Genomic DNA, 57,671 nt, shown 5'->3' on the forward strand with positions numbered 1-57,671 from the left:
GTATATTAAAATATACAAAAAAAAGGTGTAGAAAAGTAATTTTCCTACACCTTTTTTACTAACATTTTATCAAAGGACTTTTTCAGTGGCCTCCTTAATCAGTGGTTATTTTTTTGTTCTAAAACGACCTTTTTATTTGGACATACCTGTTCTACTAGTTAATTATTTGCCACTTTCAATTATTTTTTGATTTTTTTTGGAAAGTTTTGTTCCCAAACTTGCATTTATAAAACTAAATGGTTAAGTTCATATCGAATTTAAAACTTAAACACAAATGAGAGAGCTAACCCGCGCAGAAGAGCAATTAATGCAGATCCTGTGGGATATCGAGAAAGGTTTTGTCAAAGATATCCTCGCCAAGTTGTCAGCCCCCAAGCCGGCTTACAACACCGTTTCCACTATTATCCGTATTCTGGAAAGAAAAGGTTTTGTTCAACACAAAGCTTACGGTAAGTCACATGAGTATTATCCTATCGTATCCAAGGATGAGTACAGGAGTTTCACAATCAAGAATCTACTTGCAGGATATTTTAGTGATAGTTTTTCTAATTTGGCTTCCTTTTTTGCCAGAGATAAAAATCTCGATGTAAAAGAAATCGAAAAGATCTTGGAGGAAGTGAAAGAAGAAGTAAGAAAGTAAACCAATTCAGTTCTACTTGATTATATCTGGAAAAGTGCTTTCTGACTGGTTTTTTCTATGAGATTTACCATACTTTATTTAGAAAGGGAAAAGTGCTTGCGTTAAGAAGAATTATTAATTAATTGACTCCCTTGACTGCATTGCTTTTTTCTATTTTAAAATTGCAGTAGGTTATAATAAACCCGATATAAGATGAGAACTATTCCGATTTTTTCGGGCGCTTACGATCACGCAAGCGCCCGAAATAATCTCCATTCCTACAGGGATTCCAGCCGCAAAAATCAATTCCCAATTCTTTTTAAATTTCAGTAAGATTCCATTTGGGAATGCTTAATTATTGTTTTCTGCTGGTTACTGGACCGATATGAAATATTTAACCCACACGATTATCCATTCAAAAAAGAAGATATAAAATCAATTAGACCTTTAAAAACATTTTACCGAAGTCCCAACAATGGGGATAACTCCTGTTTCTCCCGGTTTTTATAGATTTTTTGGGAGATAAACCAAGCTTCAGGTCTGAGTAGAAAAGATCAGATTTTTCTTCACTGAGTGCAAGGGGGCCTTGGGCAAGTTTCCGCTTCAATAAAACAGGATTGATTTTTAGTTATTGGTCAAACAGCAAATAAATCATTATCAAAAAAAAAGCCTGATTCTTTTAGTATCAGGCCTTAGATTTAGTGATTTGGGTAATTCCTACTTTAAATTCAGTTTCCCTTGGGATGCTCCATAAAGATTGGACATTCTATACAATAATCTGGCGCCAACATTACCATCCCATTCATCACCCGCACTTCCTGGTGCCACTTCAACCAAATCGAAGCCTATAATTTTTTTTCCTGATTTGACAACCTGCTTGATCAAAAATAAGATTTGCTCCAATTCGAATCCTCCAGAAACCGGAGTACCGGTATTGGGACATAATTTTGGGTCAAAGCCATCGATATCAATGGTTATATAAACTTCATTGGGGAGTTCCTCGACGATATCATCACAAATGATTTTCCAAGCTTTCCCCTCATACATGTCTTCCTTGATATCAGAATCGTAAAACGTAACGATCCTATTGTTTTCCTTTGCCATTATAGACTCCGATTCACAATAATCCCGAATACCTACCTGCACCAATTTGCTGATTTGGGGGATTTTCAAGGCATTAAATGCAATGGAAGCATGGGAATACTTAAAATTCTCAAAAGCAATCCGAAGGTCTGCATGCGCATCGATCTGAAGAATACCAAAACTATTGTGACCTTCCGAAATGGCTTTCATCAATCCCAAGGGAGTACTATGATCCCCTCCAACCAATGCTACCAATTTCCCTTTTTCCCTGTATTTTTTTGCCTGCTCATATACCCAATCATTCATCTCTGAACAGACTTTATTGATCAAATCCGGGACGGCTACAAATCTTTCCCGATCGATTTCTTGGGATCCATTCTCCAACCAATTGATGTAATTACTCGCCAAAACCCTATAATCAGAACTTTTTTCCGCAATATTTTCGGGTATGGGAAGCATATGTATACCCATTTTCCATGCATCCTTTATGTCACTTTGGAAAAGATCCACTTGTGGAGATGCTTCCAAAATAGCTTTCGGTCCTCCAGCCGTACCAGCAGTGTAGGATACGGTAACTTCCCAGGGGACTGGAATAATGATTAATTCTGCTGTTTCTTCGTCAAAAGGGAGACCAAAAATGCCTTGGTGTGCACTTACCCCATTTGGGTCAAAATTTTCTATAATTTGGTGTTTCAATGACATTTGAATTTTTTTTGATAACTATTGATTCAATTTATAAAGGCAAAAAAACGAAATTCGCGGTCCTTACAAAAATGTTTGAGGATTTATTAAAAATAAAATTGAAGCGGAATTAGTTCAAAACCATGTTGGAAAACCAGGATTTATTGGATTACTTCCTTCAAAATCCCTGTCTCCTCTCCCACCATTGACCATTCTTCTACTTGGATCTCCATAACTGCCATCATTCCGGGTTGAAGGTTTATGTAATTCCCGCCTGTAATGGAGGATAACAAATCACTCAACCCAGGATTATGTCCGATGAGCAAGACGCTGTCAAAATTCTCTTCCAAACCATTGATCATTTTCAAAAGTTCGTCTTGTTCCGCTTCATAAATGCCATCTTCAAACTTAATGGAACCAACATTGGTTTCTTGAGAGATCAATTCCGTAGTTTCTTTCGTTCTATTTGCGCTGCTGCTTAGAATAAGGTCGATTTCAAAATCGTTTTTTTTGAGCAATTTGGATAATCGCTTTACTTGGGACCGGCCTTCCTCACTTAGGTTTCGGTTAAAATCCCCATTTTTCAAACGACTAGATTCAGCCTCTCCGTGCCTTAATACCGCCAAACTTTTAAAATTATGCATGATTTTACCCAGAATGTTTCCTACAACCTATTTAGAAATAATCATGCCAATGCTATATCAAGTCGGTGATAATTTGGAATAGAATTTATTGCCATCTATTTTTAGGCTTTTATTTGGGTTGCGTATGCGACCGAATTTCCAAAGTAAAGAGACTATGTCAAAAAATTTAGTGATTGTGGAGTCCCCTGCCAAGGCGAAAACCATAGAAGGTTATTTAGGAAAAGATTTTAAGGTTGCCTCCAGTTATGGGCATGTGAGAGATTTGCCCAAAGGAGACAAAGCCATTGATATAAAAAACAAATTCAAGCCAACCTACGAAGTAACCCCTGACAAAAAAGAAGTTATCAAACAACTGAAAAAACTTGTACTTGAAGCAGAGACGGTCTATTTAGCAAGTGATGATGACCGCGAAGGAGAAGCCATTTCGTGGCATCTAAAAGAGGTATTGAAACTAAAGGATGAAAATACCAAGAGAATTGTTTTCCGGGAAATCACCAAAAATGCAATTACCAAAGCAATAGAAAATCCAAGGACTATTGATTATGATTTAGTCAATGCACAGCAGGCAAGAAGGATTTTGGACCGATTGGTGGGTTTTGAGCTTTCTCCGATTCTTTGGAAAAAAATCAAAGCTGGCCTTTCTGCAGGAAGAGTTCAGTCTGTCGCCGTGAGGTTGGTGGTGGAAAGGGAAAGGGAAGTGGACAAGTTCAATTCCAAATCCGCCTTCAGGATCACTGCACTTTTTGACGTGAAAGGGAAGACGCTTTCAGCTGAATTACCCAAAAAATTCGAAAAACAGGAAGATGCTGAGGCATTTTTGAAAAACTGTATAGGCGCGGATTTCAGCATTCAGAATCTCGAAAAGAAACCGACCAAAAAATCGCCTGCAGCTCCTTTTACCACTTCAACACTTCAGCAGGAAGCGAGTAGAAAATTGAGTTTTTCGGTGGCACAGACCATGTCTGTGGCCCAAAAGCTCTATGAAGCGGGAAGGATTTCCTATATGAGAACGGACAGTGTGAACCTTTCTGAGGATGCCATGAATGCGGCCAAAAATGAAATCCACGCAGCCTATGGTTCTGAATTTCACAAAGCCAGAAAATACACCACCAAATCGGAAGGTGCGCAAGAAGCGCATGAGGCCATCCGCCCCACTGATTTTTCCCTGCATGAGATCACTGGAGACCGGAATGAAATCCGTCTGTATGAACTCATCTGGAAAAGAGCCATTGCCTCACAGATGGCAGATGCGCAATTGGAGAAGACCAATGTAACCATTGGGATTTCAACCATTCCCCAAACCCTATCCGCAAGTGGGGAAGTCATCAAATTCGAGGGTTTTTTGAAGGTGTATATCGAAAGTACGGATGATGAACCAGAGGATGAGGAAAACGGAAACAAGGGATTGCTTCCTCCGTTGACTATAGGTCAAATGTTGGACTTGATCGAGATGAAGGCCAAGGAAACTTTCACCAGACCTGCCCCGAGATATACTGAGGCATCTTTGGTGAAAAAACTGGAAGAAATGGGCATAGGAAGACCTTCTACCTATGCACCAACCATTTCCACCATTCAAAAAAGAGATTACGTAGTCAAAGAGTCCAGGGACGGTAAAGACAGAAAATACGTGGAGATGAAAATTGTCGATGGACAATTCAACAAAGAATCCAAAACTGAAATTGCGGGAGCGGATAAGAACAAATTGTTTCCCACCAACGTGGCCATGGTGGTCAATGATTTCCTTGTGGAGCATTTCCCCAATGTGATTGACTTTACTTTCACTGCCCGGGTGGAGAAAGAATTTGATCAGATCGCACAGGGAACCCAAAATTGGGAAGATATGCTCGAAAATTTCTACGGAAAATTCCATGCAAGGGTAGAAGAAACAGCAAATGTCTCCCGCGCAGATGTGAACAGCTCCAGGGAATTGGGAATTGATCCCAAGACCAATAAACCCGTTATCGTCAGATTGGGAAAATTTGGTCCTTTGGTTCAGATCGGAGATCAGGAAGACGAGGAGAAGAAATTTGCAAGTCTTAAAAAAGGACAGTTTATAGAAAACATCACCATGGAGGATGCCATGGAGTTATTCAAACTGCCAAGGGAAGTCGGACTTTTTGAAGAAAAAAGTATAGTCGCAGCTCTTGGTCGATTTGGACCTTACATCAAACACGATGATAAATTTGTGTCATTGGGTAAGGAACAGGATCCCTTAAGTATCACAGAAGAAGAAGCCATTCAACTGATCAAGGACAAGAGAGAGGCGGATGAAAAGAAGTATATCAAAGCTTTTGATGAAAACCCAGAAATCCAACTTTTAAATGGACGTTGGGGGCCTTACATTAAATTCGGTAAAAACAATTTCAAGATTCCAAAAGACAAAATCGCAGAAGACTTAACGTATGCGGAGACGTTGGAAATCATTGAAAATCAACCCGAAAAGAAAAGAGGTAAATTCACTAAAAAGAAAGCCTAATCAGAAGCCAGAGATCAATTCTCTGGCTTTTTTTATGCTGTGAAACCAATATATTATACGCAAAACCAAAATTCGAAAAGATAAGCATACGTTTTCTTATCCAAAGACCTATCAATGCTTCCAATGTCCAATCATACAATATGATGTATTCAAATTTTTGGGTAATCAAGCGTTGGATTTGAAATAATGGGTGATTGCATTTAAATTACCTTCTTATTAGACTTGGATGAAAAAACTAGTTGTATTGACAGGGGCGGGAATTTCTGCAGAGAGTGGAATTCGTACTTTTAGAGACAGTGATGGACTTTGGGAAGGACATGATGTGATGGAAGTTGCATCACCTGAGGGTTGGAGGAAAAACAAAATCTTGGTTTTGGATTTTTATAACCAAAGAAGGAAGCAAGCATTGGCGGTAAAACCCAATGCCGGGCATTTGGAATTGGCTAGATTGGAAAAACACTTTGATGTCAGCATCGTGACCCAAAATGTAGACAACCTCCATGAGCGGGCAGGGTCAAGTAAGGTCATCCACCTTCACGGTGAATTGTTTAAATCACAAAGCACTTTAGACCCTTCCCTAGTTTATGAAATGACTTCATGGGAAATCAAATTAGGTGATACCTGTAAAAAAGGAAGTCAATTAAGACCATTTATTGTGTGGTTCGGAGAAATGGTCCCCATGATGGATAAAGCGATAGAAATTTGCAGCAATGCGGATATCTTTGCGGTCGTAGGGACTTCACTTATGGTCTATCCTGCTGCCGGATTATTGCAATACGCCCCAAAAGAAATCCCAAAATACATCGTGGATGTATCCATTCCAGCTACTGGAGGGATTGAAAACCTCCATGTGATCCAAGCTCCCGCTACTATTGGTGTTGCCCAAATGGCTAAAGAAATTCTTTCCCAATTCACCTAAAATATCTGATAGGAGTAAAATGGGCTTGATTCCCTTTCATGCCATTCTTTGACAAAAACCCTTCACCATTTTAAGCCAATCAACCCAAATCTAACCTCTTTTATGAAAATTGCTTTCCCCCATCCCATGATCATTATGCTGGCCTTTGTTGGCTTGGCCACTATTTTGACTTATTTGATTCCTGCCGGATTATTTGACAGGAAATTGGATGAAAGTACGGGAAGGGAGGTCGTGATTCAGGGCAGTTATAAAACGATTGAAAATCGGCCTGTCAGCATCGGCAATATGTTCCTGAGTGTTCCACAGGGAATCGTTGAAGGCGCTGAAGTGGTGGTTTTGATTTTGATCATTGGTGGTGCCTTCTATGTTGTGGACAAAACCGGGGCATTCCAATCTGGCCTGGAAAGCCTAATTCATAAATTCAAAAATGCCAAAGCCTTTTTGTTGGTCATTGTGGGGCTCCTATTTGCCACTGCAGGAGCATTGAATGGGTTACAGGAAGAGATAATTGCCATGGTCCCCTTGCTGATGTTGTTGAGCAATAAGATTGGTTATAAGAAAACCGCAGTTGTTGCCATTAGTTTGGGTTCTGCCTTGATAGGCGGTTCCTTTGGTCCGACAAATCCATTTTCAGTAATCATTGCCCAGAATATTGCGGAGGTGCCTATATTCTCGGGAGGTGTTTTTAGAATGGCATTTCTAGGAATTGCCTTGATTTTTTGGATTGTCTATGTGATCCGGACCGGAAAAGACCAAGAGAACCAAGAAGAAATCCATCTTGAAATTCCCAGTAAAATATCCGTTTCCCATACGTTTATTTTACTTTTGGTAGCCTTGACTTTTGTCATCATGATCTATGGACTCACCAATTGGTCTTGGGATTACAATGAGATGTCCGCAATCTTCTTTGCCATGGGTTTGTTAGCAGGAATTATTGGAAAGTTGGGAATAAATGGAACCGCTAAAGCCTATTCAGAAGGATTTTCCGAAATGGTTTTTGCAGGGATCATCGTTGGTTTGGCAAGGAGCATTTACCTCATCCTCCAAGAGGGACTGGTTATCGACACCATCATTTACGCTTTGTTTAATCCCTTGGAAAATCTCCCTCTGGGCTTATCGGCCGTTGGCATGATGCTCTCACAAGCCATATTGCATATACCTGTTCCCAGCACATCTGGCCAAGCTGTCTTGACTATGCCCCTACTGACGCCCATTGCTGACCTGATCGGGATGTCCCGGCAAGTGGTCGTGCTTGCGTATCAGTATGGGGCGGGCATTATGGATTTGGTCACACCGAGCAATGGTGGTTTGATGGCAATACTGGCAGCAGCACGGATTTCATACAAAGAATGGATCCAATATGCATGGAAACCCATATTGGTAGTTTTTATCATTGCAGCCGTTTCTGTTGTTTCAGGTATATTCTTTCTCTAAAAAGATGGAGCCTTGTGAATGAAATTATTATAAGACCAAAAAAATCCAGTTATTTGAATACAACAAACCTAAAAAACCATGCAAATCAACGATCACAATCCTTTACCTCCGTATTTACCCAATCCTTCTCGGTACAGTGAGATGCCTTTCCGAAGATGTGGAAACAGCGGAATATTATTGCCATTGATCTCTCTGGGATTATGGCATAATTTCGGACACAATGCCGACTTCAAAAATGCCAGAACCATCCTTCGAAAAGCCTTTGATTCTGGAATTACACATTTCGATCTTGCCAATAATTACGGACCACCATTTGGTTCTGCAGAAGAGACTTTTGGACGCATCATGGAGAAGGATTTTAAATCCTACAGAGACGAATTGATTATTTCCACAAAAGCCGGATGGGATATGTGGCCTGGTCCATACGGCAATCATGGATCAAAAAAATACCTGATTGCGTCTCTTGACCAGAGTTTAAAAAGAATGGGTTTGGAGTATGTGGATATATTTTATCACCACAGGCCTGATCCAGATACTCCGATGGAAGAAACCATGGGCGCTTTGGACCAAATCGTAAGACAGGGAAAAGCATTGTATGTGGGCATCTCGCAATACAGCGCTGAGGAAACTTTAAAAGCATCAAAAATCCTCAAGGAATTGGGTACTCCTTGCCTGATCCATCAACCTCGATACAGCATGTTTGACAGATGGGTGGAAAATGGATTGCTTGATGTGATTGAAAAAGAGGGAATCGGATCTATTGCTTTCTCTCCTTTGGAGCAAGGAATGCTCACGGATAAATACATAAAAGGGATACCGGAAGACAGCCGCATTGCCAAAGATGGAAGATACCTGAAAGAAGGAAACATCACCGAAGAGATACTCAAGAAAGTAAAAGCCTTGAATCTGATTGCTTTGGGCCGCGGTCAATCCTTAGCACAGATGGCCATCTCTTGGTTGTTGAAAGACCCGAGAATAACCACTGTTTTGGTTGGTGTAAGCAAACCAGAACAGTTGGAAGACAATATTAAAGCTGTTCAAAATTTTGTTTTTTCAAAGGACGAACTAAATGATATTGAAAAAATTCTTCAGGGTTAATCTGGAATTTATCTAAATCAGAAAAGCCACGGCATTATAAAACTGTGGCTTTTCTGATTCAAAATAAACATTTACAGTATTATCTAACCAAGTTCTCCAGCGTGGCGAGATATACCCATTTTTGATCTCTGGATTTCAATCCTTTTTCTTCCGCAGCCCTTTGTTCTGCGGTGGACTCTAAATCCTCAAATTCCTGTGCATTGAAAAACTGCAGATAATCCTTGTATAGATTTATTGTCAAATGTGTCGATTTGGCTTCACTGCCGAAAGGCAGTGCGGTTCGCAATAAGCTCCAGCTTCCCATCAATCCTCTATTGATACGCTTTTGATGAATTGGAAGAAAAACTTCCCTCTCGGCCTTTTCATATTCATCGAAGCGTCCTTCCACCGCCTTCATCAGGTCAAATGAAGCCAAGACCCCTTTGCTCATTTTAAAATTATCCTTGGTGGTCGCGATTTCTGCCATGTACGATCGCTGCGCAAGGTCCCTGCTGAGCAATGACCGGCCATACAAATCCCGGATTTGCTTGTCTCCAAGATGAGGATAGGCGATCATGGCATATTTTACCAGATCATCATCCGAAATCCCATTCATCATCGATACTGGATCTTTGTAATATGTGATGGTAATGTATTGAAACTCTCCACTGTCTGCCCCGGATTGCAAAGACCAAAAATCCCAACCGGTAATTTTTTTGTCGTTTACAGCAACTTGATAGACTTTTTGCATAAAGTCCTTGTGCTCAATAAAATCATACATTTGACCAGTCTCCACCTTGATGAATTCAATGACCAAATATCGTGGTTCTTGGGCCTGAGCCCAACTGAGTATGAACACCACAATAATCAAAGTAATCGATAACTTTTTCATGGCTTATTTTTTCTGGGTCTAAGATTAATAAATAAGTATATCATAAAATTTAAGAATTTAATTTTTAAATTGATAATTATACAGTATTTATTTTGCGATAATTTATTGATTTGACAAAATATGCCGTCAAACCTAGGTTTTTATGGGTTTAAATTCCAAACAGAATAAATTATTTGGATAGAATTGTTAAACTTATTACCTTTTCTAGGTCCAAAATAAACCACAACCTATGACGATTTCAAGAAGACAATGGCTCAAAAATGCCTCAATTACTAGTGGTTTTGCAATGCTTGCTGGAGTTGGAGGAATCTCTGGCCTTTCAGCAGCAGAAAAAAATAAATTTAATCCCAGACCTTTTGATGGACAGATCAGGTTGGGATCCAATGAAAACCCCTACGGGCCTTCACAAAAAGTTAGATTGGCCATGGAAGCTGCTTTCGATCTTGGCTGTCGCTACCCTTGGTCCTACAACGGGGAACTTCAGGAGATGATTGCCAAAAAAGAAGGAGTTCCAGCAGACCACATCGTTTTGGTTGCAGGATCCACTGAAGGATTGAAAATAGCGGGAATCACTTTCGCTGGACCCGGTGATGAGATACTCTCCGGTTTGCCGACATTTTTGTCCATGATGACCTACGCTGAAATTTGGGGTGCGGATATCAATTGGGTCCCTTTGGATAGGGAAATGAATTATGATCTGAATGAAATTGAAAAAAGAGTGAGCGCCAAAACCAAATTGGTCTTCCTATGCAATCCAAATAACCCAACCGGGAAATTGCTCCCTGCCAAGCAGGTGCTGGACTTTTGTGACTCGGTAAGCCAAAAAGCAATTGTATTCAGTGACGAAGCCTACTGTGATTATATTGAAGACCCCAATTATCCCTCAATGGTACAATTGGTGAAACAAGGCAAAAATGTGATTGTGTCCAAAACTTTGTCCAAGGTTTATGGTTTAGCAGGCATCAGGTTGGGATACTTGGTGGCAAAGCCTGAATTGGCAGCAAAATTATCGGAACGGGTAGTGGCCAATACCAATATCATGGCAATCGAGGCTGGAAAAGCAGCCTTAAAAGATGTGGAATTTTACAATTTTAGCCTTCAAAAAAACAAAGAAGCCAGAAATTTAATCACAAATACACTTGATCAATTGAAACTTGAGCATTTACCATCCCAAGCGAATTTTGTGTTTTTCCATGCAAATAGGGATGTGAAAATACTTGCCAATCAAATGCTTGCAAAAAACATCATTATCGGCAGACCCTTTCCGCCTTTTCAGGATTGGTGCAGGGTAAGCACTGGCACGATAGAAGAAGTACAATTTTTCAACAAAGCACTTTTAGAAATAATGGGCTAGTCCCCTACGACCTTGATAGATTTTAATTTAACTCTTGAAAATGATAATGTCCTCTTGCGCCCGCTGGTACAGGAAGATCTTGTTGAACTGCTACCTTTGACAGGCGCACCCAATATGTGGATGTTTTATACCCATGATCTTTCCACCATCACGGGGATAACCGAATGGGCCCAGCCGGCTTTTCGAAAGGAAAGACTACAATTTGTGATCATCGATAAGAACACGGATTTATTGATAGGATCTTCAGCCTTTGGCAATATTTCTTCGAGGGATTCAAGATTGGAAATCGGATGGACATGGCTGGGACAGCAGTTTCAGGGTATCGGAATCAATCACCAAATCAAGCAACTCATGTTGAGCCATTGTTTTGAAGTGTTGGACTTGGAAAGAGTGGAATTCAAAACCGATGTTTTGAATAGCCAAGCAAGAAAAGCCTTGCGGAATATCGGAGCCATTGAAGAAGGAGTGCTCAGAGGACATACGCTGATGACCAAAAACAGAAGAAGAGATACGCTTTATTTCAGTATTTTGAAAAATGAATGGCCACAATTGAAAAGAGAAAATGATTGGTAATAAGGAATATCCGATTTTACGGAAAGTGGATTAAAAAAGCCACCAAATCACGATGCACATACGCATGGGATTTGGTGGTTTTTAGTTAACTCAATCTCTATGAATCTTAAACAACGGGTAGCTTCCAGCCATTTTGGTAATTGGCTTTGACCAGTTCATTGGCTTGAGGATCTGTGAAAAGACCTTTATCGGCATCCCAATATATCTTTTTGCCCAATTTATAAGCAATATTTCCCATTTGCGCATTGATGGCAGCGATACTGCCGGTTTCAATACCACAGGTAAGCAATGAAGCATCATTCTGGGTGATTGCATTTACGAAACCAACGGTATGCAACTCTAGGGCATTCCCATTTGGTCCTCTGTGCGGTACCTCCTCAACTTTCGGTGATCTTTGGCCATCTTTTGTCTCGGTTTCAGGAATCACTTTCCATCCTCCCCTATTGACCACCAAAGTCCCATTGTTTCCAATGAATGCAATTCCTTCAGTCGTACCATAATTTCCTCCATCTATACCCGTAGCATGTTCCCAGAGCAAGTTGAATCCTTCAAATTCGTAGACTGTTTGGAGGGTATCTGGTGTTTCGGATGCATCATCTGGATATGCGAGTTTTCCTCCTGAGGCCATGACGGATTTTGGAGCGATCACTCCCATGGCATAAAGGGCGATATCAATTTCATGGACGCCCCAATCCGTCATCAGCCCACCAGCATAATCCCAAAACCACCTGAAGTTGAAATGAAAACGATTTGGATTGAAAGGTCTTTTTGGTGCAGGTCCCAGCCACATGTCATAATCCACACCTGCTGGTACAGGCCCATCTGGCAAGACAGGTACAGGTTTCATCCATCCTTGATAGGCCCAGCATTTGACCAGTCTGATTTGTCCCAGTTTTCCGGATTTAACATAATCAATGGCTTCGGCATATTGAGAACCACTTCGCTGCCACTGGCCCACTTGAACCATCTTTCCGTAGCGTTGTTGGGCCTTCACCATCAGATTGCATTCTTCAATGGTATTGGCAATCGGCTTTTCCACGTAAACGTGTTTACCAGCAGACAAACTATCGATCAAGTTTAGACAATGCCAATGGTCAGGTGTACCGATGATAATGACGTCTATATCTTTGTCTTCAAGCATTTTCCTGTAATCTGAATATAGTTTTGGCTTTTTGCCTCTCAGCTTGAAAACATCCTCTGCCCTTTGGTTCAAGACGCTCTGATCAATATCCGCAAGCGCCACACAATTTACCTGGGGTATTTTAAGATGGGCGCTCATATCAGACCAACCCATTCCTTTGCAGCCAATCAATCCAAAATTAAGTTGATCGGAAGGCGATATTTTCCTTGCCATTGTATGCAATTCTTCCGCCGAAACGAAGGTGGGAATACTTAGCCCAGCTGTCGCCAGCAGGCTATTTTGAATAAATCTTCTTCTTGAGTTCATGGTAAAATGATTTGGTTAATGGGTTTGGTTTTTTATTGATTCCACTGGAAATTCAAAATCCCAATATAACCCCTATTTCAGGCAAAATAAATAGAAAAGGAAAATATGAGGGGAATTGAATTCAAATCAAACAGCATGAGTCAATTTGACTCCTGTCCTTGATTTCGGATGGGAGGGATCAAAACTGTATCTTTTGTCTTTACTTAATTCAATTCTAAATTTCAGAAAAACAAAATTTTAATGAAGTGATCGATTTTAAATTTGGTTAAGTTTGTATATATGAAAAAGGATATGAAACCAAAAGAAATAGTAACGCTTAGACGTTCATTATTGCACGATACAGAAAAACTACTGAACCAGCAGATCGAAATGGAGGGACAGTCTTCAGCTTATTATCTTTCAATGGCATCTTGGTGCCACATGATGGGTTATGCAAATGCTGCACAATACCTCTACACCCATGCCGATGAAGAAAGGATGCATATGTTGAAAATCTTTCATTATATCAATGAGGCTGGAGGGCATTCCATTCAACCCGAAATCACAGGGATCCGACAACACTTCAATTCCCTAAGAGAGATTTTTGAGTTGATCTTAGAGCATGAAATCAAGGTGACTAAGTCCATCAACGCCATTGTGGACCATTCTTTTGGTGTGAAGGATTTTGCTACTTTTAGTTTCATGCAATGGTATGTGACCGAACAAAGAGAGGAAGAAACTTTGGCAAGAAGAGCGCTGGAGTTATTTGAAATCATTGGGGAAGAAGGTATTGGCCTTTGGACAATCGATATGGAATTGGGAAAACTTCATGATTCCACCAAGGCTTGATTTTTCAGAAATTTCTTTGAGAATTGAATCTTTTAAAACAGAAAACCGATGGTCCACCCATCGGTTTTCTGTTTTACATACCTCTTGGCAAACGTTCTCCGTTTTTGGGTGGGTATTCAAAAATCTATTTTCTTGATTTTTCAGAAACACCATTCCGAAATTCACGTAAAATCAGCATCTTTCGGGCTAAATCAAATCCATGAAATGAAGATCATTAAAAATATTCTATCGCTTGCCATTCTCTTGATTGTTTTGACATCCTGTAAAGACGATGATCCAAGACCTGATTATTATTACAGATTCAAGGTCAATGGTGTACAAAAAGAATTTAGGGCAAATAAGGATTCTGGTATTGTTTTCCTTGATGCACCCAATAGCATCAACAAAATCATATTTTTCACGATGGTGACCGGGGCTGATCCAGAAAAAAATGCGATCGTAATTTCTCTAAGAAGCACAGAGGAAGCGGAATCCGGTATTGAATACAAAATGCAGGAACCACTCACTGTAAACAATACAATAGTACCCAGAATCAGTATTGTTTATTTTGATGAAAATGGCAAGACCTTTGGGGCCACTTTACTCCAAAGTTTAAATCCCGGAGCACGTGATGACGCTAGTTTGAAATTTACTCAAATAACCACCGAAGGCAGCTATGGTGAATTTCAGGCCATTGCTTTCGATATGTCTGCAACGGGTGATTTGGGTTCTCGACAGGAGTTGTTGATTACCGATGGGGAATTTTTCATGCCCAATTTCGTGTCGCTGCTCTAAAAATTCAGCAACATTGAACCAAAATAAACGAGGCGGAATCTGATGGTTCCGCCTCGTTTATTTTACAATACGAATATCCATAATATTTACAGTAACTACCAAATTCCAGAACTTCCCTGCCAGAAATCCTAATGGAACCCGAAATATGCATTAGGCTTGCTAATGCCATTGCAACAAAAAAAAATCAGACTTTTTAGAGAACAATCTATATTCCAAAATGGTGGAGTCAAAAACAGTAAACAACCAACTGATCATTAGGTGATTTCAGAACGGAATAGAATTGGTAATGCATAAAACGGGCTGAAAACTTCTAACAGCATCTTCCCGAAAGCCATAATGTCTATCAGGGGTATCCCACTCTTTTCATTGAAATATATTTTCTTGGCGCAATATCGGATCACTATATTTAATTGAGATTAAGTCCTTCCTACATGGATCAAAGCGTCCCCTGCATTCACAACCGGATTGTTGTTTAGCCCAACCACAAACCCATTCGTGGTACTTTTGACCGGTACTTTAACTTGTCCGTATGGATCTGATATTTTTGCCAAAATCTGTCCTTTCCTAACGGCATCCCCCAATTGAATAGAGGAATTGAAAATACCTGATACTTTGGCCCTTATCCAAGAACTTTCCTTGATCACGGTACTTTCTTTTTGAGAGGATTCTCCTTCCATCATTCCAAGATGAACCAAAAGCCTTTTTGTACCCGCAACAGCTTCTTCTACCGCATAGTCATCGAGTCTCATGGATTCTCCACCCTCGTAAACCAAGATATGCTTTCTTCTTTTGTAAGCTTCCTTTCGGAAGGACCTATCGATATGGGGTGCATTCAAGATAAATTGAGATCCAAAAGCATGTGCGAGCTCCATTCCTTTTTTATCCTTGAAATCCACCCTGATTTGCGGGTAATTGGAAAGCATCCTTCCCCCTGTATGAATATCGACGCCATAGTCTATCAAGGGAATGATTTCATTGCTGAGAATAAATGCAATTTGGGATGCCAATGAACCTTTTCTGCTGCCCGGAAAACTTCTATTCAAATCCCTACCATCCGGAAAAGTCCTCGAACTGCTCAAAAATCCATATATATTGACCAACGGAATAAAAATGAGGGTTCCTTTCAGTGGTGTGAATTGATCTTCTTCCAACATTCGTCTCACTGCTACGATGCCATTGATCTCATCCCCGTGGACTCCGCCAGATAGAAGAACCACAGGCCCTTCTTCTTTTGCTCTTTTGATAAAAATAGGCAAATCGATCAACGTGTGGGAAGGAAGACGGGCAATCGCAATCGCTATATTCAAAGACTGCCCAGGCCTAATCCTGATGCCATTAATGACCATTTCTACCATAACTTTCCTTATCGCAATTTTATTCAATTGCTATCCTGTTTTCTTATTGTTTAAAATCTTGCTTACTTCGCATTCCATTTCTACGACATGAAGATACAAGAAAACATTTCTTTAAAAGCATTCAATACCTTTGGAATAGACAAAAAAGCCTATTTTTTCGGAATTGCAAAATCCATTGATGATTTGAAAGAAGGTATTCAAAAAGCCAAAGAAAAGGGAATTCCTTTGGTAATTTTGGGAGGGGGAAGCAATATTCTTCTGACAAAAGACCTCAATGCACTGGTTTTGAAAATTGAAATCAAAGGGATTAAATTAATTAAAGAAAGTGAAACTGAAGTCATCGTAGAAGTAGGAGCTGGAGAAGACTGGCATTCTTTGGTCCTTCATTGTATTGCAAAAGGCTGGGGTGGAGTAGAAAATCTATCCCTCATTCCAGGTACAGTGGGTGCCTCCCCTATGCAAAACATCGGCGCTTATGGGGTGGAAATAAAGGATGTTTTTCAGGAATTGAAAGCAATCCACCGAGAAAGTCTGGAAAAAAAAATCTTTCAATGGCAAGATTGTAAGTTTGGGTACAGAGAAAGTGTATTTAAAAACGACTTGAAAGGTCAATTTATCATCACACACGTTGTTTTTAAATTCCAAAAAAAACCAATCTTTCATGTCGAGTACGGCGCAATTGGTAAGACACTTTCAGAAATGGGCATAACGGATCTAAGCTTGGAAGCCATCAGCAATGCAGTGATGCATATCCGAAAAAGTAAACTCCCTGACCCTAAAATAATCGGGAATGCCGGTAGTTTTTTTAAAAATCCAACCATTTCCAAGATTCAGTTTGAAATAATAAAAAGTAAACACCCCGAAATCCCAGGTTTCCCAACGGAATCGGGTGTCAAAATCCCAGCAGCCTGGTTGATTGAACAAGCAGGTTGGAAAGGAAAAACTTTTGGAAACATTGGCGTCCACAAATTACAACCCTTGGTGTTGGTCAATTATGGTGATGGTGATGGCAAGCAGATAAAGGAATTAAGCCAAAAAATTCAGGATTCCATTCTGGAGAAATTCAACATACTGCTTCAGCCTGAAGTCAATTTTCTTTAAATCAAATTGTCCTCAAATTGGATTTTATTTCCGTATTTGGCCACTTCCACGCCGAATTTGGTCAGGAAATCCAAACCTTCATCCGAAGGCAAACCTTTATATTCTGCATAGGAATACATATAAATCACTTTTACGATCCCAAGGGAGAAAATAATCCGCGCACAAGCCAAACAAGGGGCCAAAGTGACATAAAGGGTAGATCCCTCTACCCCAGTGTTGTTTTTCACTGCGTATAGAATCGCATTTTGTTCTGCATGAAGTGCTAAACTACAACTCCCCTTGCTGTCTCTAGCACAGCCTTTTTCCGCAAATTCTTCATCACAGTTGTGCGTTCCGGAAGGCGGTCCGTTGTATCCAATGGAAATAATCCTGGTTTCTTTTGTCAACACGGCGCCGACATGTTTTTTGATGCAGTGGGATCGTTTGGCAAGGTTAACCGCCAACTCCATGAAAATATCGTCAAAATTAGGTTTGCTCATTGATGCTTATCTTCCTTAGGATTGAAATTTATGTCTAGCCTTTTAACTTTCCGAAAACTCCCTATTCGGAAATTCCATTATTGGAAAAGGAAGGCGGCCTCTTCAGGCCACAAAAGTAATGAAACTCGATATTTAAATGGGATAATTCTAAAAAATTGTATTGGCAGCAGCTTTTTATTCTCTTTTAATTTGTGAAATTTGATCTTTTATTAAATGAACTTTAATTTTGCCAACAATGAACAAAGAGAACTTTTCCGAAGATCAACTTATTGTCAGGGATTTTTTGGCCAGGCAAAGAACAACATTGGCCAATGAGCGAACTTTGCTTTCATATATCCGAACGGCCTTATACTTCCTGGTGAGTGGGACAGCATTGATGGAAGTCAACGTATTGAGTCATATCAGGGAATTGGGATACCTGGGATTTGGGCTAAGCATTTTACTGGTCGTCTTGGGATTTTTCAATTATTTCAAAATAAGAAGATTGCTCCGAAAAGGATTTTACCAAAACATGTAATCCGAAACAATCCTTCGCCCCAAACTTCACAAATTAGCATTGCTTCTCATTGCCATACTCGAAAAATGTTTCCTTTATGGGTTTTGAATAATCGTTTGGAAAGCATTGCAGAACTACAAATTTAAATATCCTATACACATTGAATTATTTACAAGAAGAGGGCTATATCCTTATTGGCTTTGCGATACTTATTTTTGGGCTTTTGGCCGTTGATTTATATGTTTTCAACAAAGAAGCCCACAAAGTTTCGACGAAAGAAGCCCTTATTTGGTCAGTGATTTGGATTGGTCTAGGCGTTCTTTTTGGGGTGTATATTTATATAGATTTTGGGGTTGAAAAGGCTTCTCAGTATTATTCCGCTTTTTTGATTGAAAAAGCCCTGAGCGTTGACAATCTATTTGTCTTCATCCTCGTTTTTAAATTCTTTAAAGTCCCCGACAAATTCCAACACAAGGTTCTTTTTTATGGGATTTTAGGCGCGATCATAATGCGCGCGATCTTTATCTTTTCCGGTGTCACCTTGATCGAAAAGACTTACCTGCCTGAATTTTTCTGGATGGGAAGGGCATTCAACGTCAATGTCGTCATGACGCTTTTTGGCTTGTTTCTACTGTATGCTGGAATCAAGGCTTGGTCAAGCCATGAATCGGATGGAGATGAAGGGAAAGATTTTTCCAAATCGCTTGGCACACGTTTGATTCATAAATTATTCAGGGTGGATGCCAACTACCACGGCGGGGATTTTTTCACGATAATCAATGGCAAGAAATATGCAACCCAGCTTTTGGTTGTGGTCGCGGTGATAGAGTTTACGGATTTATTGTTTGCTGTTGATTCCATTCCCGCTATTTTCGCCATCTCAAACGACCCAATTATTCTCTACACTTCCAATATATTTGCTATTTTGGGACTCAGGGCACTCTATTTTCTTCTGGCCAATAGTTTTGATATGTTTTATTATCTTCAGCATGGCCTGTCCTTTATCCTGGTTTTCATCGGGATAAAGATGATTGTTTCTTCGACATGGCATATTCCCTCAACCTTTTCACTTCTGATCGTCTTTGGCATTTTAGCGATAAGTATTTTAAGTTCTCTAAAAAGATTTAAGTCAATTGACTCCACAAAATGAAATTTGGCAAGTATCTTGTATCTTGATTTTTAAACCCCACACATATGAAAGCATTAGGAATTATATTGATAGTAGTAGGAATCGCCATGTTCTTCTTTTCCGGATTCAGTTTCAATACCCAAAAGAAAATAATAGATGCGGGTCCCATTCAAGTCAACAAGACTGAAAAAAATGTTGTCAATTGGCCAACCTATGCCGGAGGAATCAGCGTGGTTGCTGGTTTGATTATTTTGGTAATGGACAGGAAGAAGTAATTTCCGATGTAAAAGGTCAAACCAGTTTTGATTTTTTCGGAAGCATTTAAAATTCGTTCTTATTTAAAAGTAAAGCGTTGAAATTAGCTGCAGTTGACATTGGATCCAATGCGATAAGATTACAGATTACCAATGTGACCCATTACGAAGGAATGGTCAATTTCAAAAAATTGGAATATCTCCGTTTTCCGCTACGATTGGGAAAGGATGTTTTTCACGATCAGAAAATCAGTGAAAAAAACCGTCGAAAATTTTTAAAGCTGATGAAGGCTTTCAAACTTTTGATTGATCTCTATGAGGTAGATGATTTTATGGTTGTGGCAACTTCAGCCATGCGGGAATCCTTAAATGGAAAGGAAATCGTGGAAGAAGTCAGGCAGGATGTTGGATTGAAAATCCATGTGATCGATGGAAATCGGGAAGCGGAATTGATCAATTTGGCCCTGTGGAACTTCATCGATGACAAGTCCTATTTGCACATTGATGTAGGAGGCGGAAGCACCGAGTTGAATATCTACTTGAAAAAGGTGAAGGTGGCCTCCAGAAGCTTCAAAATAGGCTCTGTTAGATCCTTGGACGATGACAAAACTCCAGCGACGGTTTGGAAAAGTATGAACAAATTCATTACCGATCACATCTCGAAAAAAGACCTCATTACCTGTATCGGAACTGGTGGCAACATCAACAAAATCTTTGAAATGTCGAAGCCCAGCAAGACTAAGAGATACCTCGATATTGCCAAAATAAAGGAAATTCAACTGTATCTGGAATCTTTTTCCTATGAGGATCGGGTGAACAAATTGAATCTGAATCCTGACAGGGCCGATGTTATCATTCCCGCTTCAAGGATATACCTTGCAGCAATGATTGCGGCGGAATCCAAGAAAATGATCGTGCCGGACGTTGGTCTCAAAGATGGATTGATGAATGTATTGTACGAAAGGAATAAATCAAAAAAGCCCTGAATCCAGGGCTTTTTTGATTTTAAACGAGCTTTACTTTCATCACATCCTCAATATGAAGATTGAAAAATTCTTTGTGAATGTTGAATTCTTCTGCTCCTTCTTCTGGTATTTTCGGAACATAGGTACCATCCTCTTGCATCCTATAAGTGTTCACATTGTCTTTTAAGTTGAAAGCAAGGATATTCATCAGTTGCTTTTCCAAAAGTGGATCTTCTACTCTAAACAAAGATTCCAATCGCTTGTCAAAGCTCCTGACCATTAGATCCGCACTTCCAGCGTATGTCCTGGTCTGACCGTTATTGTGAAAATGATAAATTCTTGAATGTTCAAGAAAATCACCCACGATGGAAAGCACTTCAATGTTTTCACTCAAACCCGCACGACCCGGTCTCAAGCAGCAAATCCCTCTGATGATCAACTTGATGGTCACATTGGACTGTGATGCCCGGTACAATGCAAAAATCACCTCAGAATCTTCCAATGAATTCACCTTGATGAAAATACCGCTGGGTAAACCATTTCGTGCATTTTCGGCTTCCTGCTCGATGAATTCTATCAATTGGTTTCTCATGTCCCGGGGGGCAGTAAGTAGATTTTGATAGGTTGTCGGCATGCTGTGACCGGTGATGACATTGAAAAACTCCGAAACGTCGTTGGCCAAAACCTCGTTGGTGGTCAATAATCCGATATCTGTGTAAAGCCTTGCTGTGTCTTCATTGTAATTACCCGTTCCCAAATGAACATATCGCGTGACTTTGTTGTCATCTTTTTTGACGATCAACATCAATTTTGTATGGGTTTTCACATTACTGATGCCATAAATCACAAAACAACCTGCCTTTTGGAGTTTTTTGGCCTCCCTTATATTGTTCTCCTCATCAAACCTCGCCTTGACTTCAAACAAGACCGAAACGTGTTTTCCGTTTTCTGCGGCTCTCAACAAAGCTTTGGTAATCCTTGAATCCTTGGCCAACCTGTAAATGGTCATTTTAATCGCCATCACGTTGGGATCCTCAGATGCCTTTTCGATCAATTCCAAAATGGGATCGATATTGTTGTAGGGATGGTGCAGCAATATATCCCTGGTTTTCAAGACCTGGAAGATATCATCCGTTCCTTCGACAGGATAAGAAATCGGCAGGACCGGCGCCGGGATTTGAGGAATTTTATCCTTGAAACGTCTGTTGCCAATCACTTGCCATAAACCAGTGAAATCCAACATACTAGATCTCTCCACCTTGAAAATACTATCATCTTGGATGGTCCAACGCTCCTTGAGCAAATTGATCATCCATTTGCTGTAGCCTTCCTCTATTTCCAAACGAACTACCCGGCCTGTTTTCCTCTCATTCAATTTTCGTTTTACCTCTTCCAAAAAATTGGCATCCATGTCCTCACTTTCTTCCAAAGTAAAATCTCCGTTCCTGGTAATCCTAAAAAGGTTGATGGATTCAATGCCTACGTTCCTGAAAAGAGAAACGATGTTTTCACGAATGACCTCTTCTATAGGAATATAGATGACAACATCTTCCCGCTCAATCTCGAAAAAACGAGGGATATTAGAAGGTATCTGAACAAATGAAAGTTTTCTGTTTTCTTTTTTTTCACCATGTGCCAGTGTCACCACCCCGAACACCAACAATTTGTTCATTAGGATTGGAAAAGTGCGGTAGCCGTCATAGACCATCGGCGTCAACATTGGGTAGACTGCCTTGATGAAATATGATTTGATATATTCCTGCTCGTCTGGCTCCAAATTTTTAACATTGCTCAAAATAAATCCCGAGTCCGACATGTTGGGAAGCAGGTTTTTGAGGAAATGTTCTTGCTGGTCTTTGTGGAATTTCTGGCATTCGAGTAGTAACCTCAACTTGAAGGGGTCTTCTCTCAATCCAGAATAATCCACACGTTCCTTGTCATAATCGAGATAATTATAGAGCGATCCAACCCTGATCATAAAAAATTCATCCAAATTGGATGCAGTGATGGCTAGGAATTTCAGTTTTTCAAAAATCGTTCGTGTTTCTTTTTTGGATTGATCCAAAACCCTTTCATTGAATTTAAGCCAACTCAAATCCCTACTGATCAAATCGCTGCTGTAAATGATATTCTCGAACTTATCTTTTGTTGCTACTTTCATGAGATTCTAATAACTAACAAATCTAATAACTTGGGCAATAATATTATGCATTCCAAAATTAACAATTCATTAAATGAAAAAAAAAGGGGCGAAATGCCCCCTTTATAATAGTGGTTCAACTTGAAATTAGATGTCTATTTTCGCGTATTTGGCATTTTTTTCAATAAAATCCCTTCTCGGTGGAACTTCATCACCCATCAACATACTGAACAGGTGATCTGCTTCTGCTGCTGATTCTATCTGAACCAATTTAAGGGTTCTTGTATTTGGATCCATGGTAGTACTCCAAAGTTGCTCAGGATTCATTTCTCCAAGACCTTTATATCTTTGGATATTGATGCTGTCTTCTTTTCCTTCTCCAGCCATTTCCCGCATCAAAATCTTCCTTTCTGCCTCAGTCCAGCAGTATCTTTCGTCTTTCCCTTTCTTCAAAAGGTACAATGGTGGTTGAGCGATATATACATATCCTTTTTCAATCAGCGCTCTCATGTACCTGAAAAACAATGTCAAAATCAATGTCCTAATGTGGGATCCATCGATGTCAGCATCCGTCATGATGATGATTTTATGGTATCTCAAATGGGAAAGATCAAGTTCCTTGTCATCATGGGCAGTACCGAATTTCACACCGAGTGCCGTCAGGATATTCTTGATTTCTTCGTTGTCGTAGATTTTATGCTCATGGGCTTTTTCCACATTCAGGATTTTACCTTTCAAAGGCAAAATTGCCTGGAAATCCCTTTCTCTTCCCTGCTTGGCTGATCCACCAGCAGAATCCCCTTCGACAAGATACAATTCACAAACCGCAGGATCCGAATTGGCACAATCGGCCAGCTTTCCAGGAAGTCCTCCTCCTCCGAGTACGTTCTTCCTCTGAACCATCTCTCTCGCTTTCCTCGCCGCATGGCGCGCCTGGGCTGCAAGAATCACTTTTCCGACGATGATCTTCGCTTCTTTTGGATGTTCTTCCAACCAAACCTGAAGGGTTTCCGAAACAGAACTGTCAACTGCACCGACAACATCGGAGTTTCCCAGCTTTGTCTTGGTCTGCCCCTCAAATTGAGGTTCTTGTACTTTTACGGAAATTACCGCAGTTAATCCTTCCCTAAAGTCATCACCTGAAACCTCTAGTTTCAACTTATCAAGCATACCGGACTTGTCCGCATAACTTTTTAAAGTTCTCGTCAATGCCCTTCTGAAACCGGAAACGTGAGTACCCCCCTCATAGGTATTGATGGTATTCACATAAGAAACCACATTTTCAGAATAGGAAGAATTGTAGCTCATGGCCACCTGAACAGGCACGCCATTTTTTTCAGATTCTATATAAATTGGTTCAGAGATTATTTTTTCTTTGGTTTCATCCAAATATTGAACGAATTCTACCAATCCACCCTCAGAATAAAACTCATCTGATTTTGGTTTGCCATCATCCTCCAAATCCCTCATGTCAGAGAGATATATGCGAATGCCGGCATTAAGAAATGACATTTCTCTCATGCGGTTGGCAATCGTTTCGTATTTAAATTCTGTGTGAGTGAAAATACTGGCGTCAGGCCTGAAAAATATCGTTGTCCCTCTTTTGTCAGTGGTTCCGATTTCTCTCACATCATACTGCGGAATACCAATTGCATATTCCTGCTCATATACTTTTCCATCTCGATGAACTGTTGCTCTCAATGTGGTAGACAGGGCGTTCACACAAGAAACCCCTACCCCGTGAAGTCCACCGGAAACTTTATAGGTATCCTTATCAAATTTTCCTCCGGCATGCAGGACAGTCATTACAACCTCCAAAGCAGATTTCTGCTCTTTTTCGTGCATGTCAATCGGGATACCCCTACCGTTATCCGATACCGTTACAGAATTGTCTTCGTGGATGGTCACATAAATTGTATCACAATGACCCGCTAATGCTTCATCAATTGAGTTATCGACCACCTCCCATATCAGGTGATGCAATCCCCTTGTTCCAATATCCCCGATATACATCGCGGGTCTTTTTCTTACTGCTTCTAATCCTTCTAAAACCTGGATATTAACTGCTGAATAATTCTTCAGATCTACTTCTTTTTTTTCGCTCATAACTGGTTCAAAACGCCTTCTTTTTATCAAAAAAAGAGATTTTTTAATCTTTCAATCAAGCCGTAATAATACGAAAAAAAACTGACAGTACATATTCCAAAACTACCTTTAATTCAACTCTTCAAAGGCAAAAATGAAATGAACACATTCCTGAATACGAATACTGAAACTCCTTGAAATGTGTGTTTTATCTTGGCGATTGCAATTTCCAGAAGTACCAATTTAAAGTCAATTGACTTGTTTTTTAAGTAGTTTATGTACGTTTGTTTAATTTGTTTAATGATAGGTTAAACAAACTATAAGTTTTTCATCTTATTGAGGCATATCTTAAACAATATATTTTATTCCAAACCCTTACCAACTTAAATTAATATTTCATGAAAACCCTCCTAGCCGCAGATCTTATAGGTCTTGACAAAATTATCAACAGTGATCCTGTTGCCATCACCTTCTTTATTGGATATATGGCAATGTTTGCATCGGCTGTTTTCTTTTTCGCAGAAAGAAGCAGTGTAGATGGAAAATGGAAAACCTCGTTATTGGTTTCAGGTCTGATCACAGGTATTGCCGCAGTCCATTATTACTACATGAGGGATTTTTACCTCCAGACAGGTACCAGCCCAACAGCATTCAGGTATGTTGACTGGACTTTAACGGTTCCTTTGATGTGTGTGGAATTTTATTTGCTCACAAAACCATTTGGTGCGAAGGGTAGTACCTTAACCAAATTGATCATCGCTTCTTTGGTCATGTTGATTACAGGCTATATCGGTGAGACTTCTGGTATTGATAACAATGTGATGTGGGGAATATTTTCTACCCTAGGTTATCTGTACATCGTATATGAGGTATTTGCTGGTGATATTGCTAAACTTTCCAAGTCATCAAACAGCCCTGCTTTGGCAAGTGCAATGTTCTTGTTGAAAATCTTCATCACCTTGGGATGGTCCATCTATCCACTTGGTTACATGGTATTACCAGGAAACTTATTGTCTGGAATGTTTGAAGTAAGCAGTATTGATTTGTTCTACAACCTTGCTGATGCGATCAACAAAATAGGTTTTGGTTTGGTGATCTACTCTGTAGCAATTGCTGAAACTGCAAAAAGTAGAAAAGTAGCATAACCCCAATAAAAATACAAAGGCTATCTGCACATGCAGGTGGCCTTTTATTTTCTAATCCACCCAAGATGACTTACGATTTTATTGTTACTGGACTTGGCTGTGCTGGAATGAGTTTTATGTATTATTTGCTGGACAGTGAATTGAAACATAAAAAAGTACTCCTCATTGACAATTCCAAAAAAATTGAAAATGACAGAACATGGTGTTATTGGGCAGAAAATCCACTGGAAATTCACCCTAAAAATTCCCCTCTTATTTTTTGGGATCGCATCAACATCATCCATAAAAATGATGTCTGTCAAAAATCTCTTGGCCCCTTGAAATATTACCACATACAATCCTCTGACTTTTATTTTGAGGTTCTGGAAAAAATAAAGGGTTTCACCAATGTAACCATTGTGCAGGATAAAGTAGTGGAATTTGAGGAAAATGAGAAGGATCAGGTCACTGTCAAAACCTTAAATTCAGGTAATTTTATTGGCAAGAAAATTCTGAATTCAATTCTTCCTTTCTCCGAAAATAAGGGCGAGTTGATGCTAAAACAAGTCTTTTTGGGTTGGAAAATTAAAAGCCCAAAGAATGCTTTTGACCATCGGTCAGCTACCTTAATGGATTTTCCTGCCAGTGATTCCCGTCAAACAGAATTCTTCTATATTCTCCCATTCAGTGAAACCGAGGCGCTCGTAGAATACACAATTTATACACAAAATACCATTGAGACTTCTGTAATGGAAGCAAAACTTACCCAGTATATTCAGCAGCATTTGGGAATCGATCAATTTGAGACTGTTTTCAAGGAACAGGGAATAATCCCCATGACGACGAATAAACTTTCCAAAGCAAAATTCCAAAACATCATTCCCATTGGAACCCTCGCGGGATGTACAAAGCCTTCCACAGGATTTACTTTCTATGACATCCAAAAGCACTGTAAGGATATCGTACGGCAGTTGGTAAGAAATCAGTCGAATTTAAAGTTTGATTGGAAGAGAAAAAACCGATTTACATTTTACGACAATATTCTACTCAACATCGCTGTGAAATGGCCGAAAGAGTTGCCTTCTATTTTCAAGGAAATGTTCGAAAAGAACAATGGGGAATCAATCCTCTACTTTTTGAATGAGGAAAGTACTTTTTTGAATGAAGTTAAAATCTTGGGTAGCTTGAAATTCAAAATATTCATCAAATCAGTGTTGCAATATGAAAGACATTGAAAATCTTGGGAAAATATTGGGGTTATTGATTTCAATCCTCTATTTGGTGTTTTTCCAAGGCAACCTTACCTACCAGTGGGTTTGTTTTTTATTGATTTTGGTGACCATTGGAATTCCTCATGGCGCGATTGACCATCTTTTGGAAAGACCAAGATTAGATCCAAAATTCTTGACCTTTTTTATATTGAAATATTTATTGATCATAGGCTCCTATCTCATTCTTTGGGTTTTTGTCCCCCTGTTCTCCTTGATCGCTTTTATTTTGATGTCAGCGTACCATTTTGGTCAAAGCCATTTTATTCACTCTCCCATAGAAAAACACAAAACCTTCACCTATCTAGCCATAGGCGGATTTTACCTGAGCGTTATCCTTTGGGGTGATTTTGAGGCGACCTCCAGCATTGTGGGAAGTGTCATCTCCATAGAAAATTTTGAGATTTTTGGAAAGTACCTCATCGGTTCACTTTTTGTTTTGACCGGAATTTTGATTTGGATAAACAAAAAAAATACTTTTTGGATATGGGTCACCGAAATGTTGGTTATTGGTGGCGTCCTTTTTTCCCTTCCACTGTTGTTGGGATTTATCCTTTATTTTGGTTTTTGGCATGCCCTTCCAAGCATGGCTTTTGAATTCAAAACTTTAAAAATCCGCCTTGGAATCTCAGGATTCAAACCCTTCATTAAAATGCTCCTCCCCTTTAGTACCATCAGCATTTTGGGTATATTTTTGATACTTTGGTTTGTGCAAGGCAAAATGGGACAAGAGCAATTGATATTGTTGTTTTTTGTGTTGGTATCCTTGATTTCAGCTCCTCATATTTGGTTTATGAACCGTTTTATTGAACGGTCCCAAAACTAAAATTGACCCGTACTCAACATGACCAAGTTACATGCTTGCATGACGGCAATATTCTTTTTCCGAGCAAGGTCCATTAATTCCGGATTTTCAGTGCCTGGATTGAAAATGATTCGCTTTGGATTCAAGGATATAATATAATCCACCCACTCTTTTTGATTTTCGGGTCCAATGTACAGTGTGATCGTATCCACATCATCAATGACCGGCTTTTCTCTCAAATCCAGTATGGGTTGGCCAAACAGAACCCCTTTTTTGATCCCTACGGGCACGAAGGGAAAGCCTCTTTCATAAAACATTGATGCTGCCGAATAGGCATATCTGGATGGATTGGTGGATGCTCCTAAAATCACTGTCTTTTTCATGAAATTTTCTTATCTACTTCCAAAAACCCTGTCTCTTTCAAAGCTTTCCATATGCCTGTGTTTTTTACTTTCGTAAATATCCGCAATGGTAATCAGTATTCCAGTTTCCTCAACAGCCCCGAATTCATTGTTCAGCGCTGTACCGAAGTTTTTCATGGTCGGGGAAAGATTCATATAAGTATTGATCAATGGGGGAATGTTTTCACCATAAGCCCTAATCTTACTGTTCAGCACCTTATATCCCTCTTTGTAATCCAAGTCCTTAAAAAGCATTTTGTACTCGGAAATATCGGTCACATAATCCAAGGCCAATTTGTCCAAGGGCCTCACCAATTCCTCTGGATCCGGAAAATAATGATTCATGAAATACAGCAATAAGTCCCTTGCTTCACGGTTGTAATGGGGATACATCGTAACCTTACCAAAAAGATATTTGACATCAGGGTTCAGCATGACAATGGCTCCGAGACCGTCCCAGAGATTGTCCAAGGAAAACAGTCCCTTTCGATTATCAACATTCGGTTGATATTTTGGCTGAACGAAAGACCTGCCCAATTCAATGGTAAAAGGTATAAACTCTTTGATAAATTTATCTGAAAACCTGAATAAGTGCGCCGTAGAAAGGTTGATTTCCCCATCCACGCTAAATCCAGCGCTTTTGCAATGGATAAGTCTGTATCCGGCTACGATTTCCTCATCTTCTGGATTCCAAGTGATCAACTGCTGATAACAGTTTTCACTAGTATCATTATCATCGATATCAGTGGGGAGACCGGTTCCGCCGCCCGCACCTCTAAAAGTCAGTTCTCTCAACCTGCCGATTTCAGATACGACATTTGGGGCATTATGGTAATCAACCAAATAAATATGGTTGTTCCCATTATTGGTATATCTCAAGAAACGATCCTTTGTCAATTCACTTTTCAGGAGCCCTCTGTCTACTGCAGGTATTATTTCTTGCATAAATAACTTCTTTTAGACCAATTGGTAAACCATTTGTTTAACTTCCTCGGCCCACTGTTTTTCATTTTTTGTTCGGTCAAAATACTGGTAAGAAATTGGTTTTCCTATATGAACTGTGACTTTTTTGCCCTTTTGGGAAAACATTTCATCAGCGAGGTAAAACATCTCCAGATTTGCCTTGATGCCCAGTTTTTCACGGATTTGCGCAAAATTGTAAAAGAAGTTCGAGTTACGACCTTCTATATACACAGGGACAATATCTTTTTTATATTTTTTGGATTTTGAAATAAAACTCTTCTTCCATTCCAAATCCATAATGCCATGGGCTTGTTTGCGGGAAACCAATCCTGCCGGAAAAACCAAAACTGCGTGTTCTCCGGAATAGGTTTGTTCGATTAATTGGGTGACTTCCCTACTGTTTGCGCCGTGCTTGTTCACAGGAACGAACATGGGTTCAAAGTTTTTGATATTGGTCAGGATATCATTGACCAAAAACCTGATATCTGTCCGGTATTTTCCCAATGCATACATAAAGGCGATTCCGTCCAATCCTCCTAGGGGATGGTTGGATGCAAAAATCACCGGCCGATCCATGGGGATGTTCTCCGCACCTTTTAACTCCACCTCGACGCCAAATTCCTTAATCAAGGCATTCACAAAATCAATCCCTTGCAGGTGACCATTGTTTCGCATCACCTGGTTGATATCCTTTTCGTGCGCAATTCTTTTGATGTAGGCCAACACAAAACCAGGCAACCAGCGCTGCAACTTTGGATTTTTGTCTTTTATGACTTTTTCTATATCGATGAATGGCTCCTTGGCTTCCAATTTTAACTTTCGCGAAGAGCCTTCTTGCTTTGCCTTTGGTGATAATCCTCTGATTTACATAGTCATTGGATTCCCAAAAAGATGCAATAGTTCCTCTTTTATTAATATTTTAAAATTTTTGAAGCCTAAAAATACAAATTTTAAATTATATGTAAGCTATTTTTGCCTTAACAGAATATTATTTTTGGAGGATCCATAAATTGCTTTTAACAAAGCTGGGTTTTTCTGGGTTTATTTAAAAAAAAATGAAAATGAAGAGTATAGCGATCACGGGACCCACTTCTGGAATAGGTGCAGAGACAGTTAAAGGACTGGTTTTAAGCTTTGATAAAATCTACTTAATGGCGCGGAGCGAAGCAAAGGCAAAAGCAATGATCGATACTTTTCCTGAAAAGGACAGGTCAAAATTTTCCTTTATCCATTTAGACCTTGCAGATATGGACTCTGTGAAATTAGCCGCACAAACCTTGAGTGGAATGGAGACGGCTCTGGATGTTCTGATCAACAATGCCGGAGGCATTTTAATAATTGTTTAAATAGCTTTTAAACTACATCTAAACCAAGAAAAACAGACTTTTTATCCATATTTATTACACTTTTTACTATCTTTGTTACCTATCCAAACAAAGAAAAAGATGAAAACTATATTCTTCATTAAAAATGCCAGTGCAGGGTTAAATGATGTCAATTCACTTGTTTTGCGCTATCGCATCCACTCCACCAAAAAACAGAAGGTAAAAGGACTTTTAATCAAATTGACCAAGAGTCAATGGAACCAAGAAGAACAGAAGGTAAAACGTTCAAATTCATCATATATATTATACAACAAACGATTAAACTTCATTCAAGAAGAAATTTCAAAACTTGAAGAAAAAAATGGAATACCTAATGTAACACCTGAAAATATTGATATAATTGTTGAAGCTTCTTTGACTGGTGTTCAAGTAACAGAAGTAGTACAAAAGAAAGACCTTCTAATTTCTTTATTTGATCAAAAAATAGAAATAATGAAAGTAGATGAAGCAATTGGAGAAGGAAATATAATTAATTATAATTCAACAAAAAGTTCAATCAAAAAACTGGAAAAAGAATTAAATATACAATACACTATTGATTATTTAGAAAATTCTTTACAACAATTTATAAGGGATTATGTAAATTTTAGAAGAAAAACAATAGCAGAAAGTACAATATTAAGAGATATAAAAACAATTAATAGTATAATAAATTGGTATAATTCGGAAAATAATAAAAATATAAAAACAATAATTTTATCTAAAATCAATTTTTTAAAAGTTGAAAAAGAAGTAGTATTTTTAACATTACCAGAAATCAAGATTTTTTATCAATTTGTAAATGATCCATTGAGTTATGATGTAGAATTTTCCAATGAAGATATTATATATATCAAAAGATTTTTATTTAGGTGTTTTTGTGGTATGAGAATCCAAGATATGAATAAAAGAAATATAAATGAAAAATCAGTACTTCCAATAGATAATACAAAATTCACTTATTTTCAAGCCAAAGGTGATAAAGAATGTAGTGTACCTTTTGTTGGTGATCTGTATCTATATAACCTTGCCAATAGCATTAATTTTGATTTTCCAGAGTTTATTGAATCAAGAGAGGTTAGAAATTATGGAGTGAGAGAAACATCTCTAATACGTTCTTTTTATGGAAAATTAATAAAGAATAAAAGAAGTAGAAAAGTAATAACAAATAAAGGTGTTACATACCAATCATTGGAAAAATGTATTTCTTCACATACTGCAAGAAAAACATTTGCAAAAAGTATTATATATGATTCATTTCAAGATATTTATTTTACTTCAAAAATGCTTGGACATACTGATGTAAAGACAACACAAATATATTTGGGTATAAATGAAGAACAAGAATTTTTAAAATATCAAGATTTGAAATTGAATATCTAATTATAATTAATCAAAATGAAAACACTATATCAATATAAGATATAGTGTTTTTTTATGTCTAATTAATACCATTATAAAAATATATAAAATATTATAGTTAATTTTATAAATAAATTAGATTTTCGAATTTTTTAAACTATTTATAAGAAAAACAATATGACAAATGAATTATATAAGTATGTAATACAAATATCAAAGAAAATAAAAAATAAAGAAGATATAGAAGATGTACAACAAATAGTATTTCTACAATTATGTGAAAAAGATATAATTAATAATCAATTGGATGAAGAATTAAAAAAAATAATCTTGGGTATTGTCTGGAATTGTAGTACAAAATTTTATAATCAAAACAAATTAAAAAATGCTTCAAGTGTAGAATATATTCCAGATAATAATCAAATATATTTAAGTCCTGAAAATGAAGAAAAATTAATTAATGAAGGAAAAATAGAAAAAGAAATACTTGGAAAATTAAAGAAATTTATTTTTGAAAATTATTATAAAAAAAATAAAATACTACATTATAAAAAATTTCGAATATGGTATTTATCATATTTGGGATGGTCTTATAAACGAATAAATAAAAAGGTAGATATTAAATTGTCCATCAAAATAGTTGAAAATGTAAGTAGTATAATTGAGAACATTATTAAAGCAGATTTTGATTTTGATGAATTTAAAAACATAACAAAAATAAAAATAAAAGATATAGTCCAATTAGATCTTAATTATTCATTCATTAAAAAATATACAAATATTCTCACTGCATCCAAAGAATTAAATATTGAATATTCAACTATTTATAATTGTGTTAAAAAAAATACAGATAAAGTAGGTAAATATATTTTTATGGAAGAAAAAGAATTTATGCAAGGTAATTTCAAAAAGAAAATAAGAAAATTTGAAGTTTTTGATAAATCAGATAATTTTTTGGGTGAATACATTATGCTTAATGAAATATCTAAAAAATATAATATTAGAAAAGGTGAATTATCCAATATGATAAGAGGTAAAAAACATTATATCAAAAAAATTAAAATTGAAATTGTTTATTAATTTAAATAGATTAAAAAATAATGTAACTGATAATCAAGACCTTATATAAATCCAATAAAATTATATTAATTAAATAGAATATTATTTGATTTTCAGAAAAAAATTAGTATTTATATTTGAATGTGAAATTATAATAATCTATACTTGCATTCAACAACTAAACAAAAACAACAATGGAACAAGTAAAAGAAAAAGTAAATGAAACAATTAATGAAAAGCAAGGTGAATTAATGACTAAAAAATTAATCAGATCTACTGGGGCATTAAGAACTGATAATGGTAATTATATAATTAACAGTGAAGATCTTTTTGAATGGTTCAAAAGTGGTGCATACTTAAATGAAGCAACTGAATGGGATTCTATTTAATTACTGATAACAACTAAATAAAAAAAAAATGGAACAAGTAAAAGAAAAAATAACCGAAACAATTATTGAAAATATTTTAAAATTTGATAATATTATTTTCCAAAAGGAACTTATTTATAATAATTTATCGAATGAAGAAAAATTAGATAATAATAATTATTGTTTTATATTTTCAACAAGATCAAAAGAAGAAGTAAATTCTATTTATGAAAAAATACAAGAATTAGCATACAGCACTAATTTTGGTGGTAATCCATATGAAAATAATTCTTATATGAAATTTAAATATAATGGAATTAAATATCATATTAATTCACCGAAAAATAGTAATGGTGATAAAAATTGGAATTCTTATCATAAAGATTCAAAAACAATAATAACTATATATTATAACTAATATGAAAAAGATCTTAACAGTAATACTTTATTTATTTTCTATTACAATGTCAATAGGACAAGGAAAATTATTAATTGATGAAGAAAATCAAAATACTTTAACATTTCAAGGAATATATAATATAGATGATATTGAAGATATAAAAAAACATTCAATATTTGAAACAAATATAGTTAGTCCAAATAGAGTATCTGCATTGATGAGAAGAACCAAGATCAATAGTAAAGATTTTGGATATGAAACAAAAGCATTTATTTTTAATGGTAAATATTACTGGATAATATCAGATATATTATATGAATTTAAAGATGATAGAGTAAGAATAACAATGACTGGATTATCATATTATAATTCATTTCTTGGAGGAATTCCAACACTTTATTCAGCAAATGATTATTTCTTTAAACATAATATATTCACTAATATATATAAATTCAATGAACCACTTAGAGATGATTATATATCATTTGCTGGAATATTGGATAAAATGATTTTAAAAAAAGAAAATCTAATTATTGAATCAGAAGATTGGTAAAAAAATATTTGTTGTATTTTGATTGTTTAAACCTATGTCATAAGATGTAGGTTTTTTTTGTTTTGTGACAATTGATAAATCATTAATTAAATTAAACAATAATAATATGAAAAAGATATTAATGATAATACTTCTAATCACATCCTTCACAACCTTCACAGGTTGCAAGGTAGAACAGGAAATAGAAAAGGAATACAAATGTATTGATACAAATGATGGACATCTTGCAATGCTTAATAATGCTTATATCACATCATTCAAACAACCTGAAAGAACTATTGAAGGATATGAAATGTATTTCATTTCAAACTATTCACATTGTGTACCATTAGATTTGAATAGAGTTAGACAGATGTACAGAACTATTTATGAAAATGGAATAGAAGATAATTAATACAAATATTCAATAAAGAATAATTAACCTGTACTATTATAGTGCAGGTTTTTTTGTGTCTTATAAAATAATATATTATTACCTGCAATAATAATTAACCTGATTATCAAGTACATATATATTTTTTTAAAATTAATTGATAATAAATTAAAATAAACTAAAATGTATAGTATTTATATCAAAACAAAGATATGAATACAGAAATATATAACTACATCTTAACCACTTCAAAGAAGATTAAATGTAAACAAGACATAGAAGATGTTGCAAGCGAAGTAACATTAATACTATTGGAAAAGAAACTAATGGATAATGAATTAACAGAACCATTAAAGAATTATATCAAAGGAATCATTTGGAACTATTCAACCACATTATATAATCAATTCAGATTTGATACAGATTATATTGAAGATAATATTAATAGTCATTTTGAAATAGTATATGATGATTCAAATGATAGAATGAATGAAGATAACCACATAGAGTTATCACCTGTATATGTAAAGAGTATGAAGGTAATAAAGCAATATGTATTTGATAACTATTATATCAAAAGAAAAAGATTAACCAAATGGAGAGTATTTTATTTGAATCATCTTGGTTATGATTATAAATTTATAATGAAACGATTGAATATTAAGTATCAAACCTGTATTGAATACAAGTATCAAGCACAAAAAGAAATCAAAATTTTATTTGAAATATAAATTGATATCATATTAATTATGTTCAAGTGGTTATAGTATTTTTTTATTTTGTTAAATACCTGTTGGCCTTAAGAAAGTCAACAGGATTTTTTCAAAGTAAATTGATAAGTACATAATTACTTATATATAATGAAGACCATTTGAATTTATAATAGTTTTCTAAAATTTTAAGGGTAGGGGGTGTTCGATTTCGTAACACATTGTATATCAACCGCTTCTGGGAAGATGATCTTATACACACGCAAAATCCCTTAGTCCCTTTGTTATAACCACAATTATTATGGGAAGAAATAGATTAAGTGATGAAATAAAGAAGCAAAGAGGGACATTAGAAAAGTCACGAATCAATAAGAATCAACCACTTATACCCAAAATATTTGATCTTCAATCAATAAAAATTCCAACACATCTTAATAAGTATTCAAAGGTATTTTTTAAAAAATATGCAGAATTATTGATTGAAAATAATGTAATAACCATATCAGATTTAGAAAGTTTGGAAGTATTATCAAGTGAATATGGAAAATACATTGAAGCACAACACGAAATTAAAAAAAGTGGATTAATACAAGATATAACCAATACTAAAGGATTTACCTATAGTGTTCAATCACCTTGGATACAAATAGCTAACAATGCACATAAGAACTATATAACAATGCTTGCAAAGTTTGGCTTAAGTCCTTCTGACAGATCCAAAATAGTAACAATAAAACCAAAAGATTCTGTTGATCCACTTAGTGAATTTTTTAATGATAATTAAATGAGTCAATTAATTAGTGGACAAAACACAATAGACTTCACCAAAATAGATCATAAGAAATATTATTTTGACTCTTATACAGCAGATAGAGCCGTTAGATTCATTGAAACCTTTTGCAGTCACGTAAAAGGAGCAATGGCATTAAAGCCATATATCTTACAAGATTGGGAAAAAGAAATTGTATCTGCTTTATTCGGTTGGAAGCATAGGAAAACAGGATTAAGAAAATTTAGAGAATCATTTATATTTCTTCCAAGAAAGAATTCCAAAACAACATTAAGTGCTGCTATAAGTGTTTATATGCTTATGGCATCTGGTGAAAAAGGTGCTGAAGCTTATTTTTGTGCTTCAAGTAGGCAACAAGCTTCAATTAGTTTTGAAATTTTTAAGTCAATGATACGCCAAAATAAGCACTTAAACAGTCATTTGGACCTATTTAGATCTTCAATTGAATTCAAACAAACCAACTCCTATTTTAAAGTTGTATCAAGTGAAGCTGGTGGATTGCACGGAGCAAATTTAAGTTTTGCATTATTAGATGAATTGCATTCAATGCCAAATGCAGAACTATATGATGTAGTAAAAACTTCTATGGGTGCTAGGTTAGAACCACTTTTAATAAGTATTACAACAGCAGGATCTAATAAAAACCATATATGTCACGATCTTTATGAGTATTCAAAAAAAGTTATACAAGGTATTATTAAAGATGATACTTTTTTACCAATAATTTTTGAAGGTATAGAATACAAAACTGATGAAGAACTTTTTTCAATAAAGAATATTGAAAGAGCTAATCCATCATATGGTAAAAGTATTCAAGAAGATTTTATTAAAGAATTAATTGCAAAGGCAAAATCAATGCCTTCATTTTATAACACTTTCAAACAACTACATTTAAATATATGGGTAGATAGTGCAGAAAGTTGGGTATCCAATAATGATTGGATGGCTAATAATGTTGATTATGATGAAAATGATATGTTGGGTGAAGATTGTTGGGCAGGTCTTGATTTGGCAAATAATAGAGATTTAAATGCTTTTGTGTTGGCATTTCCACAACCAAACGGAACAATAAGAACTTTAAACTATACTTTCTTACCTCAAGAAGCTGCTGAAAGAAAAGATAATATAAGTGCTGGTAAAGCATTCCTTGGATGGGCTAAAGATCCTAACAACAATTTATACTTAACTGATAACAGGTCAAGAGATGACGATTTTATTTATAATAAGATTGAAGAATTAAGCAAGAAATTTAAGATTAATAATATTGCTTATGATCCTTGGGGTGCGGATCAACTTACAACAAAACTTGAATTGAATTTAGGATTGAAATTTACTGAATTTAGACAAGGATATATTACAATGTCACCTGCAATTAAAAAGGTTGAATCTCTTATAATGGAAAATAAATTGATTCATAATTCCAATCCATTATTAAGATGGTGTATATCAAATGTTAAAATTGTAAAAGATGATGCAGGTAATGTTAAAATGTCAAAGGAAAGAAGTAAAGAAAAAATAGATGCTGCTGTTGCGCTTGTTATGGCTGTTGGACAATATCATAGAGATGTTACAACAGAAATAAAAGATGAATTTGATAAAATCAGTCCTTACGATTCAAAAGGTTTTTTCTTTCTTTAATTATTGATAAGTATATAATTATATTATATATCAGTAAGGAAAAGATGCAAATAATAAACAACAAGTTAATTTTTAATATTAAAAGAAGTGAATCAATTGATACAATTATTTCTTTGGGTACTGTAGGTGAATTTAAAATATCAGATTTTGATGTAATTAAAAGTGATGTTAAAGCTTTAAATAATATTGATGGTAATATAATTTATTCACCTGTACTAATTCTTAATGGTGAAGAACTTTCTTTTTCAATTCCTTCAAGTATAACAGAAAAATTACCCAACAAATCATATTTTGATATTAAGGGTAATATTGGTGATACCACTATAATTTTATTAGAAGGTGAAATTAATATTTCAAATAACGTAACAAAAGTATGGATTTAAATATAATTAATAATCAAGTTATTAATGAATTAAAAATTATTGATAATAAAGTTCAAATTACTTTAAATGTTGAATCTGATGCTGCTTCAAGAACAATAATTGCAAAAAATAGAGCAATTCAAGCTGAATTATTAGCTATATCTAAAGCTTCTGAAGCATCTACCAGTGCTGTTAATGCATCTGTAAGTGAAGTTGCTGCAAAGGAATCTGAATTAATAGCTGTAACAAAAGCAAATGAAGCAAATACCAGTGAAATTAATTCTAAAGCATCTGAATTAATAGCTGTTGAAAAAGCATCTGAAGCATCTACAAGTGCAATTGAGGCAAAAGCAAGTGAACTTATAGCTGTAACAAAAGGATCTGAATCTGTTGCCAGTGCAATTGAAGCAAAATCAAGTGAAACAATTTCAGTTGCTAAAGCTGCTGAATCTGTTTTAAGTGCTTCTAATGCGTCTGTAAGCGAAGTAAATTCAAAAGCAAGTGAAACTTTAGCTGTATCAAAAGCAAGCGAAGCAACAGCAAGTGCAGTAGCTGCAAATGAATCTAAAATTCAAACTGATTTAACATTTTCCAATACCCAATCCTTACTTGGAAATTTTTTTAACCCTGAAATATATGCACTCAATGTTAGGGGTATGTTGGAGAGTGCAAATTTTGAAATTAAATTAAGGCACGTACAACAAGAGATTGATACACTTGATTATAATCCAGATTTGTTAATGATTCCATCTGCCAGAAAAGATGGTAAACTTTATAGTGTTCTTCCTGCTGATGGTACAGGTGATTTCACAGTATCCCGTAACGGCACTAAAACAGTTATGGGTAAAAATGGATTATTGGTGACAGTTCCTGCAAATACACCTGCATTAGAGTTTAATCCAGATGGGACGTTTAAAGGGGTGTTGGTTGAACCTGCAAGTACTAATTTATTTATAATAAATGAAGATTTTAATAATGGATATTGGTTTAAATCAAACTCATCTATACAGCATATTTTAAAACAATCCCCTTTCGGATCAACTTTTTTAGTTTCTAAGCTTATACCAAATGAAGGAGTTACAAGCGCAAGGGTGTTTAAATCAATGCCTTTAATAGCAAATACAGATTATAATTTTTCTGTTTTTGTTAAAAGGGCAGGTTATGATACTGTATCAATTTGGTTCAATGGTTCATCTGCACAATTGGATATTGGATTTAAAGGATCTACATACATTGCAGATTTAACAACAGGGGAAACTAATGATGCAAATCTTAAAATAGTACCATTTAATAATAATTGGTATAGAATATCAATCACGATTAAGGTGCTAGCATCTTTTAATTGTCAATGTGTATTTTCAGCTAATCTTAAAAATAGTACAAGTGTAAACAATGTTTTGGGTGATGGTGTATCAGGTATATATATATGGGGTGCACAACTTGAAATAGGCTCGGTTGCTACTTCTTACATACCTACAACCACTGCAACAGTAACAAGACCTGCTGATATTATAACAAAAAATAATGTGCTAGAATTAATTTCAAAGACCGAAGGAAGTTTTTATTTAGAAACTTATATGAAACTTTATAATAACTTAATATCAGGAACAATTTTATATGTTGGTGATGGTTCAGTAAATAATAGAATAATTTTATTGAGGGCAACAACTGGAGTTAAAGATATAGTGTTAATTGCTACTGGGCCAACTGGCATTACTGTTATAAGGAATAATATTAATGTATCTGAAGGTAAATATAAATTTTGTGTTGTATATAATAATCAATTAATTAAATTATTTATTAATGGAATTAAGATTAGTGAGAGTCTTTCAAGAGGTTCATTTATTGGAAATAATATTATTAAATTGGGAAGTAGAGAAAATGATACAGAAGGTTTAAACGATCACATCAAAACATTTGCTATATCTAAGCAGGCCTTAACAGACGCACAAGCGATAACATTAACAACCTTATAATTATGGAACAACAGAACGATTATAAATTTAGAACAACAAGTAAAGAAGATTTTATATCAGATATGGGTAAACTAGGTTTTCCAATTGATATAGTAAGTCAAGAAGCAATAGAGGCTGGTTATTATCAATCTCCTGTATTTTGTGTTATATGGTTGGGTAAATTAGCCAATCCTTATGAAATAGATATAGAAGGAAATCTAACAGAAGAAATAACATATATAGATGGTTATTTTGTAGATATAAGGATTATTAATCCACTTCCAGAAGGTTTTGAAGCAATCTTTACTAATACAGTTATAGATAACAGGTATCCACATAAATTCAGTTAAAATGAAAGGTTTTATTCTATTTATAATAGCAATTATTTTATTTATTCCATTAACAATTTGGAATATAATAGAAGTTGGTATTAAATATAAAAGCTGGAAAAGTATTGACGGATATTTTTTTAATACTGCATATGATATAGATAGATTTGGAAATCATAATTTTAGAACCTTATTAAATAAATATTTGATTAAATCAAATGGTTATCAATTTGGTGATTTCAGAGAAACAATAAGTAGTGTATTAGGAAAAAACTTAAGAGATAATACACTAACAAAAGCAGGAATATATTTAGTAAAGATATTAGATTATATTGATGAAAATCATTGTGAAAAAAGTATAATAGAATTAACATAATGAAGTATATTTTTTTAATATTTTTTTTCTTTACCAGTTGTATCACATTACACAAAAAACATCTTGCAGTCAATAGATATTTTATTATTAATTCAATTGATGGAAATTATGTTAATGTATATAGTCCTTCAACAAAAGAAGCATTAAACCATATGAATTTTACAATCTATTTTCCAAGTGATGTATCTGTTGGAGATACTTTAATAGTGATAAATTCCAACAAATTAATAAAGAAGTAAAAATTTTTAAATATGAAATTGACAGATAATTTTTTTGTAAGTGAAGTAACTTGTAAATGTGGTTGTGTTTTACCAGATGATATTAAAGCAAATTTAAAAAAGGTTGCAAAAAATCTTGAAGTTATTAGAGCTGAAATTGGTAACAAAGTATTAAATATCAATAGTGGATACAGATGCTTAAAACATAATACTAAAGTAGGTGGTGCAAAAGCAAGTAAACATATGCAAGGTATTGCAACTGATATAAGATGTAAGACTATAACTCCAATTGAATTAGCCAAAATAATTGAAAGATTAATGGATGCAGGTAAAATATCTAAAGGTGGTATTGGAGTTTATAAGACTTTTGTGCATTATGATATTCGAGGATATAAAGTAAAATTCTAATGATAACTATAAATTGATTTAATTATAATTATTAATATAAATAATTTTTTATGTTATTCGGTTATAATTCCTTCAATGATTTAATTCAATCCACTTTCAAGAATGTAGATACAAATCTTGTTATTAAATTTCTTATTCCAATTATAATTTTTATTGATATTATTTTTCAATTTTTATTTCAATCAACAAATGGTATCTATTTTTTAATGAGTTTATATATAATTGATTTTTTTACTGGTGTTGCAAAAAGTATTATGTATTCAAGACAAGTAAATTTATTGGTTAAAGAAAATAAACAAGTACCAGAGGAAATAAAGAATAAAGTATTAGTATCAAAGAAATTTCCTAGATTTTTAATGACAATGTTATTTGCATTAACATTACTATCTATTTTAAAATTTGCTGGTGTATACGTAATTGTATTTAGTCCTTTATATAGTATTTTTTATGCAGTTTTTTTAGGCCAACAAATAATTTCAATTGTTGAAAATGGTGGAGAAATGAAATTAATACCTTTTGATGTTGTAAAGAAACTAAAACAAAAAATTAACATCCTGAAAAATTGATTATAATATAATTATAGTCATATGAATAAAGGAAATAAATTTGAATTTTTAAAAGATACATCTGTAAGATATTTCAATATTGAAAATGATGTACCTGTTAATAATAATATTACAGAAGATAGAACATATCCAACAAATTTTTTAAGTCCTTCAATACTTTCATTAAATGATTTTACCGCTAATGGTACAGTTGTAAATGAAAAGACTGCATTAACTATTGCATCTTTCTACCAAGGTATAAATATTATTGCTAATACAATTTCAACACTTCCAATGAAAGTACATAGGGGAAAAGAAGTTGACAAAAATAATATTATTTATTATCTATTAAAGGAAAAACCAAATAAATACCAAACTGCTTTTGAATGGATTAATACAATGTTATTAATTATGATAACAAAAGGAAATAGTTTTTCTTTTATCAAAAGAGATAATTCTGGTGATATATATGAATTGAATATTATTAATTATACATATGTTGAAGCTGTTATTTTTGATGACGTATTATTTTTCAAATTTGATGGTGATAAAGATTTAGTATATAGAAATGATGAAGTAATTCATTTTAAGAATATTGGTACAGGTTATTTAGGTATAAATCCAATACTTAATTTTAAGAAGAATTTAGAAGTTAATTTGAATACTGTTGAATATACCAATAAAATATATAATGGTGAAGCTAGTAGTTTAAGAGGTACTATCACTTATGATAAAGCACTTAATGATAAACAAAGAGAAGTATTAAGAGGGGAATTATCAACCAATTTTTCAGGTCCAAACGGCAAAAGAATTTTATTCTTGGAAGATGGGATGAAATTAGATGCAACCAAATTAGATCCTGCTTCAACCAAATTTTTGGAATCAAGACTTTTTGAAAAATCTGAAATTGCATCTATGTTGAATTTACCATTGTTTCTTTTAAATGGTGATAGTGGTACAAATCAAAATATTGAATTCAATAACATAAGATTCTACCAGACTACATTATTACCTATCATATCCAAAATAGAACAAGAATTAAAAACAAAATTATTTTCAAAGCAAGAAATTGTTTTTGATGATTTACATATCAAAATAAATGTTAATTCTTTATTAAGAGGAGACACAAAAGCAAGAGCAGATTTTTATAAGCAATTATTTTATCTATCTGCAATCAGTCCTGAAGAAATAAGAGATTTAGAAGATATGCCAAATGAAATTAAAGGAAAAACATTTGTACAAGCTAATTTAATTCCTTCTGATTTGGTAAATGATTTTTGGGACTCTAAAGCAAAATTAGATATTAGTAAAGCAAATGATTTAAATAATACAGAAAATGAAGAATGAAATAAGAACATCTAATGATATAGAATTTAGAGCAATAGATGATAATGGAAAGAAATATATTCAAGGGTACGCATTGAAATTTAATACACTTTCAAAAGATCTTGGAGGATTTTATGAAACTATTGAATCTAATGCTTTAAATGATAATACTGATTTATCAGATGTGGTAGCACTTTATAATCATTCACCAATGTATCTTTTAGCTAGAAAAAATAGTGAAGTAGATACACTTGAAATTGAAGTTGATGAAATTGGATTAAGATATAAATTTGAAGTTGATATGGAAATTTCATATTGTAAAGACCTATTTAGACATATCACAAAAGGTAATATATCCAAATCTTCATTTGCTTTTAGGATTTCAGAAAATGGTGATAGCTGGAAGAAAGTTGATGATAAATATATCAGAACCATAACAAGTTTTAAAGGTATTTATGATGTAAGTCCAGTGGTTAATCCAGCCTATGAAGATACATCTGTTAGAAATTTTGAAGACAAAATTAAAGAGCTGGATATGATTAATGATAAGAATATTGAAATAGATCCAATTGAAAAGAAATCATTCAATAATTTAAATGAAAATACTCTAAAATTTATTGAGTTATTCAAATAAAAAATTGATAGATATATAATTAATAATATAAATTAAAATAGAATAAAATTTTATAAATAAATAGATGAAAAAATCATTAGAATTAAAAAGAAAATTGGCAGTAATTGAAACTGAAATGAGAACCATTTTAGATGCTGGCAAAGTAGAAAATAGAGATTTGAATGCAGATGAGCAATTATCTTTCAATACAAAATTTGAAGAAGTTGAAGCAATGAAAAGATCAATTGTTGATGCTGAAAAAGTTGAATCATTTGAAGCAAGACAAGCTGGAATATCTGCACCTGTTATAGGTAATAGAAGTTCTGAAAAATATTCAATCCTAGGACATATTCAAGCAGTTAGATCTGGTAAATTGGATGGTATCTATGGTGAAGCACAAGCACAAGGAGAATTGGAATTGAAAAATTCTGGTGTAAATGTTAATCCAAGTGCAGTATATATTCCTACAAATTATGAAAGAGATTTTTCTGTAACTGGTGATGCTGGTGCTAAAGGTGGAAATCTTGTATCAACTGATAAAGGTCCAATTATCGAATCTCTTTTTGAAGGTTCTTTACTTGATAAATTGGGTGTTCAAAAAATGCTTGGTTTGACTTCTAATTTGGATCTTCCTAAAGGTGGTGCAGTTGTATCTACTTGGAGAACTGAAAATCAAGCAGTTGTTAAATCTGATCATTCAATTGGACAAATCGAATTGAGACCAAACAGATTAGCTACTAGAATGAGTGTATCTAACCAGTTGATGACTCAATCAAGTTCTTCTGTTGATGCTTATTTGAGAAAAGAAATTATGAAATCTATCCAGAAGTCATTGGATGAAAAGTATTTAGAAAATCTTTTTGCTGCTTCTGATGCAAAACAGATTGTTATGGGTACTAATGGTGCTGCTTTGACATATGCCAAATTGCAAGAATTTATTGAAGCTGTTGGAAAATCTGAAGCTGACGTTGAAGCAAGTATGTTTTTGATCAATTATGACTTGTATTCTGCTTTGAAAGCACTTCCAAAAGTTGCAGGTTCTGACAGATTTGTTTTAGAAAATGGTTTGATTGATGGGTTTAAATACATTGCTTCAAACAGGGTAAAAGCTGATTTTGTTAAAGGTACTGGTACTGGTTTATCTGGAATGGTATTTGGAGATCATACAACCGCTATTTGTGCTGGATGGGGTGGAATTGAAATCATTGTAGATAATTTCAGTGAAGCTGCTAATGGTGCTTTGGTATTGAATGTTGGATCTTATTGGGATTTGAAAGATAAATATTTTGAAGGAAAATCTTTGGCAAAAGATATAATAGCTTAATTTTTTATAATATTAATAATATAAGAAGGGTATCCAATCGGATACCCTTTTTTTATTGATAGCATTGTAATTATTAATATAACAAAATAATCAAATATGGAAAGTAATAAAGCATTAGAATTAATTTTAGAAGCACTTGAAAAAGCAGTAACACATAAAGTATATACAAAACTTGAATTGAACTCAATTGAAGAATGTTTAAGTGCATTACATAAATTAGTAGAAAAAGATAATACAAAAGAAGATGGAAAAGATTTATAAGTATTATTGTTTTATTAAAAAATATCTTTTTGAGATATTAAAATATATTGGAATTGTTGACAGTATCATAGATAAAATAAAGGATAAAAAGAAAGATAAGAATAGTTAAATCACATCCAAATTCAGGTTATTTCAATAATACTGTATTAGAAGTGGATGAAATAGAATATGAATCTATTATAAAATATAATGATGTTATTGATGTTGAAGAAACTCCAATAGTTACTCCAACTCCAAAATTAAAAAGGTCAAAAAAAGTTAAATAAAATGCTTGCAAAACTTGTAAAGAAATCAACTGAAACTATTATTAATTTAAATGAAGCTAAAGAGCATTTAAAAATTCTTTCAAGTCACGAAGATTTATATATAAATGGATTATTGGATGTTGTAACAGCTTCAATTGAAAGTGATTTAGATAAAGACCTTGTTGATACACATTATATATTTCAAATATTTGATAAGATTAATATTAATGAAGAATTACATTTTCCAAATACACCAATATATAAAGTTGAAGAAGTTAAAGTATATGAAGGAACAAATATAATTTCTAATACTGCTTATTCTTATAGCAATTCAGATGAATATATTAAGTTTGATTTGCTACCAGAAAATTATTCAAGAATTGATATTAAATACAAGAAAGGTTTTGAATCTTCAATTGATCTTCCAACACCGATAAAACAAGCTGCAAAAATTATGTTAACTGATTTGTATTTATATAGAGGTACTATCATTATTGGTAAATCTGTTATAACGCTGGATAAGACAGTACAAAGGTTATTACAACCATATAAAAATATAAGTTTCTTTTAATATGATAGATCTAAATAATTTTCGTTATATAATTTCAATCTTTAATATTCTTAAAGAAAAGAATTCAGTTGGACAAGAAAAAGAGGTTTTAAATCATTATAGTGATTTTTATTGTGCCAAATATGATTGGAGCAATAAAGAACAATATGAAGGAAAAAATTTGATTGAATCTAATATCAAAGTATTCAGAATTTATTATGATGAAAATATCAATACTTCATATGTATTAAAATTTGAAGATAAATTTTATGACATCAAAGGAGTTAAGGAAATTGGATATAAAGATGGCATTGAAATTACTGCACAATATAAGTCAAATAAATAATGTCATCAAATAAGATAAATATATCTATTGATACCAAAAAGCTGTTAGAAGCACTTAGAAAAATGCCTGACAAAATCCAGGATAAAGTGATTAGAGCAGGTGTTAGAAAAGGTGCCAATAGCATTAAAAGAGAGGCAAAAACTAATGCACCTGTTGACAGTGGATTAATGAAGAATAGCATTAAAGTTAAACCCGCTAGGAGATCATCTAAGGCAGGTAAATTTGTAATGATAGTAAATGTTGCTTCTAATGCACATCATTTGGTAGAACTTGGTACAGAAGATAGGGAAGGAAAGAATGGAAAGAAATTGAAGTTTCAAAGTGCTAATGGAAATACAATATATATAAAAAAAGTTGCTGGTATTAAAGCTAATCCATTTTTGGGTAAAGCTTATGAAAGTAAAAAAGATGAAATTATAAGTGAATTCAATAAAGAATTACAAAAGCAAATAAATAAATTTAGCAATTGATATGTCAGTAGAAGAAATTATATATACAGTACTAATTGAAAATCTTGAATTAAAAGATATATTCAATGGAAATATATTACCATTAACATCAAAGAAAAATATTCTTCCTTGTATGTTGTATCAAGTATATCAAGTTGAAACCAATGCAACAAAAACTTCCAAAAGTCTTAAAGATGATTATATTTTGAAGCTTCATATTTTTTCAGAAGATTATAAATTAATGATAGATTCTGTAAATATTATTAAAGAACTATTGGACTTTAAAGAATTAACTGATAGTGAAGATAATATTATTATTGATCTGATTAGATTTCAATCCTATACAGATGAATATGAAGAACTTCCAGAATTGTATAATAGAACATTGCAATTCCAATTTCATCAAATAAGAAATTGATAAGTACTTAATTACTTATATAAATTAAAATTGATTTTAAATTTTCGAAAAAATGAATAATATAGATGGTAATAAAATATTAATAAAATTAAATCCAGATAGCGAAGCAGGTGATACAACTATTGTATTAGCTGGTCAAACTGGGGCTAGTATTGAGATTAATAAGGAAATGATAGAATATACCAGTAAGACTACCACTGTAGGTGGTATTCCTGTTAGAAAGTATTTGCCTACAAGAAGTACAAGTACTATATCAGTTGAATCTTTATATGATCCAACTGGTGATTTAACACAAGATGAAATATTGGAAATGTGTTACAATGGTGTATATGTTAGATTTACTTTAGGTCATACTGGTGCAGGTTCAAAAAATGTAAGTGGAAAAGGTTATATATCCAGTGCTTCAAATGATTTTGGAATGGATTCAACATCTACAGGTTCTTTTACTATTCAAGTTGATGGTGGATTAACTTTTGCTGTTACTCCATAATTAATATTTTAAATAAGATGTTACACAAGGGTATCCAATCGGATACCCTTTTTTTATTGATATGTATTTAATTAAAGGTAACAAAATATAAAAAAAATGATAGAATATTTTAAAGTAAATGAATTATCAATACCAGTTAGGCTTAACAGAAAAGCTATAATATTATTTGAAAAGAAATATAATAAAGGTCTTTCTTCACTTCAAGACATTGGTACAGAAGAATTATCTATGTTGCTTTTTCTTGGTGTATGTGAAGGACATAAATTTTTGGATATCCAAAATGAATATGCAAAGTTTGAAGATTTTGAAACTATGTTGGATGAAATGGATATTTCAGAATTTTATGAAGTAGCTGGAAAAGTTATTGGAAGTTTTTTTTCAAAGAAGAAGAAATAAAATCTAATACAATTTCTTCTTCAACTGAAAATAGTATTAATGACTCCGATAAAAGTTTAGAAATAGCTTTTGAGGCTGGATTGGGGTTAATGGATTATTATTCATTGACTCCAATTGAATTTAAAAGCTTTTTGTCTGGATATAATAAACGAATACAAAATGATTATGAAGTTGCAAGACTGATTGGATACTTATCACTTAAACCACATTTGAATAAGTCAAGCCAAAAGAAAAATATTAATGAAGTTATTCCATTTGGTTGGGATGATAACAAAGTAAAGAGTAAAGAAATTAAAAAATTGAGTCTTGAAGAATTTGAAGATCTCAAATTGAAGTGGAATTTTTAGATATATAATAAATGAGTAACACAGGAAAAATCAATATTCTCGTAGGTGGGTCAGCCGATCAATTTTTTTCCGTTATCGGAGGTGTTCAAAAGAAACTTAATTCATTTACTAAAAATCTTGATGAAATTTCAAAAAATATTAGTACAAAAGTCAGTCTACCATTAGCATTATTGGGTGGTGTAGCTCTTAATAGTTTTTCAATAGTTGATAAAGGATTAAGGGAAGTAAATAGTTTAATGGGATTGACTGGTACTGAAGCTGAAAAATCATTTGATGCTTTTGCAGCAGGAGCCAAAGAGGTATCAAAGGAAATAGGTTTACTTCAATCAGATGTGGTGCCAGCTCTTTATGACTCTATTTCAGCAGGTGTACCAACAGATAATGTTTTTGAGTTCCTTAAAGTAGCTGGTAAAGCTTCTATTGGTGGTGTTACTTCTATTAAATCTGCTGTTGATGGTTTAACCACTACAATTAATGCTTTTGGACTTGAATTTTCTGGTGCAAATGAAGTAGCAGATAGTATGTTTGCAGCAGTTCAAGGTGGAAAGACCACATTTGAAGAATTAAGTAAATCACTCTTTAATGTTGCACCAGCAGCAGCAGCAAGTAAAATATCATTCAAAGAAATCAATGCAGGAATTGCAACTCTAACTGCATCTGGTGTACCAACTTCTGTTGCAACCACTCAAATTAGAGCAGGTATTACAGGTCTTCAGAGGCCATCTAAAGAACTTGATAAAATATTCCAAAAGCTAGGTTATTCTAATGCACAAATGGCTTTAGAAGCCAAAGGATTAGGTTTTGCACTTGATGCGGTTAGAACTGCATCCAATGGTAATAATGGACAACTACAGCTCTTATTGGGATCTGTTGAAGCAGTTGCAGCAGCAAATATTATTGCAGGTACAGGTGCAGGTAAATTTGCAGATGAAATGGACCGTCAAACCAATTCAGCAGGTGCAGCAGCAAGGGCAGCAGATGAAGTAAATAAATCATTTTCCAGACAGATGGAAATGACTAAAGTATTTTTGAATAATATATTGTTAACAATCGGTGAACAATTGGCACCAATAGTTGCAAGTTTCAACAAAGTATTACAATCTGTTTTATTGAGTTTTGATAATATTAATCCAAGTGTTTTAAAATTTGCAACTGTTATAGGTGTTGTATTGGCTGTTGTTCCACCTTTAATAGTTGGATTTGGTCAGTTATTAAAAATAGTATCAAGTAGTATTGCAGCATTTAAAGTGCTTATTCCAATTCTATCTGGTATTAGTTTACCAGTACTTGCTATGGCAGCAGCAGTTGCAGGTGCAGTTGCTCTTATCATTTACTATTGGGATGACATAAAAAAATATTTCACATCTGGTAATGGTACAGCTTTTATTTCTGCACTTGGTGAATTATGGGATACAATATTATCAAAAATTTCAACAGTTGTAAAATTATTTACTGATTCATCAAAAGAACTTTGGACTAAATACGGAAAAGGTATAAGTGATATAGTTGGGAGTTTGGTTAATATTATTTCTACTTCATTCAATAATATTTTAAATATTGTAACTGTTGCAATTAAAGGTATAACAGCTTATATAGATATTTTTGCCAAAGTAATTAAAGGTGATTTTAAAGGTGCCTTTACTATTCTTAAAAATTATGTGATAGATGTATTCAAAACAATTACATCTTCCATTTTAAATAGCTTTAAAGCTATATTGGGTGTTGCAGGTACTGTTGCAGAAAAATTAGGATTTGATACTATATCAACTGGTATTAACAATGCAATTAATTCTTTAGATAAATTCAATAAGAAATTAGAAACAACCAAAAGTAATTCAAGTAATACAGATGATAATAATATAGTAGAAAGTATTTTACCTGCTAATAATTCAAGAACACCAAAAGTAAGTACAAGTAATATTGCAGGAACAATCAAAAAAATGATTGAACCTTTGAAAATGTTTAGAGAAGAATTTGATTTAACTACTTCTTTTGCAGGGGAAAAAATCAATGAAATGGGAAAAAAATTGGTTGAAGCTTCTGTTAAATCTCACGAAACTGTTAAAAGTATTGGTTGGAGTTTTGAAGAATATATGGAATATTTTTATGAATTTCAAAATGGAACCTTTGTTGCTTTATCTGGTGTAATGGTGTTGGGTGATGCAATGACAAATATGTTTACTGACCTTCTTACAACTGGTAAAGCAAGCTTTAAAGGAATCCTTCAAAGTATTGGACAATTCATTGCAAAGATGATTGCAGCAGTTGCAGTAGCTTTTATTCTTTCAACTCTTATAGGTGGTATTTTTGGTGGTACATCTGCTATTGCTGGTACAATGAATTTTGCAGATTTAGCAAAACAATTTTCTGGTGGAATGTTAAATTTTAAAGGAAAAGCTGAAGGTGGATCTGTTAATATGGGTGGTGCATATATGGTTGGTGAAAGAGGAAGGGAAATGTTTGTTCCTTCTGAAAATGGTCAAATAATTAAACATAGTGATTTGAATAATATAGGTAAATCAAATAATATTACTTTGGATGGTCAATTTAAAATATTAGGAAATGATTTAGTATATCTTGTAAATAAAGAAAATAACAAAAGGAAATAATTTTAAAAATAAACATATTAATAAAAATGGGTATTCTTTATGGAATACCTTTTTTATTGATGGTAATCTAATTATTATATATATGGGAGTAAAGCACAGGATAGATTGGCAGGATGAAAAATCAAATAATTATAGATTTGATATTGTATTTGTTGATTATTCAAGTACTATTAAAGAAGATTATAAATTGATTGATTCTACTTTAAAATATGATAACAGAGATAAATTCAAATTTACTCCAATTATTCCAAGTGAATTTAATATAACATTAATTTTTGAAGACAGTAATTTATTTACTGAATTCATCAATATTGAAGATGATAAAGTATTTGGTAATTTATACAAGAATAATATATTGATTTGGAAAGGTGCTTTTATCAACGAAAATACAGCACAACCTTTTACTAATAATAAATATTTTCAAATCAATTTAAGATTTATTGATAATATTAATAAGTTGAAAGTTATTCAATATGACAATCTAATTTTAAATAGAAACCTCGATCAACAAATAACATTAATGGAATTGATTGTTAAAATTCTTAATAATGTAATTGAAGCAGAAATTGATATTTCAAATGAAATATATTATTCAAATCAGAATTATAAAAATATTAGATCATCATTTCAATATTTCTATATCAATTATGAAAATTATTTAGGTGTTAATTGTTATGAAGTACTTGAAGATATTTTATTGTCATTTGGATTAAGTATTAAATTCAAAAATGGTAGATGGAATATAAGTAATTTCATTGAGTCAGGACAAGAAGTTTTTTATAGATATTCTTATAATGGTGCATTTTTACAAAAAATAGTAAATAATCAATTAAATACAATTGATAATACAAGTAATTATTTTGAAGATGGAAGCATAAATATTGAATATGAAAGAGCTTATAATTCAATAACAATCAATTCTGATATTAATAAAAATACTCAAATAGTTAGGGGTGGTGATTTCTTGAATGATGCTATTTGGACAAGTGCAACTAATCCAACATTCTTTACTCCTACCAATGTTAATATCTCTAAGGATAATGGATTGAAAATGAATAGTCCAAGCATTACAGATATTTTTATTTTACCAAGACCAGAACCAATTGCACAAGCTAAAGCAAGTTATATTAGATCTATTGCAATACCAGTAATGACTTTACCATTAAATTTAAATGATGGTTTAGCTTTTAATAAGTTTATTGATTTAAAAATTAATCTTCAACAGGTGCCAATTTATACAGAACCAAATAAAGATGTTGCAGGTTGGGATGAAAATTTTTATATAGAAAGTAAAAAACAGCAGCTTGAATTATTTGCATCTGATAGATTTGGACAAACTTATTTGGGTGCAAAATATGAAGATAGTACTGGTGTATATCATTTAGATTTCAATGCAAGTAATATTGTTAATGGTGATGATAGAAGATCTACTTGGATACAAGATAATACTTTAAGATTTGGTGATTTCCAAAATATTAATTCAAGTTTTGTTAGAAAAGAAATAAGTACCAATAGAGATGTATATGAATCAACTTCTATCAATGGACCTGAATTATTTACTAGTGAAGGTGCAGAAATAACACAAAGGATTTATTTGTATAAAGATGTACTTGGAAAAACTCAAAATCTATTAACTTCAAATGGTACCATTACATTTTATTTTAGCCAATGTTATCACTATAGATTTGTAAGTAAATTGGGATATGGTATTCCTGAAATGTACAAATTAACATTTACTGGTATAGTTAATAATTTTAGAAGTATTGATATTGTTAATAGTGATGATATTGAACAAGTAAGTTATGTTGGGACAATTAATAAGAAATTCAATACACAATTAGATGATATTAATATCCAAATAGATAGTTTTAATGGAAAAAGATCTTCTGGTACATTACTAATATCTAATACTTCAAATTCAAATATTGTTATTGGTGATGTTATTCAATATAAAAATAATTCATTTACTTCTGGGTTATCTGGAATTTTATTGAATATGTTTTTTTTAAATTACAGTCAAAATAGTCAAATAGTAAGTGGAAATGTATTTGGAAATATTGATGTAAATATATTTGATAGAATAAGCTGGAACAATAAAATATATTGTGTTACATCTGTTAACAAAGATTTAATTAACTCAATAACTGAAATAGAAATGAAAGAAATATTTAATTGATATATGAATTTAATAGATATAAACATTCAAAAGTTTTTTAAAAATAAAGAACAAAAAACATTAACAACTTCAAATTCTAACAATTCAGGAATTATATTGAGTCAACTTGAAAATAAAGTAGATAGATGGGAAGATTGGGATGGTGATTTAAAAGTACTTGGAAAAACTTATTCAGATAATTTTTTATTTTCAACTGATGAAGATATTGATGGTGAATCTGGTACAGGTGGTACTGGTGGTGGAAGTATAACAGGTTTATCTTTCACTGGTAGAACATTAACATTAAGTCAAACATCATTAGCTAACCTTACTGCAACTTTTAATTTAATTGAAAATGATATTCCAAGTCTAAGTATCTCAAAAATTAATGGACTTCAAAATGCTTTAGAAAGTTCTTCTTATGTGCATCCTGCAAAGTTATGGACTAACAAAGCAGAATTAACTGGTGCTTCAGTTATATCTAATATAATTGTAGATGCACTTGGTCATCCAACAGATTGGGAAACAAGAATTATAACACCTGCATCTATTGGTGCAGAAGCTACATTAATTAAAAGTAATATAGTACAAGGTGACGGTATCTCTTTATCTGGATCATTAATAAATAAATTAATTGGGTCGGGATCTGCAACATTTTCTGTTGATAATACTGTTATTAGGACATTTGGAAATCAAACAATTAATGGTGTAAAAACATTTACAGAAAATGTAATAGCAAAAAACCTAATTTTCTCATTAGCAGATAATGTTGAAGGGGGATCAACTGGTACAGGTGGAAATGTTACAGGTATTTCATTTACAGGAAAAACATTAACATTAACACAAACTAATTTAGCTAACTTAACTGCAACTTTTAGTCTTATAGAAAGTGATATTCCAACATTACAAATTAGTAAAATTTCAGGCTTACAGACTGCTTTGAATAATGCAACTTATGTACATCCTTCAAAAAATTGGGTGGATAAAACAGCTTTAACAGGTGCTAATGTTATATCTAATATTTCTATAGATTCATTGGGACATCCTACAAATTGGACAACACGAACTTTAACAGCATCCAATATTGGAGCAGAACCAACACTGGTGAAATCAAATATAATACAAGGTGATGGACTTACTTTAACAGGATCATTAGTAAATAAATTAATTGGATCTGGTAATATTACATTTAGTTTAGATGGTACTGTAATTAGAAATTTTGGAAATCAAACTATAGGTGGATTAAAAACATTTACTGAAAATGTTATTGGAAAAAACTTTATATTTTCTTTAAATGAAGATGTTGAAGGTGGTTCTTCTGGTATAGGTGGAAATGTAACAGGATTATCATTTTCTGGAAAAACATTGACATTGAGTCAATCAAATCTAGCTAATTTAACTGCTAGTTTTTCCCTTATAGAAAGTGATATTCCTAGTTTATCTATATCAAAAACAACTGGTTTACAAGATGCTTTAAATGCAAAATCAAATACTAATCATATTCATCAATACAATGATATTCAAAATAAACCAGATTTAAACAATACAGTTAATCTAATTGATATAAATATCAATAGTTTAAATGGAATAGGTACTATTGAATCACAAGTAGCAACATATATAAATGCTAATCAAAATGTAGTAAGGAATTTAACAAGTTCAAAATTATACATTCGATTAATTGGAACTAATCCAACACCAACACCTGCAACTCCTACACCAACACCAACAGCTACACCAGTACCTACTGCAACACCTACTGTAACTGCAACACCAACACCTACTGTAACTGCAACACCAACAGCTACACCAACAGGATCTGGTTTGATTTTGTATTATGATTTTGGAAATACTGCTTCATATTCTGAAGGTAATTCAAATATTAATGATCTTTCAGGTATTGGAAATAATGCAACTATACAAGGAACAATTGGTATTAATTATAATCCAGATAATGGTGGTTTTGTTAGATTCGAAACAGCCAAAAATCATTGGATTTCTACATCAAAAACAAATAGTCAATTTGGTATTCAAAATGGAAGTTATTCAATTGTTTTTGTTGCAAAAAGATATTCTGGAAGTGGTGAACAATTAGTATTTGGAAATGCTGGTACATCTGCTACAAGGTCAATGTTGCAAGGTGGTTATATTGATTCTACAGTTCGATTTGATCACTTTAATGCAGGTATAAGTACTGGAAATGTAACCAATCCTTCTACTTGGTATCATATTACAATGACATACGATTTTGCAACAAGTACAGGTAGAATATATATAAATGGTGTTTTAAGTCAATCAGGAAGTATGTTATCTTTAACTGGAAATCAAGAAGTAATTCTAGGAAGATATGCATCTAATACCCAAAATGTTGATTTGGGATTAGCTCAAATTTATAACAAAACATTAAATAGTACAGAAATTACAAACTTATTCAATACTCAAAAAACAAGATTTGGAATATGATATTTAGCTTAATAAATAAAGGAACTGGTACCTATGGTGCTGGTGGTACACCATTAACAGCATCTGATTTATTATTAGTTGCTAAAGATCATCCATTGAAAAGTTGGACAGATAAATCTAATCTAACTGGTAGTACTGTTATTAGTAATATAATTGTAGATGCACTTGGACATCCAACAAATTGGAGTACAAGAAACTTAAGTACAACAGATATAGGTGCAGAACCTTCATTTTTAAAAAATACTGCATTCAATAAAAACTTTGGAACAGTAGCAGGTACTGTAGCACAAGGTAATGATACAAGGATTTTAAACGGACAAACAGCTTTTGGATATGGTAATCATAATAATGCAGGTTATTTATTGAGTGTAGATGGTTTTAAGATTTCAGGAAATACTTCAAATCTAAATCAAACTGGATATGAAACATATTATAGGAGTAGTTTATCACCAACAAATAAACCAGCTTCAACCAATTATGTTGGGATGTTCAATATAAGATTTGGAGATACAAATTTAATAAGTCAATTGGCAATTGGTACAGCTAACCAATTATTTACAAGATATTCTTCTAATGCTGGTAGTACTTTTGGTGATTGGGTAACATACTATAACACAACCAATTTAAGATCTAATACAGATAATGATTCAAGATATGTATATAAATTTGGTGATACAATTACAGGATTATTAACATTAGCTGGAAGTACACAAGAAAAATTAATATTAAAAGGTAATAATAGTGGTGTAAATAATGTTAGTTATTTATCATTTACAGATTCTAATAATGTTAGACAAGGTTTTCTTGGTATGGGTAGTGCAGGTGATAATAACTTATCATTATTTTCTGATTTAGGTGATGTTATTTTAAGGTCAAATAGTGCCAATACTTCAATCAGATTTTTTGCAGGTGGTGGTACTGAAAGAATGAATTTAAATAGTTCTGGAAATTTAACAGTACAAAATGTTGTATATGCTTCAAATTTCATATTCAATTAAATTATAATAAAAAAAATAAACTATAAAAAAAATGGGAAAAGTAAACGCTACAGGATACAGCAAGATTTTTCAAGGGGTCGCAACAGATCCACTTGGTAATGTAATATCTGATTTTAACTCTATACAAAGTGCTGTACAAGGCACAAGTAATACACCTGCAAATGTTACAAAAAACTTTCAGGTGATATGTAATAATGCAAAATTAGATATGTTTTGGCCTACAAAAAGAACTACACTACCAATTGCAGCATCTCAATTTAAAAATTATCCAGTACCTACAATTACAATGAATGCTTCATATTTTAAATATGATAGTACTTCTGGTGCTTTGGATCTTCAAGTATTTTTAAATAATAAAGTAGGTTTTCCAATTAATTTAACTATTCGAACATTAGTAACTACAACTGTTAATAGTACAAATCAAAAGGATATTACTTTAACAATTCCTGCTGGTAGTACTTATGCATTATTCATATTTGAATTTGTTACAGGTGGTTGGGGTACA

The 57,671-nt window shown here is 33.7% G+C and carries 60 protein-coding genes (1 of these 60 running past the window's edge); 49 read left to right on the plus strand and 11 right to left on the minus strand.

Annotated elements, in window-relative coordinates; translation table 11 throughout:
• Nucleotides 1-274: 274 nt before the first annotated feature.
• Nucleotides 275-640, plus strand: a complete 366-nt coding sequence (locus F824_RS0114860; protein WP_019598706.1) for a BlaI/MecI/CopY family transcriptional regulator — start codon at nt 275-277, stop codon at nt 638-640.
• A gap of 696 nt (nt 641-1,336) precedes the next feature.
• Here the strand turns inward: F824_RS0114860 and F824_RS0114865 are convergent.
• Both F824_RS0114865 and F824_RS0114870 read right to left on the minus strand, forming a co-directional pair.
• Complete coding sequence (locus tag F824_RS0114865; RefSeq protein WP_026333731.1) at nt 1,337-2,404, minus strand: agmatinase family protein; 1,068 nt, start codon at nt 2,402-2,404, stop codon at nt 1,337-1,339.
• Between the two features lie 140 nt (nt 2,405-2,544).
• On the minus strand, nt 2,545-3,027 hold the full coding sequence (locus F824_RS0114870) for a SixA phosphatase family protein (protein WP_019598709.1): 483 nt from the start codon (nt 3,025-3,027) through the stop codon (nt 2,545-2,547).
• A gap of 154 nt (nt 3,028-3,181) precedes the next feature.
• On the opposite strand from F824_RS0114870, the gene topA reads away from it, so the two are divergent.
• The 4 genes from topA to mgrA all read left to right on the plus strand — a co-directional run bounded on the left by topA (nt 3,182) and on the right by mgrA (nt 8,954).
• Nucleotides 3,182-5,503 carry a type I DNA topoisomerase gene (topA, locus tag F824_RS0114875; protein ID WP_019598710.1) on the plus strand — a complete coding sequence of 774 codons (2,322 nt, stop codon included), beginning with the start codon at nt 3,182-3,184 and terminating at the stop codon, nt 5,501-5,503.
• A 226-nt stretch (nt 5,504-5,729) separates the two neighbouring features.
• Nucleotides 5,730-6,422 carry an SIR2 family NAD-dependent protein deacylase gene (locus F824_RS0114885; protein WP_019598712.1) on the plus strand — a complete coding sequence of 231 codons (693 nt, stop codon included), beginning with the start codon at nt 5,730-5,732 and terminating at the stop codon, nt 6,420-6,422.
• A 102-nt stretch (nt 6,423-6,524) separates the two neighbouring features.
• Nucleotides 6,525-7,856, plus strand: a complete 1,332-nt coding sequence (locus F824_RS0114890; RefSeq protein ID WP_019598713.1) for a YfcC family protein — start codon at nt 6,525-6,527, stop codon at nt 7,854-7,856.
• Between the two features lie 78 nt (nt 7,857-7,934).
• The gene (mgrA, locus tag F824_RS0114895; RefSeq protein ID WP_019598714.1) at nt 7,935-8,954 is read left to right on the plus strand and encodes an L-glyceraldehyde 3-phosphate reductase; all 1,020 of its coding nucleotides are present in this window, start codon (nt 7,935-7,937) and stop codon (nt 8,952-8,954) included.
• 79 nt (nt 8,955-9,033) lie between these two features.
• Here mgrA and F824_RS0114900 read toward each other — a convergent pair whose 3' ends face one another.
• Nucleotides 9,034-9,825: a hypothetical protein gene (locus F824_RS0114900; RefSeq protein WP_019598715.1), complete on the minus strand. Its 792-nt coding sequence runs from the start codon at nt 9,823-9,825 to the stop codon at nt 9,034-9,036.
• 229 nt (nt 9,826-10,054) lie between these two features.
• Between F824_RS0114900 and F824_RS0114905 the strand changes: the two genes are divergently transcribed.
• Together F824_RS0114905 and F824_RS0114910 are read left to right on the plus strand one after the other, a co-directional pair.
• Nucleotides 10,055-11,179 (plus strand): pyridoxal phosphate-dependent aminotransferase, encoded by a 1,125-nt coding sequence (locus tag F824_RS0114905; protein ID WP_019598716.1) that lies wholly within the window; start codon nt 10,055-10,057, stop codon nt 11,177-11,179.
• A 54-nt stretch (nt 11,180-11,233) separates the two neighbouring features.
• Nucleotides 11,234-11,752: a GNAT family N-acetyltransferase gene (locus F824_RS0114910; protein WP_236613204.1), complete on the plus strand. Its 519-nt coding sequence runs from the start codon at nt 11,234-11,236 to the stop codon at nt 11,750-11,752.
• A gap of 106 nt (nt 11,753-11,858) precedes the next feature.
• Here the strand turns inward: F824_RS0114910 and F824_RS0114915 are convergent, their stop codons facing one another.
• Nucleotides 11,859-13,199 carry a Gfo/Idh/MocA family protein gene (locus tag F824_RS0114915; RefSeq protein WP_019598718.1) on the minus strand — a complete coding sequence of 447 codons (1,341 nt, stop codon included), beginning with the start codon at nt 13,197-13,199 and terminating at the stop codon, nt 11,859-11,861.
• A 291-nt stretch (nt 13,200-13,490) separates the two neighbouring features.
• On the opposite strand from F824_RS0114915, the gene F824_RS0114920 reads away from it, so the two are divergent.
• Both F824_RS0114920 and F824_RS0114925 read left to right on the plus strand, forming a co-directional pair.
• The gene (locus F824_RS0114920; RefSeq protein ID WP_026333733.1) at nt 13,491-14,027 is read left to right on the plus strand and encodes a ferritin; all 537 of its coding nucleotides are present in this window, start codon (nt 13,491-13,493) and stop codon (nt 14,025-14,027) included.
• Nucleotides 14,028-14,231: 204 nt separating this feature from the next.
• Nucleotides 14,232-14,801, plus strand: coding sequence for a hypothetical protein (locus tag F824_RS0114925; protein WP_139189858.1), 570 nt, complete (start codon nt 14,232-14,234; stop codon nt 14,799-14,801).
• Nucleotides 14,802-15,217: 416 nt separating this feature from the next.
• Here F824_RS0114925 and F824_RS0114930 read toward each other — a convergent pair whose 3' ends face one another.
• Complete coding sequence (locus tag F824_RS0114930; protein ID WP_019598721.1) at nt 15,218-16,156, minus strand: succinylglutamate desuccinylase/aspartoacylase family protein; 939 nt, start codon at nt 16,154-16,156, stop codon at nt 15,218-15,220.
• An 87-nt stretch (nt 16,157-16,243) separates the two neighbouring features.
• Between F824_RS0114930 and murB the strand changes: the two genes are divergently transcribed.
• Nucleotides 16,244-17,257, plus strand: a complete 1,014-nt coding sequence (gene murB, locus F824_RS0114935) for a UDP-N-acetylmuramate dehydrogenase (RefSeq protein WP_019598722.1) — start codon at nt 16,244-16,246, stop codon at nt 17,255-17,257.
• Here murB and F824_RS0114940 read toward each other — a convergent pair.
• Entirely contained in the window at nt 17,254-17,736 is a 483-nt protein-coding gene (locus tag F824_RS0114940; protein WP_019598723.1) for a deoxycytidylate deaminase, read from the minus strand. The genes murB and F824_RS0114940 overlap by 4 nt on opposite strands.
• Nucleotides 17,737-17,971: 235 nt before the next feature.
• Here F824_RS0114940 and F824_RS0114945 point away from each other — a divergent pair, with 235 nt between their 5' ends.
• From F824_RS0114945 to F824_RS0114960, 4 genes are all read left to right on the plus strand, one after another.
• A complete protein-coding gene (locus F824_RS0114945) occupies nt 17,972-18,253 on the plus strand; it encodes a YidH family protein (RefSeq protein WP_019598724.1) in 282 nt (93 codons plus the stop codon).
• Nucleotides 18,254-18,392: 139 nt separating this feature from the next.
• Nucleotides 18,393-19,382, plus strand: coding sequence for a TerC family protein (locus tag F824_RS0114950; protein WP_019598725.1), 990 nt, complete (start codon nt 18,393-18,395; stop codon nt 19,380-19,382).
• A 44-nt stretch (nt 19,383-19,426) separates the two neighbouring features.
• The gene (locus F824_RS0114955) at nt 19,427-19,636 is read left to right on the plus strand and encodes a hypothetical protein (protein ID WP_019598726.1); all 210 of its coding nucleotides are present in this window, start codon (nt 19,427-19,429) and stop codon (nt 19,634-19,636) included.
• A gap of 77 nt (nt 19,637-19,713) precedes the next feature.
• Nucleotides 19,714-20,601, plus strand: a complete 888-nt coding sequence (locus tag F824_RS0114960; RefSeq protein WP_019598727.1) for a Ppx/GppA phosphatase family protein — start codon at nt 19,714-19,716, stop codon at nt 20,599-20,601.
• 19 nt (nt 20,602-20,620) lie between these two features.
• Here the strand turns inward: F824_RS0114960 and ppk1 are convergent, their stop codons facing one another.
• Nucleotides 20,621-22,741 carry a polyphosphate kinase 1 gene (gene ppk1, locus F824_RS0114965; RefSeq protein WP_019598728.1) on the minus strand — a complete coding sequence of 707 codons (2,121 nt, stop codon included), beginning with the start codon at nt 22,739-22,741 and terminating at the stop codon, nt 20,621-20,623.
• A gap of 126 nt (nt 22,742-22,867) precedes the next feature.
• A complete protein-coding gene (gene gyrB / locus F824_RS0114970) occupies nt 22,868-24,826 on the minus strand; it encodes a DNA topoisomerase (ATP-hydrolyzing) subunit B (RefSeq protein ID WP_019598729.1) in 1,959 nt (652 codons plus the stop codon).
• Between the two features lie 377 nt (nt 24,827-25,203).
• On the opposite strand from gyrB, the gene F824_RS0114975 reads away from it, so the two are divergent.
• From F824_RS0114975 to F824_RS0114985, 3 genes are all read left to right on the plus strand, one after another.
• Nucleotides 25,204-25,950 (plus strand): bacteriorhodopsin, encoded by a 747-nt coding sequence (locus F824_RS0114975; RefSeq protein WP_019598730.1) that lies wholly within the window; start codon nt 25,204-25,206, stop codon nt 25,948-25,950.
• Nucleotides 25,951-26,015: 65 nt separating this feature from the next.
• Nucleotides 26,016-27,164, plus strand: a complete 1,149-nt coding sequence (locus tag F824_RS0114980) for a lycopene cyclase family protein (protein WP_019598731.1) — start codon at nt 26,016-26,018, stop codon at nt 27,162-27,164.
• On the plus strand, nt 27,151-28,023 hold the full coding sequence (locus F824_RS0114985; protein WP_019598732.1) for a Brp/Blh family beta-carotene 15,15'-dioxygenase: 873 nt from the start codon (nt 27,151-27,153) through the stop codon (nt 28,021-28,023). The genes F824_RS0114980 and F824_RS0114985 overlap by 14 nt, the downstream gene beginning before the upstream one ends.
• Here F824_RS0114985 and F824_RS0114990 read toward each other — a convergent pair.
• The 3 genes from F824_RS0114990 to F824_RS0115000 are packed head-to-tail and all read right to left on the minus strand — an operon-like array spanning nt 28,020 to nt 30,176.
• Nucleotides 28,020-28,385 carry a CoA-binding protein gene (locus F824_RS0114990; protein WP_019598733.1) on the minus strand — a complete coding sequence of 122 codons (366 nt, stop codon included), beginning with the start codon at nt 28,383-28,385 and terminating at the stop codon, nt 28,020-28,022. The genes F824_RS0114985 and F824_RS0114990 overlap by 4 nt on opposite strands.
• Nucleotides 28,386-28,394: 9 nt before the next feature.
• Nucleotides 28,395-29,348, minus strand: a complete 954-nt coding sequence (locus F824_RS0114995) for a GNAT family N-acetyltransferase (RefSeq protein ID WP_019598734.1) — start codon at nt 29,346-29,348, stop codon at nt 28,395-28,397.
• Nucleotides 29,349-29,360: 12 nt separating this feature from the next.
• Nucleotides 29,361-30,176 carry a 1-acyl-sn-glycerol-3-phosphate acyltransferase gene (locus F824_RS0115000; RefSeq protein WP_019598735.1) on the minus strand — a complete coding sequence of 272 codons (816 nt, stop codon included), beginning with the start codon at nt 30,174-30,176 and terminating at the stop codon, nt 29,361-29,363.
• Between the two features lie 251 nt (nt 30,177-30,427).
• Here F824_RS0115000 and F824_RS26665 point away from each other — a divergent pair, with 251 nt between their 5' ends.
• The 32 genes from F824_RS26665 to F824_RS0115170 form a co-directional block, all read left to right on the plus strand.
• The gene (locus tag F824_RS26665) at nt 30,428-30,712 is read left to right on the plus strand and encodes an SDR family NAD(P)-dependent oxidoreductase (protein WP_161629736.1); all 285 of its coding nucleotides are present in this window, start codon (nt 30,428-30,430) and stop codon (nt 30,710-30,712) included.
• 99 nt (nt 30,713-30,811) lie between these two features.
• Nucleotides 30,812-32,113, plus strand: coding sequence for a tyrosine-type recombinase/integrase (locus F824_RS26885; RefSeq protein ID WP_019598737.1), 1,302 nt, complete (start codon nt 30,812-30,814; stop codon nt 32,111-32,113).
• Between the two features lie 156 nt (nt 32,114-32,269).
• Entirely contained in the window at nt 32,270-33,172 is a 903-nt protein-coding gene (locus F824_RS0115015) for an NUMOD1 domain-containing DNA-binding protein (RefSeq protein ID WP_019598738.1), read from the plus strand.
• Nucleotides 33,173-33,345: 173 nt separating this feature from the next.
• Nucleotides 33,346-33,540, plus strand: a complete 195-nt coding sequence (locus F824_RS0115020; protein ID WP_019598739.1) for a hypothetical protein — start codon at nt 33,346-33,348, stop codon at nt 33,538-33,540.
• A gap of 28 nt (nt 33,541-33,568) precedes the next feature.
• On the plus strand, nt 33,569-33,937 hold the full coding sequence (locus F824_RS0115025) for a hypothetical protein (protein ID WP_019598740.1): 369 nt from the start codon (nt 33,569-33,571) through the stop codon (nt 33,935-33,937).
• A 1-nt stretch (nt 33,938) separates the two neighbouring features.
• On the plus strand, nt 33,939-34,472 hold the full coding sequence (locus F824_RS0115030) for a hypothetical protein (RefSeq protein WP_031327151.1): 534 nt from the start codon (nt 33,939-33,941) through the stop codon (nt 34,470-34,472).
• A gap of 106 nt (nt 34,473-34,578) precedes the next feature.
• Nucleotides 34,579-34,866, plus strand: coding sequence for a hypothetical protein (locus tag F824_RS0115035; RefSeq protein ID WP_019598742.1), 288 nt, complete (start codon nt 34,579-34,581; stop codon nt 34,864-34,866).
• 191 nt (nt 34,867-35,057) lie between these two features.
• Nucleotides 35,058-35,576 (plus strand): hypothetical protein, encoded by a 519-nt coding sequence (locus tag F824_RS0115040; protein ID WP_019598743.1) that lies wholly within the window; start codon nt 35,058-35,060, stop codon nt 35,574-35,576.
• Nucleotides 35,577-35,856: 280 nt separating this feature from the next.
• Entirely contained in the window at nt 35,857-36,339 is a 483-nt protein-coding gene (locus F824_RS0115045; RefSeq protein WP_019598744.1) for a phage terminase small subunit P27 family, read from the plus strand.
• Nucleotides 36,340-37,983 carry a terminase large subunit gene (locus F824_RS25995; protein ID WP_019598745.1) on the plus strand — a complete coding sequence of 548 codons (1,644 nt, stop codon included), beginning with the start codon at nt 36,340-36,342 and terminating at the stop codon, nt 37,981-37,983.
• A gap of 44 nt (nt 37,984-38,027) precedes the next feature.
• On the plus strand, nt 38,028-38,366 hold the full coding sequence (locus F824_RS0115055; RefSeq protein ID WP_019598746.1) for a hypothetical protein: 339 nt from the start codon (nt 38,028-38,030) through the stop codon (nt 38,364-38,366).
• A complete protein-coding gene (locus tag F824_RS26890) occupies nt 38,357-40,321 on the plus strand; it encodes a phage head spike fiber domain-containing protein (RefSeq protein ID WP_019598747.1) in 1,965 nt (654 codons plus the stop codon). Before F824_RS0115055 ends, F824_RS26890 begins: the two co-directional genes overlap by 10 nt.
• A 2-nt stretch (nt 40,322-40,323) precedes the next feature.
• Nucleotides 40,324-40,650: a hypothetical protein gene (locus tag F824_RS0115065; RefSeq protein WP_019598748.1), complete on the plus strand. Its 327-nt coding sequence runs from the start codon at nt 40,324-40,326 to the stop codon at nt 40,648-40,650.
• Between the two features lies 1 nt (nt 40,651).
• Nucleotides 40,652-41,005 carry a hypothetical protein gene (locus F824_RS0115070; protein ID WP_019598749.1) on the plus strand — a complete coding sequence of 118 codons (354 nt, stop codon included), beginning with the start codon at nt 40,652-40,654 and terminating at the stop codon, nt 41,003-41,005.
• Between the two features lie 251 nt (nt 41,006-41,256).
• On the plus strand, nt 41,257-41,631 hold the full coding sequence (locus tag F824_RS0115080; protein ID WP_019598751.1) for a YcbK family protein: 375 nt from the start codon (nt 41,257-41,259) through the stop codon (nt 41,629-41,631).
• Between the two features lie 50 nt (nt 41,632-41,681).
• Complete coding sequence (locus F824_RS0115085) at nt 41,682-42,197, plus strand: phage holin family protein (protein ID WP_019598752.1); 516 nt, start codon at nt 41,682-41,684, stop codon at nt 42,195-42,197.
• A gap of 21 nt (nt 42,198-42,218) precedes the next feature.
• On the plus strand, nt 42,219-43,523 hold the full coding sequence (locus F824_RS0115090; RefSeq protein ID WP_019598753.1) for a phage portal protein: 1,305 nt from the start codon (nt 42,219-42,221) through the stop codon (nt 43,521-43,523).
• Entirely contained in the window at nt 43,513-44,136 is a 624-nt protein-coding gene (locus tag F824_RS26005) for an HK97 family phage prohead protease (protein ID WP_019598754.1), read from the plus strand. Before F824_RS0115090 ends, F824_RS26005 begins: the two co-directional genes overlap by 11 nt.
• A gap of 64 nt (nt 44,137-44,200) precedes the next feature.
• Nucleotides 44,201-45,439: a phage major capsid protein gene (locus tag F824_RS0115100; protein WP_019598755.1), complete on the plus strand. Its 1,239-nt coding sequence runs from the start codon at nt 44,201-44,203 to the stop codon at nt 45,437-45,439.
• Between the two features lie 96 nt (nt 45,440-45,535).
• Nucleotides 45,536-45,700 (plus strand): hypothetical protein, encoded by a 165-nt coding sequence (locus F824_RS27530; RefSeq protein WP_019598756.1) that lies wholly within the window; start codon nt 45,536-45,538, stop codon nt 45,698-45,700.
• A 267-nt stretch (nt 45,701-45,967) separates the two neighbouring features.
• Nucleotides 45,968-46,516 (plus strand): head-tail connector protein, encoded by a 549-nt coding sequence (locus F824_RS0115115; RefSeq protein WP_019598758.1) that lies wholly within the window; start codon nt 45,968-45,970, stop codon nt 46,514-46,516.
• 1 nt (nt 46,517) lies between these two features.
• Complete coding sequence (locus F824_RS0115120; protein WP_019598759.1) at nt 46,518-46,841, plus strand: head-tail adaptor protein; 324 nt, start codon at nt 46,518-46,520, stop codon at nt 46,839-46,841.
• Nucleotides 46,841-47,311, plus strand: a complete 471-nt coding sequence (locus tag F824_RS0115125) for an HK97-gp10 family putative phage morphogenesis protein (RefSeq protein WP_019598760.1) — start codon at nt 46,841-46,843, stop codon at nt 47,309-47,311. Before F824_RS0115120 ends, F824_RS0115125 begins: the two co-directional genes overlap by 1 nt.
• 1 nt (nt 47,312) lies before the next feature.
• Nucleotides 47,313-47,708 carry a hypothetical protein gene (locus F824_RS0115130; protein WP_019598761.1) on the plus strand — a complete coding sequence of 132 codons (396 nt, stop codon included), beginning with the start codon at nt 47,313-47,315 and terminating at the stop codon, nt 47,706-47,708.
• Nucleotides 47,709-47,760: 52 nt separating this feature from the next.
• Nucleotides 47,761-48,198 (plus strand): phage tail tube protein, encoded by a 438-nt coding sequence (locus F824_RS0115135; RefSeq protein WP_019598762.1) that lies wholly within the window; start codon nt 47,761-47,763, stop codon nt 48,196-48,198.
• 96 nt (nt 48,199-48,294) lie between these two features.
• Nucleotides 48,295-48,594, plus strand: coding sequence for a hypothetical protein (locus F824_RS0115140; protein WP_019598763.1), 300 nt, complete (start codon nt 48,295-48,297; stop codon nt 48,592-48,594).
• Nucleotides 48,595-48,683: 89 nt separating this feature from the next.
• Nucleotides 48,684-48,941, plus strand: coding sequence for a hypothetical protein (locus F824_RS0115145; protein ID WP_019598764.1), 258 nt, complete (start codon nt 48,684-48,686; stop codon nt 48,939-48,941).
• An 11-nt stretch (nt 48,942-48,952) separates the two neighbouring features.
• Nucleotides 48,953-51,550: a phage tail tape measure protein gene (locus tag F824_RS0115150; protein ID WP_019598765.1), complete on the plus strand. Its 2,598-nt coding sequence runs from the start codon at nt 48,953-48,955 to the stop codon at nt 51,548-51,550.
• An 82-nt stretch (nt 51,551-51,632) separates the two neighbouring features.
• On the plus strand, nt 51,633-53,726 hold the full coding sequence (locus F824_RS0115155) for a hypothetical protein (protein WP_019598766.1): 2,094 nt from the start codon (nt 51,633-51,635) through the stop codon (nt 53,724-53,726).
• A gap of 3 nt (nt 53,727-53,729) precedes the next feature.
• Nucleotides 53,730-56,168 (plus strand): LamG-like jellyroll fold domain-containing protein, encoded by a 2,439-nt coding sequence (locus F824_RS27830; RefSeq protein WP_019598767.1) that lies wholly within the window; start codon nt 53,730-53,732, stop codon nt 56,166-56,168.
• Nucleotides 56,165-57,166 (plus strand): hypothetical protein, encoded by a 1,002-nt coding sequence (locus F824_RS0115165; RefSeq protein WP_019598768.1) that lies wholly within the window; start codon nt 56,165-56,167, stop codon nt 57,164-57,166. The genes F824_RS27830 and F824_RS0115165 overlap by 4 nt, the downstream gene beginning before the upstream one ends.
• 31 nt (nt 57,167-57,197) lie before the next feature.
• Nucleotides 57,198-57,671 carry the 5' portion of a hypothetical protein gene (locus F824_RS0115170; protein WP_019598769.1) on the plus strand. 333 nt of this gene lie beyond the right edge of the window, so only the first 474 of its 807 coding nucleotides appear in the window; its start codon is at nt 57,198-57,200; its stop codon lies beyond the right edge, outside the window.

The organism is Rhodonellum psychrophilum GCM71 = DSM 17998, assembly GCF_000381545.1.
Lineage (GTDB): Bacteria > Bacteroidota > Bacteroidia > Cytophagales > Cyclobacteriaceae > Rhodonellum > Rhodonellum psychrophilum.

Coding starts and splice junctions, on each gene's coding strand:
- mgrA (WP_019598714.1), top strand. CDS start 7,935: ATGCAAATCAACGATCACAATCCTTTACCTCCGTATTTACCCAATCCT.
- F824_RS0114985 (WP_019598732.1), top strand. CDS start 27,151: ATGAAAGACATTGAAAATCTTGGGAAAATATTGGGGTTATTGATTTCA.
- F824_RS0114990 (WP_019598733.1), bottom strand. CDS start 28,385: ATGAAAAAGACAGTGATTTTAGGAGCATCCACCAATCCATCCAGATAT.
- F824_RS0114915 (WP_019598718.1), bottom strand. CDS start 13,199: ATGAACTCAAGAAGAAGATTTATTCAAAATAGCCTGCTGGCGACAGCT.
- F824_RS0114890 (WP_019598713.1), top strand. CDS start 6,525: ATGAAAATTGCTTTCCCCCATCCCATGATCATTATGCTGGCCTTTGTT.
- F824_RS27530 (WP_019598756.1), top strand. CDS start 45,536: ATGGAAAGTAATAAAGCATTAGAATTAATTTTAGAAGCACTTGAAAAA.
- F824_RS0114865 (WP_026333731.1), bottom strand. CDS start 2,404: ATGTCATTGAAACACCAAATTATAGAAAATTTTGACCCAAATGGGGTA.
- F824_RS0114975 (WP_019598730.1), top strand. CDS start 25,204: ATGAAAACCCTCCTAGCCGCAGATCTTATAGGTCTTGACAAAATTATC.
- F824_RS0115135 (WP_019598762.1), top strand. CDS start 47,761: ATGAATAATATAGATGGTAATAAAATATTAATAAAATTAAATCCAGAT.
- F824_RS0114870 (WP_019598709.1), bottom strand. CDS start 3,027: ATGCATAATTTTAAAAGTTTGGCGGTATTAAGGCACGGAGAGGCTGAA.
- F824_RS0115040 (WP_019598743.1), top strand. CDS start 35,058: ATGAATACAGAAATATATAACTACATCTTAACCACTTCAAAGAAGATT.
- F824_RS0115045 (WP_019598744.1), top strand. CDS start 35,857: ATGGGAAGAAATAGATTAAGTGATGAAATAAAGAAGCAAAGAGGGACA.
- F824_RS0115065 (WP_019598748.1), top strand. CDS start 40,324: ATGGAACAACAGAACGATTATAAATTTAGAACAACAAGTAAAGAAGAT.
- F824_RS0114920 (WP_026333733.1), top strand. CDS start 13,491: ATGAAACCAAAAGAAATAGTAACGCTTAGACGTTCATTATTGCACGAT.
- F824_RS0115130 (WP_019598761.1), top strand. CDS start 47,313: ATGTCAGTAGAAGAAATTATATATACAGTACTAATTGAAAATCTTGAA.
- F824_RS0114940 (WP_019598723.1), bottom strand. CDS start 17,736: ATGAGCAAACCTAATTTTGACGATATTTTCATGGAGTTGGCGGTTAAC.
- F824_RS0115120 (WP_019598759.1), top strand. CDS start 46,518: ATGATAGATCTAAATAATTTTCGTTATATAATTTCAATCTTTAATATT.
- F824_RS27830 (WP_019598767.1), top strand. CDS start 53,730: ATGAATTTAATAGATATAAACATTCAAAAGTTTTTTAAAAATAAAGAA.
- F824_RS26885 (WP_019598737.1), top strand. CDS start 30,812: ATGAAAACTATATTCTTCATTAAAAATGCCAGTGCAGGGTTAAATGAT.
- F824_RS0115155 (WP_019598766.1), top strand. CDS start 51,633: ATGGGAGTAAAGCACAGGATAGATTGGCAGGATGAAAAATCAAATAAT.
- F824_RS0115115 (WP_019598758.1), top strand. CDS start 45,968: ATGCTTGCAAAACTTGTAAAGAAATCAACTGAAACTATTATTAATTTA.
- F824_RS0114980 (WP_019598731.1), top strand. CDS start 26,016: ATGACTTACGATTTTATTGTTACTGGACTTGGCTGTGCTGGAATGAGT.
- F824_RS0114945 (WP_019598724.1), top strand. CDS start 17,972: ATGAACAAAGAGAACTTTTCCGAAGATCAACTTATTGTCAGGGATTTT.
- F824_RS0114925 (WP_139189858.1), top strand. CDS start 14,232: ATGAAGATCATTAAAAATATTCTATCGCTTGCCATTCTCTTGATTGTT.
- F824_RS0115140 (WP_019598763.1), top strand. CDS start 48,295: ATGATAGAATATTTTAAAGTAAATGAATTATCAATACCAGTTAGGCTT.
- F824_RS0115035 (WP_019598742.1), top strand. CDS start 34,579: ATGAAAAAGATATTAATGATAATACTTCTAATCACATCCTTCACAACC.
- F824_RS0115030 (WP_031327151.1), top strand. CDS start 33,939: ATGAAAAAGATCTTAACAGTAATACTTTATTTATTTTCTATTACAATG.
- F824_RS0115165 (WP_019598768.1), top strand. CDS start 56,165: ATGATATTTAGCTTAATAAATAAAGGAACTGGTACCTATGGTGCTGGT.
- F824_RS0114995 (WP_019598734.1), bottom strand. CDS start 29,348: ATGCAAGAAATAATACCTGCAGTAGACAGAGGGCTCCTGAAAAGTGAA.
- F824_RS26890 (WP_019598747.1), top strand. CDS start 38,357: ATGGATTTAAATATAATTAATAATCAAGTTATTAATGAATTAAAAATT.
- F824_RS0115025 (WP_019598740.1), top strand. CDS start 33,569: ATGGAACAAGTAAAAGAAAAAATAACCGAAACAATTATTGAAAATATT.
- F824_RS26005 (WP_019598754.1), top strand. CDS start 43,513: ATGAAGAATGAAATAAGAACATCTAATGATATAGAATTTAGAGCAATA.
- F824_RS26665 (WP_161629736.1), top strand. CDS start 30,428: ATGAAGAGTATAGCGATCACGGGACCCACTTCTGGAATAGGTGCAGAG.
- topA (WP_019598710.1), top strand. CDS start 3,182: ATGTCAAAAAATTTAGTGATTGTGGAGTCCCCTGCCAAGGCGAAAACC.
- F824_RS0115070 (WP_019598749.1), top strand. CDS start 40,652: ATGAAAGGTTTTATTCTATTTATAATAGCAATTATTTTATTTATTCCA.
- F824_RS0115055 (WP_019598746.1), top strand. CDS start 38,028: ATGCAAATAATAAACAACAAGTTAATTTTTAATATTAAAAGAAGTGAA.
- F824_RS0114905 (WP_019598716.1), top strand. CDS start 10,055: ATGACGATTTCAAGAAGACAATGGCTCAAAAATGCCTCAATTACTAGT.
- F824_RS0115085 (WP_019598752.1), top strand. CDS start 41,682: ATGTTATTCGGTTATAATTCCTTCAATGATTTAATTCAATCCACTTTC.
- F824_RS0115125 (WP_019598760.1), top strand. CDS start 46,841: ATGTCATCAAATAAGATAAATATATCTATTGATACCAAAAAGCTGTTA.
- F824_RS0114930 (WP_019598721.1), bottom strand. CDS start 16,156: ATGGTAGAAATGGTCATTAATGGCATCAGGATTAGGCCTGGGCAGTCT.
- ppk1 (WP_019598728.1), bottom strand. CDS start 22,741: ATGAAAGTAGCAACAAAAGATAAGTTCGAGAATATCATTTACAGCAGC.
- F824_RS0115015 (WP_019598738.1), top strand. CDS start 32,270: ATGACAAATGAATTATATAAGTATGTAATACAAATATCAAAGAAAATA.
- murB (WP_019598722.1), top strand. CDS start 16,244: ATGAAGATACAAGAAAACATTTCTTTAAAAGCATTCAATACCTTTGGA.
- F824_RS0115150 (WP_019598765.1), top strand. CDS start 48,953: ATGAGTAACACAGGAAAAATCAATATTCTCGTAGGTGGGTCAGCCGAT.
- F824_RS0114885 (WP_019598712.1), top strand. CDS start 5,730: ATGAAAAAACTAGTTGTATTGACAGGGGCGGGAATTTCTGCAGAGAGT.
- F824_RS0114900 (WP_019598715.1), bottom strand. CDS start 9,825: ATGAAAAAGTTATCGATTACTTTGATTATTGTGGTGTTCATACTCAGT.
- F824_RS0114860 (WP_019598706.1), top strand. CDS start 275: ATGAGAGAGCTAACCCGCGCAGAAGAGCAATTAATGCAGATCCTGTGG.
- gyrB (WP_019598729.1), bottom strand. CDS start 24,826: ATGAGCGAAAAAAAAGAAGTAGATCTGAAGAATTATTCAGCAGTTAAT.
- F824_RS0115145 (WP_019598764.1), top strand. CDS start 48,684: ATGGATTATTATTCATTGACTCCAATTGAATTTAAAAGCTTTTTGTCT.
- F824_RS0115100 (WP_019598755.1), top strand. CDS start 44,201: ATGAAAAAATCATTAGAATTAAAAAGAAAATTGGCAGTAATTGAAACT.
- F824_RS0115090 (WP_019598753.1), top strand. CDS start 42,219: ATGAATAAAGGAAATAAATTTGAATTTTTAAAAGATACATCTGTAAGA.
- F824_RS0114955 (WP_019598726.1), top strand. CDS start 19,427: ATGAAAGCATTAGGAATTATATTGATAGTAGTAGGAATCGCCATGTTC.
- F824_RS0115020 (WP_019598739.1), top strand. CDS start 33,346: ATGGAACAAGTAAAAGAAAAAGTAAATGAAACAATTAATGAAAAGCAA.
- F824_RS25995 (WP_019598745.1), top strand. CDS start 36,340: ATGAGTCAATTAATTAGTGGACAAAACACAATAGACTTCACCAAAATA.
- F824_RS0115080 (WP_019598751.1), top strand. CDS start 41,257: ATGAAATTGACAGATAATTTTTTTGTAAGTGAAGTAACTTGTAAATGT.